This window comes from Streptomyces atratus (genome assembly GCF_014648655.1).
Classification (GTDB): Bacteria; Actinomycetota; Actinomycetes; order Streptomycetales; family Streptomycetaceae; genus Streptomyces; species Streptomyces atratus.
Map to the genome: position 1 here is coordinate 57,672 of NZ_BMRN01000028.1, position 43,287 is coordinate 100,958.

Genomic DNA, 43,287 nt, shown 5'->3' on the forward strand with positions numbered 1-43,287 from the left:
GCGTCGTGGGGCGAGCGCCGCCAAGTCGCCTCGAACGTCGGGAACCCCGGCCCGCTGACCCGCAGACCGACCGCGACGCCGGCGTCGTCGGCGTCCTCCCAGTGGGTCAGGTCGGTGATCTCCGCGGTCGCCGGGATCCCGACGGCGTCGAGCCGTCGGTTGTGCTCCCTCTCGGCGGCGGTGTGGCCCCAGAGCGCCAGGCCCACGGGAAGGAAGACCACCGTGAAGACGATGCCCATGACCATGAGGTCCGCACCGGTGAGGACGGCCGAGCCCAGCATGACCGGTCCGCACAGGCACATCACCAGAGCATCGCCGTACAGGCTGGCGGCGTCCCACGGGCCGACCCGCGACACCCGCGTCCACTGGAGCCCGTCTTCGTCGTCGGCCATGTCAGTGTTTCGGGGCCTCGGGCGGCAGGCTGCGCGCCAAGTGGTCCGCCAGGGCTTGAAGGCCGGGGAGCAGGTGTTCGTCGTAGGGGATGGAGTGGCGTCTGCCGTGCTTCGTGATGATCTGCAGTCTGCGCATCCGGCCGGGGCGGAACTCCAGACACGGTCGTTCCCAGAGGTGGTAGCGGGCGTCGTCGACGTAGCCGAACACCTCCAGCACCCGGCCGTCGAAGGAGAGCAGGGCGTAGTCGTTCGCCTGTGCCTCGTACAGCGGTGTCGGGGTCACGGGTTCACACCGTCCCCGGCGTAGAGGTAGGCACCCGGCCGGGCGGGGTCGGCGATCAGGACCACCTGGTCGCCGGGGCGGGGGATGCTCAGTTTGGAGAGGATGGTCCGGAGAGTGACCGGAGCGGTAGTTCCGGACGGCTGGAGGACCAGGTCGACGACCGGGTCGAAGTTGACGAGTTGGCCGGTGTCGGTGAGCGACACGACGACGGCGGGTACGGTCGGCGCTCCCGCGGCGAGCAACTGCTGGACGGTGTGGCCGGACTTGTACGCGCCGATCGACTGCTGGACCCTGGCGAAGTCCTCCTGGCCGAGGAACGCGCGCGTGGCGCGGCCGTAGAAGCCCTTGCCGCTCGCCACCTTGTCGGCGATCTCGGCGGCCCGCTCCTCGCGGTTCCTGCCACGCTTCCCGAAGATTCCCATGGCCGCTTCTCCTTGTGGTGAGCCGGTGCGGTGCACGGTGTGGACGCTAGGCGGCCCGGGGCGTCTACCGATCCCAGGTTCGCCCGCCTGCTCGGGGACGACGTACGCTCACCGCATGCCGCCCCCGCGCCAGTCGACCGACGAGTCCCGGTCTCGTGCCATGGTCATCGACCATGCCTGGCGGGGTCTCGGTCCCGGACTGGAGTCGCTGAGCGGCCCCGGCGGGGCCCCGTTGACCCGGACCGTCAAGCTGATCGTGCTGCCGCTGATCGTCAGGCCCGCGCTGCGTCCCGAACTCGCGGTGGACTTCCTCGGCCCAGAGCGGGCCGCGCGCCTGGACGCGCTGATCCGGGAGTCCGCTCCGCGTCTCGCGGCGACGGCACGCTGGTTCACGCTGCTCAAGAAGGCCCGCCGGGCGCTGGGCGTCGTGGCGGGAAACCCCCAGGATCTTTACTTCCAGCGCTGCTTCGAGCTGGCCACCGAGCACGGTGCGCCCTCGGTCGGTGCGGAGGCGGTGGCCAGGGCGGTCGTCGAGGAGGTGGCGGACGCGGGCGGCGGACGCACGGTGGAAGCGCTGAGGGGACACCTCGCGGACACCGGCCGGTGCGCCCGGCTCGATGCGGAGCTGGCCGTCGCGTGGGAAAGCCGTCCGACCGTCCCGGCCTCCGGTGTGTCCGCGGCGGTCACGCTGGCGGCCGAGGTCCTGGACGCCTGCGCTGCGCCGGGGGACTCACCGGCGTACGCCTCCATGGTCGATGCGGGACACGGCGGTGTGTTCGGCCGGGCCCTGTGGACGCACGCGAACGAAATCTGGGGCGCCGAGGAGCCGCCGGCTCATCTGGGGCTGACCGCGCGCCGGGTGCCCTCGCGGCCCGAGGTCGGCCGCGGCGCCTCGACGGCCACGCTTCCCGCGCCGCTGGACCGCACGCTCTTCGAGAGGCTCTTCGTGGTGCTCCAGTCCTCGGCACGGCGCGAGGAACTGCCGACGGTGCCGGAGCTCGTCGAGCGGGAGGTCGGCCGCAGTTGCGCTCCGCTCGGCCTGTACGACGAGAGTCTGCGCGTCGTCGTCGTCCTCGGCGGGCGGCTCGCGGTCGGCCTCGACCCGCTGGGCACCGGCGAACCCGCACCGGGGCGTACGGCAGCGCACCGGGCCGTCAACAGCCGCTGGCGGCGGGAGGCTTCGGTGCTGCGCGCCCGCAGGATGACCGTCTCTCCCCACCCCGACCCGGACGGCGGCCCCCTGGAGGCCCTCGCCCGGGACCTCCGTACCCCCTGGGCGGCCTACATGCGGCGGCTGTGGGTGCGGCTGCACGGGCGGGACGTGCGCGACGCGCCGCTGGCGGACCTCGCGTCGGCCTGGGCGGTGCTCGACGGAGTCGCCCGCTCGGTGATGATGGACCACCGCGCCAGAGTCCGGTCGGCGCTGCGCGCGCTGTCGGCGACGCCAGCGGCTGCGGTGGAACCGACCGAACCGAGGAGCGCGTGATGGCGGGGGCCGGGACGGACGTCCGCGTCACGCGGGGCGAGGACGGCACGATCCGGGTCGCCGCCGGTCCTGTCCTCGGGCACATCGAGGTCTGCGACGATGTGGCCGCCGCAGGACCTGACTTCACGCGGTCCGTGCTCGACGTCGCGGGGGCGGTGCTGGTCTGGCCCGTCCTCGGGGAGTCGGGGCTGCCGGTGGCGGAGATCCACGACGCGGGGCGGGCTCAGCAGTGGCTGTGGGCGGTCTACGGTGAGCGCGTCGCCGCAGCCGTGCACGACGCCGCGGCGGGGGAACCGGCAGGGGCACACGTCATGACGGAGACGTCCGCCCTCGCGGGCGCCGCCGCCCGGCTCGGCTACGGGCACTGGGCGGCCCGGTGGTGGCCGGCGTCGTACCCGGACGGCATTCCGGTGCTCGAACCGGACGTGCTCGGCCTGGAGTTCGCCGCGCTCACCCACCGGTGCCAGCAGTTGTTCGACGACTACGGCGACCAGCCCGACGACTGCGTGGCCGAGCTGATCGAGGAGCACCGGTCCGCCCTCGCCCCGCTGCTCCAGTGGTGGCGCGCGACTCCTCAACCGGCTGACACAGCACGGCACTTGGACAGCGTTCTGCGACTGATCGACGACGCGGCGGACTGCGCAGGGCTGGACGGGACGGCGCTGCGCCGGCTCCGCTCGGCCCTCGACGAGGGGCCGGACCACGGCCGTACCGTCACTCCGGCCGGCCCCGCTGCGCTCTTCGCACGGCAGGTCGGCTACGCCCTCGCGGCGGGCGATCCGCTCGTCGCCGGCGGCCGGGTGATCGCCCGGGGCTCGGGGACCAACGACTGGCGCCGCTACCCGCCCGGCTTCATCGACGCCGCCGAGCACGCGGTGTCCTGGACCGCCCGTGCGCTCGGTGCGCGACGGCAGATCGAGGTCGAGGTCGTCGCGCACGTCGCGGCTCCCACCACCGGTGCGCCTCTCGCCGCGGAGGTCCGGGTGAACGGCAGCCGCCCGCTCCGGGTGCCCCTCGGCCGGCGGGACGACGTGTGGACCGGCCGGGCGGATGTGGACCTGACCCCGGATCCGTCGGCCGCGACGTCGGCGCCGCCGCGCATCGAAGTCGGTGTCCTGCTCCCCGGTTTCGACCCGGGCGCCGGTCCCGAGGCCCGCGCCGACCGTGACGCGATCCGTGCCCTGGCCCGGCGGCGACTGGCCGGTGCGGCACAGCCCGTGGCGGACGACGTCTACGACGGCGTGGCGGGACCGTTTCTCGCCGAGACCCTCGCCGCCACTGCCACCAGTGAGGACTACTGACGGATGACGGACGGGAACAACGCACCGGTGCAGCTGTACGGTGAGCTGTTCGACAGCGGCTTCGCCAAAGCCCACGAGCATCACATGGCCGCCGAGTTCGGGGCCGCGTGCGCCGTCTACGACGAACTGCTCAACCTGGCCGAGTCCCTGGAGGACTCCCCCGACGTACGGTTCCTGCGGGCACATCTGCTGGCCGACCTCACGAGCGTCCTCCTCGCCGCCTCTGACCTGCCCCGGGCGGAGGACACCAATGAGCGGTCCCGTGCCCTGCTCGACAGCATCGCGTCGGCGCCGATGGGGCCACGGGCCCGTCAGCTGTGGCTGGAGATCCTCCTGCGGACAATGAGCGCCAGGTCCGCCGTACTGAGCGACACGGGGCGCCTGGACGAGGCCCTGACCTGTCTCGACGAGGCGGCGGCCACGCTGCCCCGGTTCGACGACCCCGACGGGCTGCGCGCCGCCGAACTCGGCCTGAACCGGGTCCTCCTGCTGATGGCGCGGGGCAAGTGGGGAACCGCCGAGGAGCAGGCCACGCTCCTGCTGTCCACCACTCCGGAGACCGCGGCGGAGACCATCCCGCGCCTGCTGACCGCGCTCGGCGCGATCTGCTGCGCGACCGGGCGGTACGACCCGGCCGAGGACTACTTCGCCCGCGCGGAGGACGGCTTCCGGGCACTGGGCGACACCGGTGAGCGGCAGACGCTGCTCGCGCACCGCGCGTTCCTCGCGATGGAACGGGGTGAACTCGACCAGGCGGAGCGGCTGTTCGCCGAGGCGTCCGCCCTCTTCGAACGACAGCGGCAGTTCGGCGATCTGGCGGCCTGCGAACAAGCCCGCAGCCATCTCGCCGGCCTGCGCGGCGACGCCGCGGGCGCCCACGACCTCATGACGGCGAGCCTGGAGCGGTTCGCACAACTCGGCGCCTCTGTCGCCGCCGCCGACACCATGCTGCTGGGCGCCCAACACGCCTACGAGCGGGGCGACATCGAGCAGATGAAACGGCTGGCCCAGGAAGCCCGTGACGTTTACCAGGCCCGGGAGATCCACGAGCGGTGCGCCCAGGTCGACCTCATGCTCGCGCGAACCCTTGAGGACAACCTGAACCGGACGGACCACGGCGACCACGAGAGGGCGTCCATCGACACCGCGCTCTCCCTCGCCCTCCCCGCCGCACTGGCTCTGGCCGCGGCCCGCCACGACTTCGTCACCGCCCACGCGCGCAACCAATGGCTTGAACTGGCCGACGACGCCATGTGGTTGGCCTTCCGTCTCGCCGTACGCCGCCAGGACCAGGGCCTCCTCTTCGAACTGGTGGAACACCGCTGCGCGGGCGCCGCGCTGACACTGGGCTGCGCGCCGGGGTCCGTCGCGTCCTCCACCGCGGACAGGGCGCCCGGCTTCCCGGACCCCGCCATGAAGGCGTACGGCGAGGACGACGGCGGGACCATGACGCTCGGGAGTGTCGCCGCGGAAGCCGCTGTCTCCGCCGGTCTGCGCGTCGCGCCGCCGCCGAAGGTACGGATGTCGGCGGAATCCGGCCGGGTCGCGCTCCAGGAGTACATCGCGGCGGCCGAGTTCCGCTATCGCCGACGGATCGTGGACGAGGAGGAAGTGCCGTTCTGGAACACCGACGAGCTGACCAGCCGCCCGGTCGTCCAGGTCCGACTGGCCGACGCGGGCGACCTGTTCATGACCTGGACGTGGGCCGGTGGCGCCCGGGGGTTCGGCACCGGGCGCGGCGCCGCCGCCGAAGTTGCCGGGGCAATACGGGAGTTGGCCGCCGCGCTGCCCGGGGCGGGCGAGGGAGCGGCGGGGATGCGCCGCGCCTTCGAGTCGGGCGCGCTGGCCGACCACCGTGCCGAGCGGCAGCTCGCGCAGACGCTGGGCGAGGCGCTGTGGCCGGAGGGGCTGACCGCGCAGATACGCCAGGTGTCGGCGCGTGCGGGGCGTCCACTGGTACGCATCCAGCCGTCGCCCCGGGTCGCCCAGGTCCCCTGGGAACTGCTGGCCGTCGACAACACAGACACCCGGCTCCTCGATCTGGCGGACGTGGTGACCACCGCGCCGACGTCGTTGCGACGGCAGAAGACTGCTGAACGTCCTGCACCGGACTCCGGCCCGGTCGTCCTCGTTCTCGACCCCCGCGTGCCCGGCTTCCGGGCCGACTCCCCGCTCGGCTCGGTCCTGGGACCACCTGGCTCGGATCCGGAACTGCTCTCACTGGTCCAGCGCCACCTCGACGCGGGCGCCGTGGAGCCGTCCCCCACCACCCCGGCGGAGGCGTTCCGCCGCACCGACCTGGACCGGGACTGGCTGGGCAGAGTGCTCCGCAAAGGGGCACGCAGACTGATGTACGTCGGGCACATCAGCGGCGCACCGGTCGAGGGCGGGCAGAGTGAGGACGGCACCCTCCATCTGTGCTGCGGCCCGGAGACCGTCGGCCTGACCGAGCCGGTCCGTACCCATCGGCCACTGTCGGCCAAGGATCTCCTGCTGGGCACGCTGCCCCTGCGCGGCGACGGCGAGCCGGGGGCGCGGATCTGGCCCGCGCCGCCGCGAGTCGCCCTGATCGGCTGCGAGAGCGGCGGCGATCTGCAGTTCGCCGAGTCGTTCGGCCTGGCCACGGCGATGCTCCACAGCGGTGCCGAACTGGTCACCGCCACCCGCTGGATACTGCCGACCAGCTTCGCGTTCCACCGGCTGGCCGATGTGCCCGAGTCCGTACGCCCTCTGTCGGAGCTGATCGTCGCCGTCGACGCCGCCCATGAGGACCGCGACCCCGTGCACCGGCTCGGCCGCTGGCAGCGCGAGCGACTCGCCCGCTGGCGCGCCGACGGCCGGATCGAGCACTCCCCCCTGCTGTGGGCGGCCACGACCTGCATCGTCGTGTGACCACGGGCGATGCTCCGGGCACGGAACTTGCCTCAGAGCGTCCTGTAGTGACTGACTTTGCTGCGTAGCAGGTCTGTCCCGGTGGGGCCGGTGCCCTCGGCGGCGGCTTCCTCAGTGGTCAACGCCCTCGTTCGGCCCTTTGCAGCGAGGGCGGGCACCCGCCGAGAACGGCACGCCAATCCGGTGGGGAGGCCGCGTGCTTACGCTGCGCGGCCGTTACCACCGTTTCGCACGCTGACAAGCCGCGTCTCCGCCCTGTCCAGGAGCGTGCCCAGCACGACCGGATAGGCGCTGAGATTCATCCGGTCCGCCAGCAGGTGTGCGGTGGCGGCGATGTGTGGATGGGTCTCAGCGGGCAGCCGGGCGTAGGTGGAGGTCCACATTTCCTCGTCCACCTCCCTGGCCTCGTCCTTGATGGCCAGTGCACCCGCGTCCAGGGCGGCGAAGGGGGAGCGATCAGGCCGGCTGACAGTGTCCCGGGTCTTGCCTTTCCAGGAACAGTGCGTGCTGGGGGTCAGGTCTCTCGGTGCGCACCGCGCCACTGCACCGATCGTCGCGACGGGCCGGGTCAGCCGGCGACTGTCCTGACCACGCCACTGGGCACCGGCCGATGAGCACCATGGCGCCGGTGGCGGTCGGGCCGCCACGTGGTGACGAGGGCTGCGGCGAGGAGGAGTTCGGCGATGTCGCCGCCGTAGTACATGATCTCCGCGCCGCCTTGAACCTGGTCGATGGGTGCGTGAACGTTGATGAGGAAGCCGCCGTAGATCAGCTGGGAGATCGTGGCATGCGCCGCGACGGCGATCCCGAGGACGACGAGCCGGGTGGGGACGCCGTGCCGGGTCGGGGCGGGGTCGGGGCCGGCGATGATCCAGGCGAACAGGCAGCCGGACAAGAGGAAGTGGGCGTGCATCAGCCAGTGCAGTACGGGCTGGTTCATGGTCGCGTTGTACAGCGGGGTGAAGTACAGGAGCGCGAGGATGCCGGTGCTCAGGACCAGGGCGGTGACCGGGTGGGCGAGCACTCTGGCCGGGCGGCAGTGCAGAACGCCCATCAGCACGCAGGCGCGGGCGGCGGGCAGGGTGCGCAGCAGCAGGGTGACCGGCGTGCCGAGCACCAGGGCCAGGGGTGCGTACATGCCGATGAGCATGTGCTGGGCCATGTGCCCGCGGAAGTCGCCGTGGGCGAAGGGGGCCAGCGGTGGCAGCAGTGCTCCGGCGAGCAGCGTGCATCCGGTCAGGAAGCTCGCCGTCCGCCAGTGTCTCCAGCCCTGGACGGGATTGCGGTGCCGGGCCCGGCCTGCGAGGAGAAGGTAGGCGGCGGCGAGCAGGATGACTGCGGCTGGGGGCAGCAGCGTCTCCCACAGACCGCTACCTGCGCCATGGTCGTGCATGTGGCGATGCATGTCGACGTTCATCAGGTGTGCCGGGCGGGCCGCTCGGAGGCGTCGGGGTCGAAGGGCCGGCCGCTGCGCTGGAGCAGGTAGCCGCCAATGAGCAGAAGGAGGCCCAGGAGCAGGAAGCCCATGTCCCACCAGATCTGGTGGGGACCGCCATGGACGTGGTGGATGCCGAGGATCTGATGGTCCAGGATCCCCTCGACGATGTTGAACAGGCCCCACCCGACCAGGATCCACCCCCACAGCACCCGGGAGGTCCACACCCGGCGACGCTGGTGAGTGACCCGGGAGTACAGGATGCCCAGGCCCAGGATGACCGCGACCCAGCAGATGGCGTGGAAGATGCCGTCCCACACGGTGTTCATCTCCAGACCGGAGACCGTGTTCGCGGGGTAGTACTTCACGCCGATGCGGTCGTGGTTGGTGCTGGTGAGCATGTGGTGCCACTGGAGGAGCTGGTGGAGCAGGATGCCATCGACGAATCCGCCGAGCCCCACTCCCAGCACGATTCCTGGCAACTGGATGCTCCTGGGCAGCGTGCCCTCTCGTGTCTGACCAGTGGTGGTGGTGGCCATCGCTTGTCCCGTCTGATCTGTCCTTCGGATACGTGAACCTGAGCCAATACGTCTTCCCACTCTGATCCGCCCATCACGATCGGGCGTCCTTTCGGCCGAATGACACCGCCATTCGAGGAACGGCGCACTCGGGTCGTGCTTGTGAGCGAGGCCGGTGGCGCCGAGTATCCGGTCCCGGCCGCGGCCCGTGAGCTTCGCCGTGCGCTCGGGACGGGCCCGCCGGGTGCCGCCGACCGAGAATCCCTGCATCATCAAGGTCACCAACGGCCGGATCATCCTGAACCCCGGCGGCGGTCGCGGAGGGAGCATACTTCCTCACCCCTCCCGTCGACCGTCGCGCCGAGTTGCGCTACTACATGCGCGATCTGGGCGGCTACCTCATCGAGGTGGGCCATGCGACGGGTCTGCTCAGGGGCGAGCCGGCGCGCACCGACATCCGACCGGGGCGGTAGCCGGTGGCCATGCCGACGTGGGGTTCGCGGTTGCTGTTGGGCCTCAGCCGGAAGCCGGGTGGGATCTGTTGGATCGCAGTTGCGGGTCCGTCACCCCGCCCGGGCATGCGAGCGGGTCGATCGGCCATCCGGCCCGCCGGGCACCGGCCCGGTACGCGCTCTCGTAGAAGGCGAGTACGGCGGCACGCGGGTCGGCCTCGGCACGGACCTCGTCGTACGGCAGTACGGCCAGGTGGCTGTCGTTCCGGGCGACCCAGTGCGCCGCCGCGGGCTCGAGCGGCTCCTCGGCCAGGTGCGCCGGCTCCGGAGCGGTGTAGGAGTAGAACGCGGGCGCGGGAAAGGTGTCGTCCCCGAACCAGAAGCCGAAGCTGATCACCTCCCGGGAGTACGCCTCCCGGGTGACAGGGTCCAGCTTCTGGGGCTGCTCGATGTGACGCTCGGAGAACCGGGTGTGCGCGATGTCGAAGGTGTGCCAGAAGTGGTGCACCGGGCTCACCTTCCCCGAATACCCCGCGGCGAATTCCTCCAGCACCGACGCCACCTGGCTGAGGACTTGCCAGTAGCGGTTGGCCTGCGCGGGCTCGTACGTCGCATGCTCGGCGTCCTCGGCGAACGGCCGGCCGGAGTCGGGCAGGTCGAAGGGCCTGGGCACGTCCAGCCGTACCCGGATGCCCAACGTTGCCAGCGACTCCATGACCGCGTCGTGGAAGGAAGCAACGGACTGGCCGACGAGCGGAAAGGAGATCTCCCGGCCGTCCAGCGTCGAGACGACCAGCCGATGCGCGACGAAGTCGAAGTCCATCGTGAAGATCGGGTTGCCGTCGACCTGCCCCATCGGGCGCGTCGTGATACCGCGCCCAGTGAGGTGGAACGGGACATTCCACCAGTGGTTGCGCCGGGCACTGGCGGCGAGACGGATCTTCCCGACGATCTGCGCGAAGCGATGGAGCGTCTCCTTGGTGTCTCGCCACTCTGCAAGCGGGATCGGCAGGAACAGCTCCATGGTCATCACTCTTTCCTCTGACCTTGCTGAACGGACCCGCGCCGTCCGGTAGTCCTGGCGCGTCCCGCCCCGTTGTCGGGGTCGCTTGTCCCCGGCGTTCCCCGGATCGGGCTGCCCCAGCTTCACCAGACCGTTGCGACGGCCTGGCGGACGAGTGCGTACGTCCCAAGGCGCCGCTCGGGGCCATGGCGAGGCTCGCACCGTCCTTCCAGCAGGAGAACAGTACGGTGACCGCGGGCAACTCACTCGCCATGACACGGTGGCCCTGGAACGTTTTACGGGAGCCGATGGTGACCAGAACATCGTCGGCCAGGGCTACCGCCCCGTCGGTCGGCCGAACCCCGGGGTCTGACCGGCAACTGTCGTGATCTCGGCGACCCTTGTTCCGGCCCGCAGGTCCACGCCGTGGCCCTCTCTCACAGTCTTGACCGGGACGCCCGCTTTGCCGGGTTGGACTGCAGGGGCGAGACAGGAGTAACCCCCGGCATGGCCAGCACGACGGGGAGTACCGGAACGGAAATTAGCGGTAGCGGGGCGATCTTGATTCCTGTTCGGTGACGTGCCCGTTTTGCCTGGTCACCGGGTTCTGCGGTCCTCTGCATGCCTGTTGAGTACCTGTCTGGTGAGCAAGAGGCCCGCTACGGCCTGTTCGCCACGGAGCCGTCGCCCGAAAACCTCAGTACTTACGGATGACCGTCTCAGACCCACGCTTGGAAGGCAGGACAAGCTCAGGATGAAGGCCTGAACGGGCCGGATCTTGCTGCCGGCCCACCCACACCACCATGCACCAGCCTGGGGCCGCCTCCAGGGTGACGCCGCCGGCCGCAAGCGTGTCGTCGCGTGCGGCTGACCGGGGCCGGGAAAAACTGTCTGCTGAGGGCACGCCCGCCCGCTGGAAGGAACGCAAGATGACCACGGACATAGCTGGTTCAGGGTGGCGATCAGGCCGTGGGTACGGGCGCGGGTGGTGTCGTGCTCGCGGCCGGGCCGGACCGGCAAGACCCAGAGCGGCCAGCCGTCGGGGGCGGAAATGACCTGGGCGTTGCCGCCGTGGTGCTTGTGCTTGCCCGACCACCACAGGTCGGCCTTGTCCGGGCCAGGGAGGCGACGCGATCGGTACGGATGACGGTGCCGTCGAGGTTGAGGCGTGTACAGCCGGCCGCGATCGCGCGCTCCAATGCGGTGGACAGATCCGGGGCGTGGTCGGCGAGCACGGTCAGCCCTTCGTGGAGGTAGTGGTAGGCCGTCGGGACGGAAATCCGGTTGTCGCGGGCGAGTTGAGTCAGCCGGGTAGCGTCCAGGAACCAGCACAGGATCAACACGCTCTGCTTGAACGGCCCCAGAGCGCGGGTGCTCTTGCGGATCCCGAGACGCTCGCGGTGTTCGAGCAGCAGTTTCGCGAGGCCTCAGCTGTGGCCCGGTTGAAATCGAGCACGCCGGTGTAGTTGATACCGGTCAACGTGTGAAGCCCACCGAATTGACCGTTGACTGCCACGCCCCGGAGAGGCTCGCGGCCTTCTGGTGCGAGGTCCTGGACTTCAAGGTGATCGACCGGAGCGAGGACACGGTGAAGATCGGCTCCTGGGTGCCGACCGTTGAGGATGTTCGGGCCCGCCAGATGTCGCCCACCCTGCTGTTCATCCCACTCGTCGCCGCCGGGCGCATCGATCTGGCCGCCGCCGACACTGCCCTGTTCGCGATGCGCACCTCAAGCAGCACACTGAACATGATGATGCGCACCAGCGCCCGACTGTTCCGCATGAGCCTGTTCATGGACGACTGGGCCGCATTCCTGCGCACCGCCCACGATCTGCGTACGCGACGTGGCACGGCCAAGGCCCCCTCGGACGGCCCCGCCGTCATCAGCGCCCGGAACCCCCGCAAGCCCGTCTCCCGCGATTCACGTTGAGCCGCTGCGGCCACCCCCAGCTACACCGACCCGATCCAGCCCCGGTCCGGCAATCCCAACGGCACCTCCCAGCTTGGCGCGCCCGGCGAGGCGGCCCGTTACCAGGCTCCCCGCGTCGTCGGCATCGCGGCCGCGCTCAAGGTCGGCCGCAGCGCGAGGTCCCATACAAAAATCGGCGCGGCCGTCGAGGCATGTCACATTCCAGACGGCTGCGTCGTCGAACCACTGAAACCACAGGAACCGTCGCCAGGGGGCCTGGCTGCGGTCAGATTCCTTGAACCAGTGAGAATCCGACATTCCGCACCGAAGGGAAGGGATGGGAAACGATGCCTACGCAACGCGAAGTAGACGAAACCATGATTCGGCAGCACCTCGAAAAGATCACCGAAGGGATCCGAGCCAAGGATCTCGAGGACCTGAAGAAGCTCTACGCGACGGACGTCGTGTCCTTCGATGTCGAACCGCCGCTGCAGCATGTAGGGGTAGAGGCGAAATTGAGGAACTGGGCGAAGGCGTTCACGTTCTTCCAGGATGTGAATTATGAGATTCGCGACCTGGCAGTCACCGTGGGCGGTGATATGGCATTCGGGCACTGCTTCGGTCGGCTCAGCGGCACGCTGAAGAACGGGACGGTGACGAGCGGTATGTGGGTCCGGGGCACTTTCTGCTTCCGGAAGATCGACGGCAACTGGCTGATCGCACACGACCAGGCTTCTGTGCCGTTCGATGTGGCGAGCGGCAAGGGGGTGGTCGACCTCGAGCCCTGAGCCGCGGGAGTTCGGGACGTCGCCCGGCGGCGCTGCTTGTCGAGCCACTGACCTGGTTTCGCAGGTGGCCCTGGATTCGGCCCGGTGAGGGAAGGGCCGCTACGTACCGGTAACGGCCCTTCCCCTACCGATTCGGTTCAGTCGGTGGTGGCGTCATCCTGCCCCGAAGTGCGCGCGCCGCGCCGCAGCAGAGGCGGTGGCTGTCCGGGCCGCCGACGGGGTCGATCAGTACGTCCACCTCCCGTACGACGTCCTCGGCGGCGCCCCGGACTCCTTCGCCGCCCGCATCATCGACACCTTGCCGCACGGGACCGCGCCCCGCACCTGGAGGTCGGGTGATCGTCGGCGTCGGCGGCGCCGGAGCGCGCGACCGGGGTTCCGTATGGGTCAGGGGTGTCGCAACGCGATGAGGTCGATCCCGTACGGGTTGGACAGATCGATGGTCTCCGGTTCGGGCACGATCCGGGCCTCCCGCCCGTATTGGAGGCACGTGGATTCGATGGCTGCCGGTGCTCCTTCGTTCCGAAGCCCCACCTGGACACCGGTCTTGTTGTTGTATTCGTCCATCAGTTCGGCGTTGTGGGTCCAGTCCGGGTTCGCCCTCCCGTCGCGTTCATGGGCTGCGGCCATCCGCTCCGCGAATCCCCGGTTGGCGCCTTCGGTCATCAGACCGTTCCAGATACAGTGCCTCGCGGCGTCGATCCTGTTGTCGTCGGTTTCCGTCGCTTCAGGGAAGGCGTTCTTCGACAGGTTGTACGCCGGCCCGCGCGCGTTGCGAACCCGGTAGCAGTCGTAGGGCTCGTTCTCGCACACGCTGCGCTGCTGGATTCCGGTGGACCACCACTGGTCGAGGGTGCCTCCTCGCGCCGCGATCGCGGGGAACTCGATGGGGAACGCAGTCGAGTTGCCGAGCTGCAGCCGCAGCCTGTTGCCCTCGAAACTCGCCTGAACGGGCACTGCTGCTCCGGTGGAGTCGAACCCCAGGGGCAGCCCGATGCCCGCGACGACCGTTCCTGCCGAGTCGACGAGTTCCACCCGTTGCGGTGTCGCACGATGGCTGTAACCGGCAGGTGCGCCGAACAGCAGGTCCAGTGACGCGGGTGCACTGTTGTCCAGTCGGACCAGCGACACCTCGAACGAGCCGTCGTCGGCGACGCGCTGGAACCGGGCGTTGAAGCCGGGACCGTTCAGAACTACACCGTCGGGCACTGTTTCAGGCTGGAGGGGGCCTGCCGACGGTACGCCCAGCGACAACGAGACCCCTGAGGCGACGGGAACCGTCAAGCCGGAACTGTAGATGCGGTCTGCTGGAACTGCTGCTCCTGGATGCCGGCCGGGTGCGTGATGGGGTCGGCTGTCGGATAGCCGTACGCACTCGCCTCGAAACCGGCGCGGGACCACTGGTCCAGTACGGAGGAAGTGACCGGATGCGCCCCTGTGTCGGGTGACCAGTAGATGACGCCGTGTTCGAACCTGTTCATGCGGCCCTGGCCGTCGGGCAGCTGAACTTCGTCGCTGGTCGGGTAACCGAGCCAGCCGCCTTCCCAGCCGGTTTCACCCCACTTGTCACGGACCGCTCCGGTGACGTAGTAGGCCTCGTTGAGTCGCCAGTAGACGGTGCCGCCTTGGAAGTACTGGCGTCGGCCGATGTTGTCGGGGTTGACGATCTCGTCCGAGGTCGGATAGCCGAGCGGCCCGGCTTCCCAGCCGTTGCGCTGCCAGGCGGCGAAGAAGTGATTGACCACAGGGTGGGCGCCGCTGTCCGCCGACCAGTAGATGGGTCCGTTCTGGAACACCGAACGTTTGCCATGGCCGTCAGGGTTGGTCAGTTCGTTCGATGTCGGGTACAGCAGGAAGCTGTTCGGGCCACCAATCTCGTTGTACTTGTCCCGGATCGCGCCGCACACTTCGTACGGTGCCGGCCAGTACACCTGGCAGTCAGCCGCAGCCGAGGACACCGCCTGCGGCCGCGCCCCGGTTCCCTCGGACTCGGCCAGCAGCGCGGCTTCCATCGCCTCGGCCTTGTCGGCCTGCTCCTTGGTGAAGCCCTTCGGGATCACTGCGCAGTCGGAGCGCCTCTGTCCCGGCACGACGGATTTCTTCGGATTCTTCGTCGGTGCCCATCGAGCCGGTTTCGCCTTCCGACCGGGTGAGGCCGTTGCGCATGGGTCGGCTGCGGGCGTTGGCCTGCTCGACGACGGTGGAAACTGCGTGATCGTCGCTGCTGACGGCTGCGGAGTCATGGACAGCTGAGCGTGCGCCGTCCCGACCGAGCCGACCAGCACCGACGCCAAGGCCGTCGCCACCGCCGCACTCCTCACCGCTGACACGCTGCTTGAACGGGCTGACAACCCGCGATGCCGTTTCCGACGTAGACCCATCGAGCTCCCCCTCTGCTGAACCCCGTCCCGGGGCCGCCTCGAGATCGTTCCGTCACGTGGCCCGATCCGGTCGGAGTGTCGGTCGGTACGGCGCAGCGAAGCTCCGGCAGGTGACGGAGTCCATCTGAAGGTATGTCACATGAGGTCTCGTCAGGGGGCTTCGCTGCTCGGTCAGTCTGCCACGGCAGTTCGGCGACTGGCCGTTGTCGTCGTCTGTTCGTCCTGTTCGCAGCGCCCGGCGCGGAAGTGCTGCGGGGACCCGCCCTTCCGGCTTCCTGCGAGGTCAGCAGATCTGCAGCACGCCCGCGTCCTCCATCACATGCGGGGAAGTCCAGGTGCGTCGTCCAACACCCGTGTCGCAAGGTCGACGGCGGCGGCTGCCGGATCCAGGTGTAGGAGCCTTCCAGCAGCCGCAGGTGCTGCCGGACCCCTGGGCCGTGATCGAGACCAGCGCGCTCCTGCCACCCCCGCGAGGAAATGCCATGGGAGGTGAGGCAGAGACGTGGGAAAACGCCCTGAGAAAGATCAGGAATCCGCCGGTCAGCGCAATGCTCTATGACACGATCCGCGAGATCCTACAAGGGTCTCAAAACCCGCTTCACAATCTCAGGCCCGGCTGCACATCGGCTGCACATGTGAAGCGCTGATGAGACTCACCGTTCAGCCTGCTCAACCCTTTGGATGACAGCAACCGCTACCTGACCTCCTCCGTGGTGTGGGCGGGCATCGTGGCAATGCGGCCATGACGTGGGGCGGGGAGGTTCGCGTGGCCAACTCCACCGTGACTGTCAGTCTCCGTCCAGGCGGAGGCGAAGCGGCCGCACGTCGCCATCGTCAACGGTCGGGCGAATTGTCCGTGACCGGATAGGAACATGATGAGCGTTGAGGCATCCACCCCCTTGCGCGAAGCGGCATTTCATGACCTCTTCCAGACGTCGGTACGGTCGGATTCATGGAGTGGAATTTTTCGACGGCCGAAAAACTCGCGGCTGTTTTGCGTGCTGGTGAAGTGACCTCGGCCGAACTGACCGACGAGGCGATCGCCCGTATTGAGCGGGACGACAAGGCGATCAACGCGATCTGTGTGCCGGACTTCGACCGCGCACGGGCCGCCGCGCGCGGTGCCGACCAGGCGCGCGCCCGCGGTGAGGACCGGCCACTGCTCGGCATTCCGGTGACGGTCAAAGAGTCCTACAACATCGCCGGGCTGCCCACAACCTGGGGCATGCCGCTACACCGGAACTACATGCCGGCCGAGGACGCGGTACAGGTGTCGCGGCTCAAGGCCGCGGGCGCGGTGGTGCTCGGTAAGACCAATGTGCCGGTGGGGCTGCAAGATATCCAGAGCTTCAACGAGATCTACGGCACCACCAACAACCCGTGGGATCACGGTCGCACGTCGGGTGGGTCATCGGGCGGATCAGCGGCGGCCCTGGCATCCGGCTTCGGCGCGCTGTCCATCGGCTCCGACCTCGCCGGTTCGTTGCGCACCCCCGCACATTTCTGCGGTGTCTACGCACACAAGCCGACACTCGGGCTGGCGGCGAACCGCGGCATGGTCCCCCCGGCCGTGCCGGCATTGCCGGTCGACCTTGACCTCGCCGTCGTCGGTCCGATGGCGCGCACTGCCCGCGACCTCACGCTCCTGCTCGACGTCATGGCCGGACCGGACCCGCTGACGCTCGGTGTGGCGTACGACGTGACGCTGCCGCCCGCGCGCCACGAACGGCTCTGCGACTTCCGGGTCTTGGTCCTCGACAAGCACCCGCTCATCCCGACCGGGTCCGCTGTGCGGGCGGGCGTGAACCGGGTGGCCGACGCGCTTGTCGACGGCGGCGCCCGCGTCGAACGGCGCAGTCCGCTGCTGCCCGATCTGACCGAAGCCGCCATGCTTTACAGGCAGTTGCTGTTTTCGGGCTCTGTCGCACGTTTTCCCGTCGACTCCTACGAGCAGCTGCGGACCCGCGCCGCCGGACTGAGCGCAGACGACCAGAGTCTGGATGCGGCGCTGCTGCGCGGGATGGTCTTGAGCCACAGCGACTGGATCGAGGCGAACAGCCGTCGCGAGCTCCACCGCCACGGCTGGCGGCAGCTCTTCGCCGAGTTCGACGCCGTGGTGTGTCCCATCACGCCGACTCCCGCGTTCCCGCACGACCACAACCCCAATCCGCTGGAACGCCGGATCGACATCGACGGCGTCGAGTACCCGTACTTCGACCAGCTCGTCTGGGCCGGTCTGGCCACCATGCCCGGCCTACCCGCCACCGCCATACCAGCGGGCCGGTCCCCCGAGGGCCTGCCGGTGGGAGTACAGCTCATCGGCCCGATGTTCGAGGACCGCACCCCGCTGCGGCTGGCCGAACTGCTCGAGCAGAAGATCGGCGGCTTCCAGGCACCGAAGTAGGGCGCACTACCTGAGTGTCCGTCAAGGGCGAGGTGCGGATCACAACGAGATCCTCCGAATGCGCGCAGTCGCTGCCCGGAACGCGCAGGTCAGCGCGTGCACTTTCATCGGTGGCCTGTCGAACCACGTGAAACTGCATTGGAGTTGAGACGGCCCACCGATGAAGCAACCTGAGACAGCGCGGAAAGTGCAGGTCACAGAGCCGCCATATGAAGCCGAGCGCGAGACCCTACACACCTCCTTGATCAACGACCACGGCCTGTGCCACGAGTCACAAGACGCCACACACCGTGATCGGTGCACTTGCGCCGAGCTCAGCTCCTGAAGTCCTTCGGGGGTTGACGTAGATACAGGGCTTGTGCGAAGTGCCGGTTGTCTTTGTACAGCTGGCCGTACTCCACGGCACCGTGGCCGCGGGTGGGGTCGCATGCGGTCGGCGGTGCTGGCGTCCTGGGAACATCAGCGATCGGCGATGTTGTCGGTGCTGGTCATCCGGGTCGCGGCTCCACTCAGTGCGGGGCATGCCCGGGCCGGTGCGTCCCGTGGAGGGTGAGGGCCGTAGGTTGATCTTCCGTAGCTGCTCGAGGGTGTCCAGGCCTGCCGTCGGTGGCGCGGAAGAAAAGTCGAAGAAAATTTGTCGCCGGATGTCGAGGGCCCGGTTCCCGCTCCGACTGAGGGGTGACAGCGCGCCAACGGGGCGCGTAAAACCGGGAGGACACCCGAGATGAAGTACATCGCGATGATCTACGGCAACCAGGAGAAGTGGGACTCCTTCCCGGCTGAGGCGTGGCCGGAGGCCATCGCCAAGCAGGAGGCGTTCAACAGGAAGTACCGCGAAAGCGGGGAGCTGCTGGGAGCCTACGGCCTGGCGGACGCGGTCAACGCCAAGCTGGTGCGCCGCAAGGACGGGGCTCCGGCAGTCACGGACGGGCCGTATCTGGAGACCAAGGAGTACATCGCCAGCTTCTACCTGCTCGACTGCGAGAGCCAGGAGCGTGCGCAGCAGATCGCGGCGGACATGCCGTTCGCATCCGAGGATCCGGTCGAGCTGTGGCCGGTCCTGCACGAGTCTGCGGCGGACATGTGAGCGAGGATCGTCGCGTCGAGGATCTGCTGCGCGAGCTGGCGCCGCAGGCCCTCGGCGCGCTGGTCCGTCGGTACGGCATCTTCGACACGTGCGAGGACGCCGTCCAGGAGGCGCTGCTCTCGGCCGCCTTCCAGTGGCCCGCCGAGGGAACGCCGGACAATCCCCGGGGATGGCTGATCACCGTCGCCTCCCGCAAGCTGGTGGACCACGTGCGCAGTGAGCAGACACGACGGCGTCGAGAGGATCGGATCGCCCTGGCGACCCCGCAGGCAGAGCTGTTGAGCCGCGCCGCCGACGCCGAACCGGACGCAGACCGGGATGACTCCCTCACGCTGCTCTTCCTGTGCTGCCACCCGGCGCTGTCCTCGTCGAGCCGCATCGCGCTGACCCTGCGCGCGGTCGGCGGCCTGACCACCACTCAGATCGCTGCGGCGTTCCTGGTTCCCGAGTCGACCATGGCCCAGCGCATCAGCCGGGCCAAGCAGACCATCAAGTCCTCCGGCGCGCCGCTGCGCATGCCGGACGCGACGGACCGCGCGGAACGACTGCAGGCGGTGCTGCACGTGCTGTATCTGATCTTCAACGAGGGCTACGTCACGACGGACAGCAACGACCTGACCGCGCCGGCGCTGTCCGCCGAGTCGATCCGCCTGGCCCGCCGACTGCATCGTCTGCTGCCCGACGACGGTGAAGTGGCCGGGCTGCTCGCGCTGATGCTGCTCACCGACGCACGTCGGCCGGCGCGCACCGGGCCAGGCGGAGACCTGGTGCCGCTGGCCGAGCAGGACCGCGGCCGGTGGGACCGAGAGCTCATCACCGAGGGGATCGCCCTGCTCACCGAGACCCTGCCCGGAGGACAGGTCGGCCCGTACCAGCTGCAGGCGGCCATCGCCGCCGTCCATGACGAGGCTGAGCACGTGGAGGCCACGGACTGGCCACAGATCCTCGCGCTGTACGGACTCCTGGAGCAGCTCGCGCCGAATCCGATGGTCACCCTCAACCGCGCAGTAGCCGTCGCCATGGTGCACGGGGCGGCCGCCGGACTGGAACTGCTCGCCGCCCTGGAGTGCGACAAGCGGATGGCAGGCCACCACCGTCTGCTCGCCACCCGCGCCCATTTCCTGGAACTGCTCGGCGACCACACCGCAGCCGCGGACGGCTACCGCGACGCCGCCCGACGCGCCACCAGCGCAACGGAACGACGCCACCTCACCGCCCGCGCCGCGCGCCTCACCTTCGCGCAGAGCTGATCGCGCCCGTGGATCGGCCGCCCCTTCCCGTGCTCGTCACCCGCGCCGTGCCTGTCGTGCCGGCCGCCTCCGAGCGCCACCGGCTGAAGAGATGGCCTACGGCCACAAGCCGTCGCCGGGCTCACCCTTCCCTACAGCAACGGCCCCACCGAGGGCGTCAACACCAAGATGATCAAACGGCAGATGTACGGCAGGGCGGGCTTCAGCCTCCTCCGTCACCGCATCCTCTTGGCATAACCTCCCGCACCGTCACCACCGAAAGTGCGACAGAGCCGTTCATTTGACAGACCCGGTTCCGGGGTACCAGGCACGGCCGAGGAATCCGGGCTTCCTGTTATGGATATTCATGATCCTCCTGTGATTCATGTCACAGGGCGTGATCGACTGGGTCTGTGCAATGATTCGCCGGTGCCGGAAAAGAACCGGCTACGTCACGATGAAATCGCAATAACTTCTCCCTGGCTCGGCAAGTCGTAACACTGGAGACGGCACATGCCCACGATGGTGGTTATTGGATATCGGGATGATCTTGACGAGGCGCTACGGCGTCGGGGTGTGGATCCTTTCTACATCGTTCCGACTCCGATCATCTCGCCGGAAAAGGTGAAATTTTGCTGTGTCGCCGACATGGAGAACGTCCAGGAAGTTCTCCGCTCGGCGCTCTCCGCTCAGGCGGTCGATCTGGCAGGCGTGCTCAGCGTCCATGAGATGGGTGTATTCCCGGCGGCCTGTCTGCGTGGGCAATTGAACCTTCCGGGGAACGCGGATTCACGTAGGGTCCTCAACTTCCGGGACAAGTACCTCCAGAAGAGCCTGCTGCCGCCGGAGGTGCGGCGCGCGCGGTGCCGGTATCTGCCCGTGGGCACGCCCTACGAGGAGCCGGCCGCCGAGCTGGGCGCCTCTTTCGTCGTCAAGCCGGCCACCGGGGCGGGCGCCTTGCGCACCAGTGTCGTCCGCTCGCCCGAGGAGTACGCCCGGGCGCTTGAGCCGTTCTCCGGGCGCTCGGACGTCGAGGTCGTCGCCGAGTCGTTCGTCGACGCGCCCGAGGTCTACCTCGACGGCGTCTGGCAACACGGCGCGCTCCAGTGGTCGTCGCTGAGCAGCAATCACATCTCCCCGCTCAGCGCGGTGCAGGGCGGCGTCCTGGCCGCTCATGTGCTCGACCGACAACGATGTCCGGACCTCTTCGAACAGGCGGAGGCCATGGCCCGCCGGGTGCTCGCCACCCTGGAGGCGCCCGACTGCGTCTTCCATATGGAGGCGTTCCATCAGCCCGACGGGCTGACGTTCGGTGAATGCGCCATCCGGCTGCCGGGAGCCATGTCGCCCCTGGTCAATCAACTGACCTACGGCGTCGACCTCCTCGACATCGAGATCGCCCTCGCCCTCGGGGAAGCGCCCGAGCCGCCGTACGGCCACCGGACACCGGACCGCTTCCACGGTTATCTGCTCCTGCGTAACCCGCGCGACGGCACGCTGACGCAGGAGGACTTCGAGCGTGCCTTCTCTTTCGACGAGCTGCACTACCCTTCCGCTCCCGACGCGCCGGTCGGTCCTTACGGCCGCGTCGGTCACGCCGTCGTGTCCGACGCGGACGAGTCGAGGCTCAGGCGCACGATCGACGAGATTGCACGCTTCAACGAGACAGGCGGCGCCCGCGGCGGCTTATCGCTCGCATGACGGCGGCCCGGCCGGGTCCGACCCCGGGCGCGGCGCATCGTACGCCGGTGCCCCACGGGTCATTGGCTGCTGCAAGTACATGACGTCGAAACCCTGACCGGCTCGGCGAATATCTCCCGGCACACAGAAACCGCGGTTCGCTAAGCGAGTAATTGTAAAACCCCCATTGTGGCCTATGTCGCACGATCCGCGGCCATGTGGCTGTGTAATGACGCATCGGATGCCAGGGGGTGGATCCCACTACTCATCCCGACGCAACAGGACAGTAATTCGTCATTTCGGCAGTGGTGACTCTGGAGACGGCGCATGCCCACGATAGTCGTTGTCGGATATCGGGAAGATCTCGATCAAGCCCTGCGGCGCCGGGGTCTGGAACCCTTTTACATCGTGCCGGCACCCCTACACCTAAAGGACAAGAAGAACTATCGCTGCGTCGCGGACATGGAGAACGCGCAGGAAGTCTTCCGGGCGGTGCTCTCCGCCGGTCTCCGCGACCTGGCCGGCGTCATCAGCGTCCATGATTTCGGAGTCTTCGCGGCTGCCTATTTACGCCAGCAGTTGAATCTTCCCGGAAATTCCGATTCCCAGGGAGTTCTCTTCTTCCGGGACAAGTACCTGCAGAAGAGCCGACTCCCGCCGGACGTCCGGCGCGCGCGGGCCCGCTATGCATCCCGGGCCACGCCCTACGCGGAACTCGCCGAGGAACTGGGGGAAGCCGTTCGTCGTCAAACCGGCCATCGGCGCGGGCTCGCTGTGCACCGAGGTCGTCCGCTCCGCCGAGGAGTACCACCGCGCGCTGGAGCCGTTCCCAGGAGAGTCGGACGTCGACGTGGTCGCCAAGTCGTTCGTCGACGCCCCCGAGATCTACATGGACGGCATCCGGCAGGGCGGCGATCTGCACTGGCGTTCCCTGACGCGCTATCGCAGCTCGCCGCTGAGAGCCGTGCACGGTCGGGTCCTCGCGGCCCATCTGCTATACGAGCGGCTGCACCCCGACCTGCTCGAACAGGCGGAGGACCTCACCGAACGGGTGCTCAAGACCCTGGAGGCACCGGACTGCTTCTTCCATCTGGAGGTGTACGCCGAACAGGACGGGCTGGCCTTCGGCGAATGCGCCATCCGCCTGCCGGGCGCGCTCTCCCCTCAACTGGTCCAGCTCACCTACGGAGTCGACCTCTTCGACGCCGAGATCAGCCTGGCGCTCGGACTGAGCGTCTGCCTCCGCCCCGGCGGTCCGCCCGCCGGAGCGCTTCCACGGCTGCCTCCTGCTGCGGCGCCCCGACCACGGCAGCCTGACGCGCGAGGACTTCGCGCGCACCTTCACCTTCGACAAACCCACTTATTCCTCCTCACCGGACACGCCACCCGGCACCTACGGCCGCGTCGGCGAGGCGAGCGTCTCCGACCCGGACGAGCGGCGGCTGAGCCGCACGATCGCAGAGGTCGTCCGGTTCAACGCGACCGGCGGGACGTAGGCCCCGGCGCGGACAGACCCACATCCCCGCGCCGCAGCGACTCCCACCGGCACATTGCCCGCACGCGGACCACCACCCGCCGACCTGAACCGGCCGCGACCGCGTGCCGCGCACCGCCGCGGCGGGCACCGCCCCGCCCCGGACTCACCGGGCCTCACCGCTCGCGGACATCACCCACCCCTCCGCCAGTACGTGCGCGCTGATCCACCCAGTTCAGTCCCACCTCGATCGGGGGTCTTCACTGCCATGTCGGACATACGTCACGCCACAAGCGTCACGACGCTTCCGCATCTGCTCGAATGCGCCGCACAGGACACCACACGCGGCGTCACCTTCGTCGACGGTCCGTTCGTCTCCTACGCCGACCTGGGCGAAGGCGCCCTGCGAATCACCCAGGGCCTGCGCAGCCGGGGCACCGCACCGGGGGACCGCGTCCTGGTCGCGGCCGGCGACCCCGAGAGCTTCTTCCGCGCCTTCTGGGGCTGCCTGCACGCGGGCGCCGTGCCCTGCCCGATCGCCCTGCCCGCCGATCCCTCCCGCCTGCGCCCGCAGCTGGAGCACCTGCGCGGCCTCCTCGGCGACCCGCTGGTCGTCGTACCAAAGGCACACGACGACCTGCCCGACGTCGGGCTGACCACGGTGACCGTGGAGGAGCTGGACGCCACCCCGACCGAGCCCGAGCACATCCACGCGGCCGCCCCGGACGACCTCGCCCTGCTGATGCTCACCTCCGGGTCGACCGGATCGAGCAAGGCGGTCCGGCTCACCCACGCCAACCTTCTCGCGGCGCAGGCCGGGAAGTCGGGGGCGCTGGACCTGGGGCCCGCCGACACCATGATGAACTGGATCTCCGCCGACCACATCGCGGCCATCGAGGCGCACCTGCTGCCGATGCGCAACGGCGCGAACCAGGTCATCGCCACCCCGGCCACCGTGCTGGCCGAACCGGTCGGATTGCTCAGACTCCTGACGACCCACCAGGTACGGGTGACGTTCACCCCCAACTTCCTCTTCGGTCAGGTCAACCAGGCCCTCGCGCGGACGGCCGGGACCTTGTCCGGCATCGATCTCTCGCGGATCCGGTACATCATCTCCGGTGGCGAGGCGACCGTGACCGCCACCGTGCGGTCGTTCCTGGACGCCCTGGCCCCCTACGGACTGCGCCCCGACGTGGTGGTGCCCGCGTTCGGGATGACCGAGACCTGCGCGGGCAGTGTGTTCAACCGCGAGTTCACCGACCGCGACCTCGGCGAGGAGTTCCCGCCGCTGGGCCACCCGGTCGAGGGGCTGCGCATCCGGATCGCCGACGGCGCCGGCACGGTGCTCTCCTCAAGCGACCGTCCCGCCTCGGTGGTGTCCGGCGAGGTGCAGCTACGCGGAACCATGGTGACCGGCGGGTACTTCGGCAACCCCGCGGCCACCGCCGAGGCATTCACCGACGACGGCTGGTTCCGCACCGGCGACCTGGGCCGGCTCGACGCCGACGGGCGGCTGGCCCTCATCGGCCGCACCAAGGACTCCATCATCGTCAACGGGGTCAACCACTACAGCCACGACCTGGAAGCGGTCCTCGACGAACTCGACGGCGTCCGGCGCGGACAGGTCACCGCCTTCCCGATCCGACCCGAGGGTGCCGACTCCGAACAGCTCGCCGTCGCCTTCGTGCCGGCCGGCGACCCGGCCGACGAGTCGACCCTCTACCGCACGCTCGTCGCGGTACGCAGCTCCACGGTGATGCACTGGGGGTTCCGTCCCCAGCTGATCCTGCCCGTCGCCGAGACGCAGATCCCGCGCGGCAACCTCGGCAAGGTCCAGCGGTCCCGGCTGCGCACGGCCGTCGAGTCCGGGGCGCTGGACGCGGCGGCCCGGCGCGCCCAGGAGGTGACCGGCCGCTTCCTCGGCGGCCACGTGGAGCCGGCGGACGAGGAGGAGACCACCCTGGCCCAGCTGTTCGCCGAGGTGCTGAACGTCGAGCGGGTCCCGGTCACCGCGAGCTTCTTCGACCTGGGCGGCACCTCGCTCGACGTCCTGCGGCTCAAACTCCGCGTCCAGACCGCCTTCGGCCTCGACGACCTCCCCATGGCGACGCTCCTGCAGGCCCCGAACGTGCGGGCCCTGGCAGCCCGCCTGGCCTCGGCGTCCGGCGCGGGCGGCGACGCCGCCTACGACCCGCTGGTGCCGCTCCAGGTCACCGGCGAGGGAACCCCGCTGTTCTGCGTCCACCCGGGCCTCGGCGAGGTACTGGTCTTCGTCAACCTCGCCAAGTACTTCACCGGGGAGCGGCCGTTCTACGCGCTGCGGGCCCGGGGCTTCGGGCAGGGGGAGTCTCACTTCGCCTCCTTCGACGAGATGGTCGGCGCGTATGTCGCGGCGATCCGCCGGACCCGCCCGAGCGGCCCGTACGCCGTGGCGGGCTACTCCTACGGCGGAGCCGTGGCGTTCGAGATCGCCAAGCGTCTGGAGGCCGACGGCGAAAGGGTCGACTTCGTCGGCGTCTTCAACCTTCCCCCACGCATCTCCGGCCGAATGAACGAGATCACCTTCACCGACGGCGCCATCAACCTGGCACTGTTCCTCGAACTCATCAACCCCGCCGACATCCCCGAACTGACCGCCGTCCTGCGTCTGTTGCCCGAGGCGGACCAGCTCGCCCACCTCATCGAGCACGCCCCGCCCAGGCGGCTGGCCGAACTCGACCTGAACGTCGAACGGTTCGGCGCCTGGGTGCACCTGGCGCAGAGCATGGTGCATCTGGGACGCGACTACGAGCCGTCCGGCACGGTCGAACGGGTGCGGGTCTTCTACTGCACCCCGCTCAAGGGCACCAAGCAGGAGTGGCTGGACGGTCAGCTGCGCGACTGGGACGAGTTCACCCGCGGGACGAACAGCTACATCGAGGTGGACGGGGAGCACTACACGCTGATGAGCCCCCAGCACGTCCAGAGCTTCCAGGCGACCCTGCGCAGGGAACTGACCTGCGCGCTGGACCGATGACCTGCCGCGCCACCTCCGACACGACCGGGAGCGACTGACCATGCAAGGCAAGAAGATTCTCGTCACCGGCGCCACCGGACAGGTCGCGCGCCCCGTGGCCGAGGCGCTCGCCGCCGACAACGAGGTGTGGTGCCTCGGCCGGTTCGGCGATGCCGAGGCCCGCAAGGCGCTGGAGACCGCCGGCGCCCGCACCGTCGTCTGGGACATGGCCACCGACGAACTCGACGGGCTGCCGGAGGACTTCACCCATGTGCTGCACTCGGCCGTCCACCGGGGCGACGGCCACGATTTCGAGGACACCGCCCGCGTCAACGCGGTGAGTACCGCGCGCCTGATGACGCACTGTGCCGACGCCGAGGCCTTCCTCTACGTGTCCTCCGGAGTCGTCTACAACCGGGCCGACACGACCCACCGCTACCGGGAGAGCGATCCGCTCGGCGGCGCGGCCCCCTGGCTGCCCACGTACCCCGTCGCCAAGATCACGGCCGAGGGCGTGGCCCGCGGCCTCGCCGAGAGTCTGCGACTGCCGACGGTCATCGCCCGGCTGAACATCGCCTACGGCCCGTACGGGCACGGCGGCGTGCCGGTGATCCTCTTCGAGCAGCTGCGTAGCGGCCGGGCCTGCGCGGTGCCGCGCGAGGGCCAGAACTACTGCAACCTGCTCCACACCGATGACGTCGTCCGTCAGGTGCCGCTGCTGTGGGCGGCCGCCCGGACACCCGCACAGGTGGTGAACTGGGGCGGAGACGAAGAAGTCGGCATGACCGACCTCATCGGGTACATGTCCGCTCTCACCGGCGTCCCGGCCCGGCTCGACCGCGAGTCGGCCAGCCGCGAGACGGCGATTTTCGACCACCGTGTCCGCCGCGACCTCATCGGCGACTGCACCGTCGACTGGCGGCCGGGCATCGCTCGCACGCTGGCCGAAATGTTCGTGGAGTACCGCGACCGTATCGAGGCGCACCTCGCCGCCGACGAGGGCAAGACGTGCGGCGCCTGCGAGGGAGTGGAGAGCGGAGATGCGTAGGGAATCGGATGTCACCGAGCTGCGGCGCGTCCTGTGTGCCGCGCTGGAGTCCGGCCGGCCGGTCGGCGCGCCGGGCCGACTCGGTCTGCATCACGAGCGGTTCACACGGGCCGACGTGTCTGACGCGCAGCGCCCCACCTTGATCGGGGGAGTCCCCCAGGGCCCGAGCAGTCCCGCTCCCAGCCTGCTTGCGGTGGATGAACTCCTCAGTCAGGTAAAGGAGTTGGGGCTGGAACAGATTCTCGTGCCGTACGTGCGCCGCACCGACGACTCCGGGCCGCTGCGCGCGGCCGGGTTCGTCGCCGCCGCCGCGGGAAGCGAGGGGCTCGTACGGCTGCCCGGCGAGGTGGCCGACGTGCTGCGCAGCCGGGTCGGCGAGCAGCGGCTCGGCGAACTGCGCGCACGCCACGACGAGTACCGGGAGCTGAGCTGGGAGCTGATCCGGCTCGGCGACCTGCCTCGGCAGCCCGCGGCGCGCGAGGCGTTCGCCGCCCTCCATCAGCAAGAGGGCGGGCGCGGCGCGCTCTGGTGCGCCGAGGCGCTCGACGCCCTGGCCCAGGGGACCCTGGCGGACCGCACCGACCTGCTCGTACGCCGCCGCGGCTGCGACGTCGTACAGGCCGGGCTCCTGGTCCGCTCGCACAACGGGCGCGGGATCTACAGCCTCACCCAGGCCCTGGCCCCGGATGCTCCGGCCGTACGGCAGGACCTGTACGAGGCATCCCTGTACGAGCTGTATCTGCACGCCCGACGCACCGGCCTGGAGTGGGTCCACCTGGGGCCCGGCGACGCCGAGCGGACGCGGGCCCTGGGCGCCGACCAGTTCGTCCCTCTCGACCACTGGCTGCTCGCCCCCGGCGTGGACGCCGAGCCTGAAAAGCCCACGGAAATCGAGGTGTCGGCCTTCGCCACCGAACCGGTCGCCGCGGTACCGGTCCCGGGCCCGGCACGCTTCCGCGGCCGGCCCAAGTTCGACCTGCTCGACCTCTCCGGCAACACCAACCCGTTCCTCGGGGCGGACGGACGGTACCCCGAACTCGACACGGCCGAGTTGGCCCGTACGTATCTGACGACCGTCGGACGGCTGCCCGGACACGAGGGCCTCGGTGAACTCGGCGCCGAGTACGCGCTGTTCACGAGCGGGGCCGTCGACGCCGTCATGCTGCTCCTGGCCGCACTGGCCTCACCGGGCGAGGCGGTCTGCGTCACCCCTCCGACCTTCGAGCTGTACGCGCACTTCGCCCGCGTGCTGCGGCTGCCCGTCGTCGAGGCGCCGCTGCTCGGCGGCGACCTGGCGCGGCTGGATGTCGAACGGATCCTGGCGGCCGACCCGCGCGTGACGTTCCTGTGCGACCCCAACAATCCGGTCGGCACCAGGCTCGACCCGGAGCAGGTGCTCGAACTGGTCACCCGCAGCCGGGGCCTGGTCGTGATCGACGAGGCGTATGTGGAATTCAGCGTGGGGCCCTCGTACGCCCCGCTCATCGCCCGGCACGACAACCTCATCGTGCTCAGGACGCTGTCCAAGGCGTGGGGGCTGGCCGGGGCCCGCTGCGGTGTCGCTCTGGCACAGCCGGGGCTCGTCGACGCCCTGCGCCGGGTCCAGGTGCCCTTCGGGTTCACCAACGCCTCGCAGTGGGCGGTACGCGACCGGCTCACCGACTCCGCGCGGGTGCTGGACAGCGTCCGGCGCATCCTGTCGGAGCGGGAGCGGATGGCCCGTGCGCTCGCCCGGCACCCGGCCGTGGAGCGGGTGTTCCCCTCCGAGGCCAACTTCCTCCTGATCCGCACGCACAAGCACGAACGCGTCATGGAGCAGCTGCGCGGCGCCGGGATCATGGTTGCCGACACCGCCCGGCTGGTCCCCGACACCTGCCGTGTCTCCATCGCCGACGAGCAGGCCGGCGACACCCTGCTCGACGCCTTGTCCCGTGTGCGGTGAACCGCCGGCCGGCCGTCGCGCCACCAGCACCCCGAGACCGAAAGGACCGGCCCGTGGGTAACCGCCCCCAGACCGACCACCACCCGGTGCACGACCGCCCGCTGACCAGCGAGATCGTCGCCGAGAACTACGACCGTTGGAGCCCGCCGCTGCACGCGGACTTCGCCGTCAACGAGCACAACGGCCGCGTCGGCGGCACCCTGCTGGTCGACACCGAAAGCCTGCGCGTCTGGGAGACGCGCCTCGAGCCGGGCGAGCGCCTCCCCGTCCACCGTCATGTCCTCGATTACCACTGGATCGCCCTCACCGACGGTCGCGCCCGCCAGCACATGAGCGACGGCACCAGCCGGGAGATCTCCTACGCGCGCGGGCAGACGAGGTACTTCACCGTCACCGACGGCGGACATCACCTGCACGACCTGAAGAACATCGGCGACGAGGTGCTGTCCTTCCTGACCATCGAGTCCAAGGACGGCCCGAACGAGCCGATCGACCTTCCGCAGGACCCGTGACGGTGGTCGTGGGGCCGTGTCGCAACCATCTTCGCCAGGGAGGCTGAACCACCGTGATCGTGCTCGGATACAACGGATTCACCAGGGGCGCCGAGATCTTCGGGCGCCTGTTCGAAGCGACCGGCGTCGCCCGCAACCTGCTCGTGGGGCACGACGCGTCGGCGGCCCTCGTGGTCGACGGCGAACTGGTCGCCGCCGTCGAGGAGGAACGGCTCAGTCGCGTCAAGAAGACCTCCGACTTCCCCGCCCACGCGATCCAGTGGTGCCTGGACTTCGCCGGCGTCCCCCTCGACCAGGTGGACGTGGTTGCCTTCCCCTGGCGCTTCTCGCCCGAGGTGGCCGACGAGATGATCGCCCAGGTCGCCTCGGGCGGTCAGTCGCCCGCCGAGAAGTTCGACGTCCTGCGGCGCGCCGGCGAGTTCTACACCGACATGGTCAGCCGTGAGGCGATCCACGACGACTTCGTCCAGCGCACCGGCCATGAGCTCGACCCCAACAAGCTGGTCCTGGTACCCCATCATCTGGCCCATCTGACGTGCGGCGCCTATCTGGCCGGGGGCGGGGACGCGGCGTTCCTGGTGAGCGACGGACGGGCCGAGACCCTGTCCTCCGTGATGGGCGAAGTGCGCGACGGCGTGGTGCGCGTCTTCGACGACAGCACCATCCCGATGACCAGCTCGCTCGGCGTGGCCTACGGACGGATCACCCGCTACCTCGGCTTCGTGCCCAACAACGACGAGTACAAGGTGATGGGCCTGGCCGCCTACGGTCCGTCGCCGCGTCGCAACCCCCTGCTGGAGCGCTGCGTACGGCTCCACGAGAACGGCACGTACACCATTTCCATCCCCATGGGCGTGACGGCGTACTACGCACTGTTCGACGACCTGTTCGACGGAGACAGCGAGAAGCGCGAGGATTTCGACTTCCGGGTGAAGGTCGCCGCCATGGCCCAGCACATGGTGGAGGCCGTCACCGCGCACCAAGTGCGGGCGCTGACGGCCGCCTCCGGTCTGGACACACTCCTCTTCGAGGGCGGTCTCGCATTGAACTGCGTGGCCAACACCAAGATGCTGGAACGCTCGTCTTTCACCGGCATGGAGGTCAGCTTCGGCGCGAGCGACCCGGGGGTCGCCATCGGCGCGGCCGTGTACACGGCCGGCCTCAGAAACCGCCCCGCCGACGCCGCCACCACGCCCTACCTCGGACCTTCCTACGACGAGCCGCACATCCTGGAGGCACTGGAGGAGTACGCCGACCGCGTCGAGTGGCAGGAGGAGGCCGACGTCGAGGCGGTCACAGAGCGCACGGCGCGGCTGCTGTCCGAGAAGAACGTCGTGGCCTGGTTCCAGGGGCGCACCGAGTACGGGCCGCGCGCTCTGGGCAACCGCAGCATCCTTGCCAACCCGGCCTTCCCCGAGATCAAGGACATCATCAACATCCGGGTCAAGCACCGCGAGCCCTTCCGCCCCTTCGCCCCGGTCGTCCTCGAGTCCGAAGCGCCCCGGGTGTTCGACCTGGGCAAGAAGACCTCATCGCCGTACATGACGTTTGTCTTCCCGGTCCGCGAGGAGTACCGCGAGCGGATACCCGGAGCCTGCCACGTCGACGGCACCGCGCGCGTGCAGACCGTCGACGACCGCCAGAACCCGGTCCTGGCCCGCCTTCTGCGCGCTTTCACAGACCGGACTGGCGTGCCCTGCCTCCTCAACACGTCCTTCAACGTGGCCGGTGAGCCCATCGTCTGCTCGCCGCGCGACGCTCTGGAGTGCCTCCTCGCCACGGAGATCGACCATCTGGTCATCGACCGATTCGTGATCACCAAGAAGTCCGGCTGACCCCGGCGCCCCGTTCCCGCGGTGAGCCGGGCGGATGCGAGGCCTACGGCGGCCGACACACCCGCCGTCCGGCCCCGTCCGCGCTCGCCGCAGGCCCAAAACCACCAGCCCGGGGCAAGGCCCATGCCTGGGAGCAAATGGAGCCGCGCCTGGAGGAGCTGCGCGGGCCGTTCGCCGCCGAGTGCGAGGTCTGGGCAGGCCGCCCGGACACCTTCGAGGGCTTCACCGCGCTTCTGCACGATGGGGTGACGTGACAAGGGAGGCTGCTCGCCGCGGCTGGGGCGGTTCGCCATGCCGATCGGGCCACCCCGGTACGTGGCGTGTGCGCGCAGGTCGACGTCGCTGTGACGGGCTGGTGCGGGGTCGAGCCCGACCACACCATCGACGTCACCACCGGCCAGCCGTAGCAACGGACTCCTGGAGCGCGGTCATCAGGTCGGCGATCGACCCAGCCAGTGCATGGCCCTCCACCGTGGCTCGTGCCGTACGGCCGCGCTGTCCGCGGTACCGAGGCCAGGACTTCACAATGCCCCCGCCGGCAAGGGATGGACAGCCGCAGTGCAGAGTATTCGCTCTACGAATACTTGAGTCGCCTGCACATGCCCTCAAAGTACCGCGCTCCGCCGGGCCACAGCGGCAGGGAAATCGCGATGCTGACGGCTGCCGTGAGGCCCGCGGTGCAGGTCACCAGGACCTGCCACCACCGTGATCCCAGGGCCCGCCAACTGCGCATCACATACCATCGATTGAGCATGCGGACACGGCATCGAGTCGTTACGGCGGCGGTCGGAAGCAGCCGGGGGGCGGGTAGCGCGCCCCGTGCACTGTGGCGGCACGTGCTCGCGAAGCCTTGATGCGGTCGGGGTCGGTAATGCCGTGTCGCAGGCAGGTGGCGAGGGCGTCGCCGCGCACGTCGGCGTCGAGGAGTACGAGCGCGACTGCCTCGACCCGCTGCGCACCTACAGCGCAGACGCCTGGCTCCCTACCGAACTCCCGCCGCTCACCCTGGACTTCGGGCACCGGGCCGCCGCGCCGCGCACCGAGGCTACCGGAGGGTGCGTTCGGCGAGCTGCCGGAGAGCGCCATTGTCCACGCCGTGCGATCGGAGTCGATAACCCAGCCGGCAAAGATCGTCCGGTTCGTAACTGCGCACGCTCATCAGCGCCGCGTGTACAGATCAACTCCAGTAAGCTGACCATGCTTTAGGAAGTGGCAAAGCCGCGAGTCGACTGCGTGCGATGGCGGGAAGCACCAGATGTAGTCGGCGTTTGCCGTCCTCAACGGAGTTGTGATGGACCTATTTCATTTGCGTTCAGCGGGCTCCGCCCTGCGACCGTTTCCGAGGCCGGTAGTTGCGCGAGGACTGGCCGGACGACCGACGCTGTCTGTGGGGATCGCGCCGTTGGAGCCTTGGCCGGCTCGGGCCATTCACCGGACCTCGACTCGGCCTGGCAGTCGCTTGTCTGCGGTGGCACTTCTTCGCCGCACGAACGGTCCACTCACCATCCACTTGCCACATTGTTTCTCCTGTCCACCAGTTCTCCGGAGACCGCACTCACCCCCTACGGGGGAGTGAACCGCTGTGCTGTTCTTCGAAGGCTCGATCGACCTCTAGGACCACCCTCCGTGACCTTGTCCTCAAAAATCGCCGTTGCCCTTGGCGTCTTGTCTCTCCTCCTAGCAGTCTGGGCGCTGCTCCTGGCACGCTCGCGCCGCAAACACATACGACAGGGCAGGGCGTTGTCCGCGGAGGCGCAGGCCGCCAATTCCCGTGTGCAGGCTGCCGAGGGCCGCACCCGAACCGAGGTGCAGAACAGGCAGGCCGCAGAGTCCCGCACACAGGAACTCAATACCCGCGAGGCAGAACTTCTCGACGAAGTACGTCACCTCGTATCCGATCGGCTTCCCGCTCTGGCGCTGCACCTGATCAGCTCTCATCACCCGGTCCCCGGGCTGCTGCACAAGAACCTCGCGGGGTCCGAGGCTGCGCAGCTCCTCGACGCCGTGCCCGAAGCGGTTTCTGGCATCGTCCTCAAGGAAAGGCGCCGCATCGACGCCGCTGCTCGGGCTGCTCTGCGCGGCGCGACTCAGGAGTCCCAGGCTCTCTCCTACCGGTTGCAGACGAATATCGTGGGTCTGCAGCACGAGTTCAGCGCGCCGCCCCGTCTGACGCAGAGTCTGCTTGAGTCCGACCACCTCAATGAGCAGAACCTGCGCCTCACGCAGAGATCCGCCATCGTGTGCGGAGGCTGGCCGGGTCACGTCCGTAAAGACACGTACGTGAGCGAGGTCGTCAGTGGCGCCTCCTCCCGACTGCGCGGCTTCGAGCGCATCAACATCGTTTCTCGGCTGGGCCTTTCCAACATCGGCGTGGTCGGGCGTGCGGCCGAGCCTGTTGCTGTGGTCTGCGCCGAGTTGATGGCCAACGCGCTGGAGCACTCCCGTGACGACCTCATGGTGGACGTCGGCTTGATCCAGACCGGCAACGGCAGTGTGTGCATCACGATCGACGACGCCGGCAAGGGCATGACCTCAGAAGCGCTCGCCCGTGGCCGCGGTCTGATATCGGGTGAACAGCAGGAGGTGATGCTCCTCGAGCTCGGTGATCCGCCGTCCATGGGCTTCGCCGCTATCGGCCGTCTCGTCGCCGACTACGGCCTCCATGTCTCCATCGACACTTCCTCTCCCTATGGCGGGGTGCGCGCTGTGGTGTCCGTTCCCGAGAACTTGTTGACCCCGATCGACGAGAACGCCACACCTCCGTCGGTCATGGCTCCCCAACCTGCCGTGGCGCCACAGGCCCACAAGCGGCCCGCCGCTGCCGACTCGCCCGCACACTCGCCCGCGCCGACCGGCGCGGCCGCGCTGCCACAGCGTCGCCGCCGTTTCTCAGCGACAGCCACCAATGACGAGGCCGCCGCAGCGCCCCGCCCCTTGAACCCGGAAGACACCGGTGCCATGTGGAGCGATTTCCAAAGTGGCCTCACCGGCGACCGGTCCGTCACCGATTCGGAGTCAACACAGTGACCATGCCTGAAACCCACGAAGAGACCGGCCCGGCCGCCTGGGTCCTGAAGCCCATCACCGAAATCCGTGGTGTCCGGCACGCCCTGACGATGACTCTCGACGGGATGGTCCAGGCCATCTCCGAGGATCTCACCAAGGACGAGGCAGACGGCATCGGTGCCATGACTGCCGCGCTGCACTCCGCCTCCCGCGCCGCCACCAACGCCGTTCTGGGAGCTCCTCGAAGCACTCCGCTCAAGACCGTCACCTCACACAACGACCGGGGCATCTACATGGTCATGCCGGTCGGCGAAGGAACCAACACCCTGATCGCGGCAGCGGGCGACGAGGACATGCCCATGGGTGTGGTCGCAGCCACCATGGCCCGCCAGGCAATGAAACTCGGGGAACAGATAATGTCCGTTCCCGCCCGTACCAGCGACGGGGTGTCATGAGCCGCGGCCAGGAACGACGGCTGCTGCCGGCCTACCTCGCGACCGGGACCAGCCCCGGCACCGGCCTCTCGGGCACCCTCGATTCACTGGCCGCTCTGCGTGCCAGTGGTCAGCCCCTCGCGAGATACCACACAGCGGTGCACCAGCGCGTGATCGAGCTCCTCACCGACGGATCTCTCAGCGTCGTCGAACTGGCCGGCTATCTCGGCCTCCCGGTCAGCGTGACTCTGGTGCTCGCCGAACAACTTGTCAGTGACGGTCAGTTAAAGGCCACCGTCCCGATTCCGGACGCCCTCCGCGCGTCGAACGATGGCCGACCGTCGAAAGAAGTCCTGGAAGAGGTTCTGAGTGGACTCCACGCTCTCCTTGCCGCCTAGCTCGCCTCCCGTCTACCTGCCCGAGGGAGAACACCGAAGGATCAAGATCCTCGTTGCCGGCCCGCTCGGTATCGGCAAGACGACCGTGGTCAAGTCGCTGTCGCAGATTCCGACACTGCACACCGACGAAGTCATGACGAACGCGGCGGTCGCCACCGATGACCTCAGCCACGATGTCCTGCGTGACAAAACCACCACCACGGTCGCCATCGACTTCGGCCGTCTGACGCTGCCGGGCGACAAGATCGTTCTGTACCTGTACGGAACTCCGGGGCAGCGCCGCTTCCTTCCGCTGTGGGAAGGCATCGCGTACGGAGCACTCGGTGCCCTCGTCCTGGTCGACACACGGCGGCTCAAGGACTCCTGGGAAGTGATGGAACTCATCGAGGAGCGCGGTTTGCCGTACGCCGTCGCTGTCAATGTCTTCCCTGACTCACCCAAGTACGACTTGGCGCTCATCCGTTCGAAGCTCGACCTCGCCCCGGAGACACCACTGGTCACCTGTGACGCACGAGAGAAGAACAGCGGCCTGCACGCCCTCGCCCAACTGACCGCCCATTCCATATCCGTTGCCGGAGTCAAAGCCTCGTGACGCTCACACCAGCCGAAGCCCCCGTGTCCCTGCACGGGGCCGAACACGCCGCGAACCCGCAGCGCAGCTATGAACTGCTGCGCAGGCAGGGAGCGGTCGGCGTAGCCGAGGTGGCCCCCGGTGTCGTGGTCAACCTGATCACCGACTACCGAGCCGCCCTCGACCTCCTCCAGGACACCGATACGTGGACCAAGGACACCCGGAGCTGGCTGCCGCAGGTGCCGGAGGACAGCCCGATCCGGCCCCTGGTGGAGTGGCGGCCGAGTCTGTTCTTCGCCGACGGCGAGGCACACGCGCATCTGCGACGTGTGATCACGGACAGCTTCAGTCTCCTGGATCCCCATGATGTGCGCGCCCTGACATTCCGCTTCGCCGACACGCTGCTCCAGGAATTCGCCGATACCGGGACTGTCGACCTCGTCCGCGAGTACGCGCAGCAGCTGCCCCTGATGGTCTTCAATGCTCTGTTCGGCATGCCGGACGAGGACGGCCCGCGGCTCGTGTGGGCGCTCGGGGCGATGATGGACAGCGATCCGGGGAAACAGGCAGCGGGCGGCCAGGCATTCGGCGCCTACCTCGAAACCCTCTACGGGACGAAGGCGGCACAGCGCGGCCACGATTTGACCTCCTGGTTCATCGATCATCCCAATGGGCTGAGCCAGGAAGAGGCCGTCAACCAGATCCTCATCACCCTCGGGGCCGGGAACGAGCCACTGTGCAACCTCATCGCCAACACGCTCGTCCGCCTGCTCAGCGACGACCGCTATTTCGGCACCCTGACCACCGGGAGCCTGCCCATCCAGCACGCCATCGACGACGCGCTGTGGCACGACGCGCCGCTGGCCAACTACAGCGTCCACTTCCCCAAGAAGGACGTGACCTTCCACGGCGCTCGCATCCCCGCGGGCTCGCCCGTCATGGTGTCGTACGCCGCCGCCAACGCCTGTCCCCACTCGGGCATCCCGGCGGACGGCTACCGCTCCGGGAACAAGGCCCACCTGGCCTTCGCCGCAGGACCTCATACATGTCCTGCCCGTGACGTCGCCACACTGGTCGCCACCGCCGCCATCGAGAGGCTCCTGACCTACCTGCCGGACATCGAACTGGACGTTCCCGCAGACAAGCTGACCTACCGCCCCGGGGCTGTTCACCGGACGCTCACCGCGCTCCCGGCCCGATTCACCCCGTTGACCCCCGACGCCAACGGGGCCACCCCCTGGAGCCGGAGCCCATCCCGCCCCGAGCGGGACACGCCGTTCTCCCCGACATCAGGCGGCACCGAGGCGTAGAAGCCGTATCACCTGCCGTCGATCGTCACGTAGCGGTGGTGCCGTCCGGGAGCCGGCCGGCACCACCGCTACAACCCCAGGGAGGAGACGCGGGTCTGTTGACCCGTCCTCTGCAAGAACGGAACCGCGACGACGGTTCCCGAACGAAAGAGGATCAATTGCCGGTGACACAAACCCTTCCCACGGGACTGCCCGACCTCTCTCCCCTACGACAGAAGGTGGGCGCGGCTCTGACCGGATTCCTTGACACCAAGGAACGTGCTGCGCCAGGAATCGAGTTGCTCTACCTGACCTCCACCCTTCGCGGACTCCTGACCGGTGGAAAACGACTTCGGTCCCTGCTGTGCCTGTACGGATGGCAGGCCGCCGGAGCAACAGGTGACATGACCGCTGCCGTTCGCGCTGCCGCCAGCCTCGAACTCTTTCAGGTGTTCGCCCTGGTACACGACGACGTGATGGACGACAGCGATATCCGCCGCGGGCGGCCGTCCGCCCACCGTGCACTGGCCACCGCGTATACCGACAGCGGCGGCCCGGGCAGCAGGGCCGAGGCGCACGGTCTGGGCGCGGCCGTCCTTCTCGGCGACCTGGCCCTGGTGTGGTCCGATGAACTCCTCCGAACAGCGGACCTCAGCCCGGAGCGGCTGGCGCAGGTGCTGCCCCTGGTGGCCGAAATGCGGAGCGAGGTCATGTACGGCCAGCTCTTGGACCTGCAGACCACCGGCCGTCTTACCGGTGATGTTGATACAGCACTGCACGTTATTCGATACAAGACCGCTAAATACACCATAGAACGGCCCCTGCACATAGGGGCGGCAGCGGCCGGAGCGACCCCACCCGTACTCGATGCTTGCACCGGTTTCGGCATACCACTGGGAGAAGCGTTTCAGCTGCGGGACGACCTGCTCGGGGTCTTCGGTGACCCCGCCAAGACAGGTAAACCAATACTGGACGACCTGCGCGAGGGCAAGGCCACTGTCCTGATGGCGCTCGCGGTCCAGCGAGCCTCCACGGCCGAACTGAAAACACTGCGCGAGCTCGTCGGCCGAAGCGACCTCAACGAGGAACACGCCGCCGCGGTCCGCACGATCCTGAACTCCACCGGCGCCCGGCAGACCGTGGAAGAAATGATCAACACACGACGGGCCGCCGCCCTCGCCGCCCTGGACAACGCTCCCTTCCCGGAAAGTGCCACAGCCTCCCTGCGCCGGCTCGCCCTGGACGCAACGGCCAGGCAGACATAAGGCATCGCCGCACGCCGCTAGTCAGAACCCCGAGGAGGAAGTCACCCCATGAGCATCAGCACGCCCATCGGCACGTCCTACGCCGAACGAGCCACCGGCCTGGTGGCCAGGGCCGACCAGGACAGATGGGGAAGCGTCCGCCCCTCCTTGTACGAGACCGCCCGCGTCCTCTCGGCGGCGCCGTGGCTGCCCGGGGAGTCACAGCGGATCACGTACCTGCTGGAGCAGCAGGCGCCCGGCGGCAGTTGGGGGGAGGGACCGCTGCCCTACCGGCTCCTGCCGACACTCAGCGGGGTGGAAGCCGCACTGGCGGTCCTGCGAAGGGGCACCGCGTCCGCAGATGTCACCGGCCGGCTCACGACCGCGGTGACCAGGGGCCTCGACGTATTGCGATCGCTGCCACCGGTGGGCCCGTGGCCGGACACGGCCGCTGCGGAAATACTCGTACCCAGCCTGGTAGCCAAGATCAACGAGAAGTTGGGCTTCCCGACCACCGGCGAGGACATGCCAGATATCGGCGGCCCCCGGCTGCCGGTTCCGGGTGGCTTCCACGAGTCGGCACCTGCTCGTGTGGCCAGACGGTACGAGTCGGCGGGCAGCCTGCCCGTCAAGTTTCACCACACGTTCGAAGGCATGGACAGCTACATACCGCAGGCTCTCGTCCCTGACGTCGAAGGCCTCCTGGGCAGCTCGCCTGCCGCCACCGCGGCACGGGCAACGCGATCACCTGCCACTACCGCTCAGGCTGTCGCCGACCTCACTGCAGTGGCGCAGCGCTACGGCGGTCTCTTCCCCGAGGCCGCGCCCCTCCGCGTGGTCGAACGGCTATGGGTCGCCGCCGCGCTGGCGCGCGCCCGCCTGCCCGCTGCCGCTCTTCCCACTGTCCGCGGGTGGGCCGAGGAGATCTACGATCCTCAAGGCGTGCGCGGTGCGCCCGGCCTCATGACCGATGCCGACGACACCGCCATGGCGGTACTGGTTGCCTCGCTCGTCGGCCTGCCGTACGACCCGGCACCGCTGGACCTGTTCCACAACGGCAGCCACTACGACTGTTATATCGGCGAGGACACCGGATCGGTCACCGCGAACGCCCACGCCCTCCAGGCCCTCGTGAGCTACCTGCGGCGCTGCCCGACGGCAGAGGCCACATACGGCCCCCGAGCGGCGAAGCTGTGCGACTGGCTGACCGACCAGCAGCAACCCGAAGGACACTGGACCGACAAGTGGCATGCCTCCCCCTACTACGCCACCGCGCGAAGCGTCACCGCGCTCGCACAGTACGGCGGCCATCACGCGTCCAGAGCCGTCCAGAGGGCCGCCGCATGGACCACTGACACTCAGCGCGCCGACGGCTCCTGGGGCGTGTGGGGCAGCACCGTCGAAGAGACCGCATACGCCGTCAAAATCCTGCTGAGCGCCGCCACACCCACACCGCAGCCGCAGCACACCCGGGCCCTGGACCTCGCCGAAACGTATCTGCGCGCCGCCTCGCACCCCAGCCACCAGCACCCCGCCCTGTGGCACGACAAAACCCTGTATGCGCCCACCGCAGTGATCGAAGCGGAGGTGCTCGCTGCGCGGGAGTTGCTGCGGGCACGTCGCGCAGCCGCATGTACAGAAACAGATGTGGAAAGGACGGACGCGTGACTCCTGACATGGATGTGACTGCCGACATGGACGTTCCGCCGACCGCTCCGGGGCGGTTGCCGCTTGTCGGGCACGTTGTGCCCCTGCTCAAGGACCGCCTGGAGTTTGTCGAACGCCTGCGCACGTACGGGCCGATCGTCCGTATGTCGGTCGGCCTCAAGAAGGTGACCGTGGTCAACTCTCATGAGCTGATCCACGAAATGCTCACCAGCAAGTCCGGCTCCTTCTCCAAGGGGTTGCTGGGCGAGAAGCTCAAGCTTTTCGGTCAGTCGGCCCTGCCGGTCGCGGAAGGCGAGCCCCACCTGCGTCGGCGCCGCCTGCTCCAGCCCGCCTTCCACCGCGAGCGGATCAGCGGGTACGTCAACACGATGCGGGAAACGGTGGAGCCGTCCATCACGGGCTGGCGTGAGGGGGAACTGCTCGACCTGAAGACCGAAATGGGGCTCATGGCCCAGGACGTGGCCATGTCGGTGCTGTGCTCCTTCCGCGCGGAGCAATTGCGGGCGCGCGCGATCCTCGACGCCGTCGACACGGTCTTCACGGCCGCCATCTGGCGCACCATGGTGCCCGTGTCCTCGCTGGAACGGCTGCCCACCCGCAGCAACCGGCGGCTCAAGGCCGCCCGCAGTCTGCTGCGCAGCGAGGTGGCGGACATCATCGCGGAGCGCCGGGCGGCCCCCGACGCCCACGACGACCTCGTGACGCTGCTCCTGGAGGCCCGGGACGAAACCGGTGCGCCACTGCCCGACAACGAGATCCTTTCGGAGATCATCGGGCTGCTGGCCGCGGGTTCCGAGACGACGGGAGTCATGCTGGCCTGGCTGTTCCACGAGCTGGGCCGCGACCCCGAGCTGGAGCGCAGGCTGCACGAGGAGGTCGACTCCGTGGTCGGAGAGGGCCCGATCACCGCCGAGCACGTCCCCCAACTCGCCTTCACCCGCAGACTGGTCAGCGAGACCCTGCGCCTGCACCACGCCGGCTGGCTGGTGACCCGGCAGGCCACCAAGCCCGTGCGCCTCGGGCAGGTCGTCCTGCCTGCAGGGGAGCAGGTGCTGTGGAGTCCCTACGCACTGCACCGGGACCCGGCCCTGTACCCCGACCCCCTGCGCTTCGACCCCGACCGCTGGCTGCCGGAGCGCCCCCAGCCGCCGAGGGGAGCCTTCATCCCCTTCGGGTCAGGAAAGCGCATGTGCATCGGCGACGCGTTCGCCTGGACGGAGGCGATCGTCATCACGGCGTTCATCGCGTCCCGCTGGCGGCTGCGGCCCGTTCCCGGCGCCACCGTGGAGCCGGTCGGGCTGCTCACCGTGCACCCGTCGGACCCCCGTATGGTCGCCGAAACCAGGCAGCGGGCCGTCGTGGGGACAGCCGTATGAGCCACACCCGCAGCCCGGACTCGCGTACCCTGCCGATGCCCGACCTCCGAGGCTCTTTCCCCGGTCCCTTCGCCACCAGCCCGTATGCCGACGCCATCGAGGAGCAGACCGCCCACTGGCTCCGGACCTTCCCCTTGATCGGTTCACCCGGCGAGGCGAAGGCCCTCTGCAACATCACGGCCCATGGGGTGGCTCGTGTCCTGCCCACGGCGGACCGGGACGGCGTGTTCCTCTGCGCCGATCTCTTTCTGTGGCTCACCGCGTTCGACGACGTACACGGCGAGTACGAAGGAGGCCGTGACACCGCCCGTCTGGTCCGCCGCATCAGTCACTGTGTCCATCTGCTGGCCGGCCACGACGAGCCGGCGGCCGATGACGACGCCTACATCGCCGCCCTGCGGGACCTCCTGCACCGGTTCCGGGAACGGGCCACGCCCACGCAGTACCTGCGGCTCACCGCACACCTGCGGGACAATCTCTTCGGCATCCTCTGGGAAGCCCATCACCTCGACAGGCCCGACCAGGTCACCCTGAGCGACTATTGCGCGATGCGCCCCCACACAGTCTTCGTCCGGACCGTCATGGCGACCGCGGAAGTCGCGCTCAGGTACGAACTCACCGAGGATCAGCGAGCCTCAACAGCGGTGCGGGAACTGGAGAAGGCCGTTGCCGACCTTGCCGGGTGGATCAACGACCTTGCCTCGTACGCGAAGGAGACAGAACGCGGTGGCCCGACTCCTCCGAGCCTGCCAACACTGCTGATCCGACATCGTGAGTGCGACCTCGAAGAGGCGTTCCGCCTGGCCTCCCGCATGTGTGAAGACCAAGCCCTCACCGCACGCCTTCGAATCACCGAACTCACCGTCAACAGCAAGAACTCACTCGCGGATCACGCTCGCGCCATGGAAGGCATCGCAGCCTCCTACGTGTGGCACATAGGGCACGCCCGCTACGGGGCTTGACCCAAGGCCCGTCCCCCTCTCTGTCAGCCTTGGGTGAGACGTCCCGTTCTGCGGGGTTGGCCTGAGAGGGCACGACAGGAGAACCGTCCCTTATGCCCAGCACAGAGCCCGTCGGGTCCGACCCGGCGCCGAGGCCGAAGCGCCGCACTTTCACTTCGGAGTACAAACTGCGGATCGTCGCCGAGTACGACTCCGCGCCCATGAACGAGAAGGGTGCGGTCCTGCGCCGGGAGCGGCTCTACCACTCGCATGTCAAGGAATAGCGGGCCGCCCGGGACGCCGGGGCCCTGGAAAACCTGGTCGACCGCCGGACCAGCCCGGCCCGTGCGAAGAAGTCCGCCGCGGAAGTGGAGAACGAAAAGCTGCGGCAGCAGGTGGAGCGGTTGCAGAGGGACCTGGCAGGGAACAAGGCCGCACTCGAGGTGATGGGAAAAGCTTCCGCGCTCTTGGAAATGATCTCCGAGAGCGCGGACTGAAGCCTGCCGCCGGCCCTGTCGTGGACGAGGCGTTCACCGGCGTCGAGGCTCAGCTGGGCATCATGGCCGCCTGCCGGCTGACCGGCCGCTCCCGCGCCACGCACTACCGTCGGCTCCGGCCCCCGCCACCCCGCAGAGCACGTGCCCCGCAGGTGCAGCCATCGGCCCTGACGGCCGAAGAGCGGGCTGCGGTACTCCAGTTGATGAACGGTGACGAGTACGCCGAGCCGGCGCCCGCGCAGATCTGGGCCCGCGAGCTGGATGCCGGGCGCTATCACTGCTCCGTCTCGACGATGTACCGGATCCTGCGCGAGCAGGATCAGTCCGGTGAGCGCCGACGGCAGGCCACCCATGCCGACAAGACGGTGCCCGAACTGGTCGCCACCGGGCCCTCG

At 68.9% G+C, this 43,287-nt stretch carries 35 protein-coding genes and 3 pseudogenes (1 of these 38 cut by a window edge); 28 read left to right on the plus strand and 10 right to left on the minus strand.

Annotated features, from left to right (window positions below; all coding sequences use genetic code 11):
• The 3 genes in view from IEZ15_RS30865 to IEZ15_RS30875 are tightly spaced (at most 1 nt apart) and all read right to left on the minus strand, a layout consistent with a single transcriptional unit that may run on beyond the window.
• Positions 1 to 392, minus strand: partial view of a hypothetical protein gene (locus IEZ15_RS30865; protein WP_189280308.1) — the 5' portion only. Its footprint begins 73 nt before the window's first position; only the first 392 of its 465 coding nucleotides appear in the window; its start codon is at positions 390 to 392; its stop codon lies off the left edge, out of view.
• Between the two features lies 1 nt (position 393).
• Complete coding sequence (locus tag IEZ15_RS30870) at positions 394 to 675, minus strand: hypothetical protein (protein ID WP_189280309.1); 282 nt, start codon at positions 673 to 675, stop codon at positions 394 to 396.
• A complete protein-coding gene (locus tag IEZ15_RS30875) occupies positions 672 to 1,097 on the minus strand; it encodes a hypothetical protein (protein WP_189280310.1) in 426 nt (141 codons plus the stop codon). The genes IEZ15_RS30870 and IEZ15_RS30875 overlap by 4 nt, the downstream gene beginning before the upstream one ends.
• A gap of 115 nt (positions 1,098 to 1,212) precedes the next feature.
• On the opposite strand from IEZ15_RS30875, the gene IEZ15_RS30880 reads away from it, so the two are divergent.
• Genes IEZ15_RS30880 through IEZ15_RS30890 form a run of 3 tightly spaced genes read left to right on the plus strand, consistent with a single transcriptional unit; the run spans position 1,213 to position 6,776 of the window.
• Positions 1,213 to 2,583, plus strand: a complete 1,371-nt coding sequence (locus IEZ15_RS30880) for a hypothetical protein (RefSeq protein WP_114248334.1) — start codon at positions 1,213 to 1,215, stop codon at positions 2,581 to 2,583.
• Positions 2,583 to 3,884 carry a hypothetical protein gene (locus IEZ15_RS30885; protein WP_189280311.1) on the plus strand — a complete coding sequence of 434 codons (1,302 nt, stop codon included), beginning with the start codon at positions 2,583 to 2,585 and terminating at the stop codon, positions 3,882 to 3,884. The genes IEZ15_RS30880 and IEZ15_RS30885 overlap by 1 nt, the downstream gene beginning before the upstream one ends.
• Positions 3,885 to 3,887: 3 nt before the next feature.
• Positions 3,888 to 6,776: a CHAT domain-containing protein gene (locus IEZ15_RS30890; protein ID WP_189280312.1), complete on the plus strand. Its 2,889-nt coding sequence runs from the start codon at positions 3,888 to 3,890 to the stop codon at positions 6,774 to 6,776.
• Positions 6,777 to 6,976: 200 nt separating this feature from the next.
• Here the strand turns inward: IEZ15_RS30890 and IEZ15_RS30895 are convergent, their stop codons facing one another.
• Genes IEZ15_RS30895 through IEZ15_RS30905 form a run of 3 tightly spaced genes read right to left on the minus strand, consistent with a single transcriptional unit; the run spans position 6,977 to position 8,750 of the window.
• Positions 6,977 to 7,318, minus strand: a complete 342-nt coding sequence (locus IEZ15_RS30895; RefSeq protein ID WP_373302649.1) for a hypothetical protein — start codon at positions 7,316 to 7,318, stop codon at positions 6,977 to 6,979.
• 26 nt (positions 7,319 to 7,344) lie between these two features.
• Positions 7,345 to 8,169 (minus strand): cytochrome c oxidase assembly protein, encoded by an 825-nt coding sequence (locus IEZ15_RS30900; protein WP_229846201.1) that lies wholly within the window; start codon positions 8,167 to 8,169, stop codon positions 7,345 to 7,347.
• A gap of 23 nt (positions 8,170 to 8,192) precedes the next feature.
• Complete coding sequence (locus IEZ15_RS30905; protein WP_114248330.1) at positions 8,193 to 8,750, minus strand: DUF2243 domain-containing protein; 558 nt, start codon at positions 8,748 to 8,750, stop codon at positions 8,193 to 8,195.
• Between the two features lie 235 nt (positions 8,751 to 8,985).
• Here IEZ15_RS30905 and IEZ15_RS45235 point away from each other — a divergent pair.
• A pseudogene (locus tag IEZ15_RS45235) lies at positions 8,986 to 9,202 on the plus strand (VOC family protein); the annotation flags it as partial.
• A 43-nt stretch (positions 9,203 to 9,245) separates the two neighbouring features.
• Here the strand turns inward: IEZ15_RS45235 and IEZ15_RS30910 are convergent.
• Both IEZ15_RS30910 and IEZ15_RS30915 read right to left on the minus strand, forming a co-directional pair.
• Positions 9,246 to 10,205, minus strand: a complete 960-nt coding sequence (locus tag IEZ15_RS30910; protein WP_189280335.1) for a DUF5996 family protein — start codon at positions 10,203 to 10,205, stop codon at positions 9,246 to 9,248.
• A gap of 921 nt (positions 10,206 to 11,126) precedes the next feature.
• Positions 11,127 to 11,664, minus strand: a pseudogene (locus IEZ15_RS30915) (transposase family protein); the annotation flags it as partial.
• A gap of 3 nt (positions 11,665 to 11,667) precedes the next feature.
• On the opposite strand from IEZ15_RS30915, the gene IEZ15_RS45240 reads away from it, so the two are divergent.
• Entirely contained in the window at positions 11,668 to 12,114 is a 447-nt protein-coding gene (locus tag IEZ15_RS45240) for a VOC family protein (RefSeq protein WP_229846202.1), read from the plus strand.
• Positions 12,115 to 12,440: 326 nt separating this feature from the next.
• Positions 12,441 to 12,881, plus strand: coding sequence for a YybH family protein (locus tag IEZ15_RS30925; RefSeq protein WP_189280314.1), 441 nt, complete (start codon positions 12,441 to 12,443; stop codon positions 12,879 to 12,881).
• Between the two features lie 387 nt (positions 12,882 to 13,268).
• On the opposite strand, the gene IEZ15_RS30930 is transcribed toward IEZ15_RS30925, so the two are convergent.
• Both IEZ15_RS30930 and IEZ15_RS30935 read right to left on the minus strand, forming a co-directional pair.
• Positions 13,269 to 14,090 carry a DUF6973 domain-containing protein gene (locus IEZ15_RS30930; protein ID WP_229846203.1) on the minus strand — a complete coding sequence of 274 codons (822 nt, stop codon included), beginning with the start codon at positions 14,088 to 14,090 and terminating at the stop codon, positions 13,269 to 13,271.
• 71 nt (positions 14,091 to 14,161) lie between these two features.
• On the minus strand, positions 14,162 to 14,971 hold the full coding sequence (locus IEZ15_RS30935; protein WP_229846204.1) for an LGFP repeat-containing protein: 810 nt from the start codon (positions 14,969 to 14,971) through the stop codon (positions 14,162 to 14,164).
• Positions 14,972 to 16,214: 1,243 nt separating this feature from the next.
• Here IEZ15_RS30935 and IEZ15_RS30940 point away from each other — a divergent pair.
• The 22 genes and pseudogenes from IEZ15_RS30940 to IEZ15_RS31045 all read left to right on the plus strand — a co-directional run.
• On the plus strand, positions 16,215 to 17,666 hold the full coding sequence (locus IEZ15_RS30940; protein ID WP_189280315.1) for an amidase: 1,452 nt from the start codon (positions 16,215 to 16,217) through the stop codon (positions 17,664 to 17,666).
• 724 nt (positions 17,667 to 18,390) lie between these two features.
• The gene (locus tag IEZ15_RS30945) at positions 18,391 to 18,753 is read left to right on the plus strand and encodes a YciI family protein (protein WP_114248322.1); all 363 of its coding nucleotides are present in this window, start codon (positions 18,391 to 18,393) and stop codon (positions 18,751 to 18,753) included.
• The gene (locus tag IEZ15_RS30950; protein WP_189280316.1) at positions 18,750 to 20,003 is read left to right on the plus strand and encodes an RNA polymerase sigma factor; all 1,254 of its coding nucleotides are present in this window, start codon (positions 18,750 to 18,752) and stop codon (positions 20,001 to 20,003) included. The genes IEZ15_RS30945 and IEZ15_RS30950 overlap by 4 nt, the downstream gene beginning before the upstream one ends.
• A gap of 603 nt (positions 20,004 to 20,606) precedes the next feature.
• Complete coding sequence (locus tag IEZ15_RS30960) at positions 20,607 to 21,683, plus strand: ATP-grasp domain-containing protein (RefSeq protein ID WP_308427459.1); 1,077 nt, start codon at positions 20,607 to 20,609, stop codon at positions 21,681 to 21,683.
• Between the two features lie 664 nt (positions 21,684 to 22,347).
• Positions 22,348 to 23,361, plus strand: a complete 1,014-nt coding sequence (locus IEZ15_RS30965; protein WP_229846205.1) for an ATP-grasp domain-containing protein — start codon at positions 22,348 to 22,350, stop codon at positions 23,359 to 23,361.
• A gap of 43 nt (positions 23,362 to 23,404) precedes the next feature.
• Entirely contained in the window at positions 23,405 to 26,152 is a 2,748-nt protein-coding gene (locus IEZ15_RS30970) for an alpha/beta fold hydrolase (protein WP_189280318.1), read from the plus strand.
• A 40-nt stretch (positions 26,153 to 26,192) separates the two neighbouring features.
• Positions 26,193 to 27,179: an NAD-dependent epimerase/dehydratase family protein gene (locus IEZ15_RS30975; protein WP_189280319.1), complete on the plus strand. Its 987-nt coding sequence runs from the start codon at positions 26,193 to 26,195 to the stop codon at positions 27,177 to 27,179.
• Entirely contained in the window at positions 27,172 to 29,121 is a 1,950-nt protein-coding gene (locus IEZ15_RS30980; RefSeq protein WP_189280320.1) for a pyridoxal phosphate-dependent aminotransferase, read from the plus strand. The genes IEZ15_RS30975 and IEZ15_RS30980 overlap by 8 nt, the downstream gene beginning before the upstream one ends.
• Positions 29,122 to 29,174: 53 nt before the next feature.
• Positions 29,175 to 29,633 (plus strand): cupin domain-containing protein, encoded by a 459-nt coding sequence (locus IEZ15_RS30985; RefSeq protein ID WP_229846206.1) that lies wholly within the window; start codon positions 29,175 to 29,177, stop codon positions 29,631 to 29,633.
• 53 nt (positions 29,634 to 29,686) lie between these two features.
• Positions 29,687 to 31,468, plus strand: a complete 1,782-nt coding sequence (locus IEZ15_RS30990) for a carbamoyltransferase family protein (protein WP_189280321.1) — start codon at positions 29,687 to 29,689, stop codon at positions 31,466 to 31,468.
• A 1,626-nt stretch (positions 31,469 to 33,094) separates the two neighbouring features.
• Positions 33,095 to 34,495 (plus strand): ATP-binding protein, encoded by a 1,401-nt coding sequence (locus tag IEZ15_RS30995; protein WP_189280322.1) that lies wholly within the window; start codon positions 33,095 to 33,097, stop codon positions 34,493 to 34,495.
• A 2-nt stretch (positions 34,496 to 34,497) separates the two neighbouring features.
• On the plus strand, positions 34,498 to 34,929 hold the full coding sequence (locus tag IEZ15_RS31000; protein WP_189280323.1) for a roadblock/LC7 domain-containing protein: 432 nt from the start codon (positions 34,498 to 34,500) through the stop codon (positions 34,927 to 34,929).
• Positions 34,926 to 35,306: a DUF742 domain-containing protein gene (locus IEZ15_RS31005; protein WP_189280324.1), complete on the plus strand. Its 381-nt coding sequence runs from the start codon at positions 34,926 to 34,928 to the stop codon at positions 35,304 to 35,306. Before IEZ15_RS31000 ends, IEZ15_RS31005 begins: the two co-directional genes overlap by 4 nt.
• The gene (locus tag IEZ15_RS31010) at positions 35,278 to 35,898 is read left to right on the plus strand and encodes a GTP-binding protein (protein ID WP_373302651.1); all 621 of its coding nucleotides are present in this window, start codon (positions 35,278 to 35,280) and stop codon (positions 35,896 to 35,898) included. Before IEZ15_RS31005 ends, IEZ15_RS31010 begins: the two co-directional genes overlap by 29 nt.
• The gene (locus IEZ15_RS31015) at positions 35,895 to 37,187 is read left to right on the plus strand and encodes a cytochrome P450 family protein (protein WP_189280325.1); all 1,293 of its coding nucleotides are present in this window, start codon (positions 35,895 to 35,897) and stop codon (positions 37,185 to 37,187) included. The genes IEZ15_RS31010 and IEZ15_RS31015 overlap by 4 nt, the downstream gene beginning before the upstream one ends.
• Positions 37,188 to 37,351: 164 nt before the next feature.
• Positions 37,352 to 38,431, plus strand: coding sequence for a polyprenyl synthetase family protein (locus IEZ15_RS31020; RefSeq protein WP_229846207.1), 1,080 nt, complete (start codon positions 37,352 to 37,354; stop codon positions 38,429 to 38,431).
• Between the two features lie 48 nt (positions 38,432 to 38,479).
• A complete protein-coding gene (locus IEZ15_RS31025; protein ID WP_189280326.1) occupies positions 38,480 to 40,078 on the plus strand; it encodes a prenyltransferase/squalene oxidase repeat-containing protein in 1,599 nt (532 codons plus the stop codon).
• Complete coding sequence (locus IEZ15_RS31030) at positions 40,075 to 41,454, plus strand: cytochrome P450 (protein WP_189280327.1); 1,380 nt, start codon at positions 40,075 to 40,077, stop codon at positions 41,452 to 41,454. Before IEZ15_RS31025 ends, IEZ15_RS31030 begins: the two co-directional genes overlap by 4 nt.
• The gene (locus IEZ15_RS31035; protein ID WP_189280328.1) at positions 41,451 to 42,416 is read left to right on the plus strand and encodes a terpene synthase family protein; all 966 of its coding nucleotides are present in this window, start codon (positions 41,451 to 41,453) and stop codon (positions 42,414 to 42,416) included. The genes IEZ15_RS31030 and IEZ15_RS31035 overlap by 4 nt, the downstream gene beginning before the upstream one ends.
• A gap of 92 nt (positions 42,417 to 42,508) precedes the next feature.
• Positions 42,509 to 42,679, plus strand: a complete 171-nt coding sequence (locus tag IEZ15_RS31040; protein WP_189280329.1) for a transposase — start codon at positions 42,509 to 42,511, stop codon at positions 42,677 to 42,679.
• 84 nt (positions 42,680 to 42,763) lie between these two features.
• A complete protein-coding gene (locus IEZ15_RS46495; protein WP_268250448.1) occupies positions 42,764 to 42,892 on the plus strand; it encodes a hypothetical protein in 129 nt (42 codons plus the stop codon).
• A gap of 20 nt (positions 42,893 to 42,912) precedes the next feature.
• Positions 42,913 to 43,287, plus strand: a pseudogene (locus tag IEZ15_RS31045) (IS3 family transposase); the annotation flags it as partial.

What these genes read in the sequence shown, in the direction of transcription:
- IEZ15_RS30875 (WP_189280310.1), bottom strand. Translation starts at nt 1,097, where the DNA reads ATGGGAATCTTCGGGAAGCGTGGCAGGAACCGCGAGGAGCGGGCCGCC.
- IEZ15_RS30880 (WP_114248334.1), top strand. Translation starts at nt 1,213, where the DNA reads ATGCCGCCCCCGCGCCAGTCGACCGACGAGTCCCGGTCTCGTGCCATG.
- IEZ15_RS30885 (WP_189280311.1), top strand. Translation starts at nt 2,583, where the DNA reads ATGGCGGGGGCCGGGACGGACGTCCGCGTCACGCGGGGCGAGGACGGC.
- IEZ15_RS30890 (WP_189280312.1), top strand. Translation starts at nt 3,888, where the DNA reads ATGACGGACGGGAACAACGCACCGGTGCAGCTGTACGGTGAGCTGTTC.
- IEZ15_RS30900 (WP_229846201.1), bottom strand. Translation starts at nt 8,169, where the DNA reads ATGCACGACCATGGCGCAGGTAGCGGTCTGTGGGAGACGCTGCTGCCC.
- IEZ15_RS30905 (WP_114248330.1), bottom strand. Translation starts at nt 8,750, where the DNA reads ATGGCCACCACCACCACTGGTCAGACACGAGAGGGCACGCTGCCCAGG.
- IEZ15_RS30910 (WP_189280335.1), bottom strand. Translation starts at nt 10,205, where the DNA reads ATGGAGCTGTTCCTGCCGATCCCGCTTGCAGAGTGGCGAGACACCAAG.
- IEZ15_RS30925 (WP_189280314.1), top strand. Translation starts at nt 12,441, where the DNA reads ATGCCTACGCAACGCGAAGTAGACGAAACCATGATTCGGCAGCACCTC.
- IEZ15_RS30940 (WP_189280315.1), top strand. Translation starts at nt 16,215, where the DNA reads ATGGAGTGGAATTTTTCGACGGCCGAAAAACTCGCGGCTGTTTTGCGT.
- IEZ15_RS30945 (WP_114248322.1), top strand. Translation starts at nt 18,391, where the DNA reads ATGAAGTACATCGCGATGATCTACGGCAACCAGGAGAAGTGGGACTCC.
- IEZ15_RS30965 (WP_229846205.1), top strand. Translation starts at nt 22,348, where the DNA reads ATGCATCCCGGGCCACGCCCTACGCGGAACTCGCCGAGGAACTGGGGG.
- IEZ15_RS30970 (WP_189280318.1), top strand. Translation starts at nt 23,405, where the DNA reads ATGTCGGACATACGTCACGCCACAAGCGTCACGACGCTTCCGCATCTG.
- IEZ15_RS30975 (WP_189280319.1), top strand. Translation starts at nt 26,193, where the DNA reads ATGCAAGGCAAGAAGATTCTCGTCACCGGCGCCACCGGACAGGTCGCG.
- IEZ15_RS30980 (WP_189280320.1), top strand. Translation starts at nt 27,172, where the DNA reads ATGCGTAGGGAATCGGATGTCACCGAGCTGCGGCGCGTCCTGTGTGCC.
- IEZ15_RS31000 (WP_189280323.1), top strand. Translation starts at nt 34,498, where the DNA reads ATGCCTGAAACCCACGAAGAGACCGGCCCGGCCGCCTGGGTCCTGAAG.
- IEZ15_RS31005 (WP_189280324.1), top strand. Translation starts at nt 34,926, where the DNA reads ATGAGCCGCGGCCAGGAACGACGGCTGCTGCCGGCCTACCTCGCGACC.
- IEZ15_RS31025 (WP_189280326.1), top strand. Translation starts at nt 38,480, where the DNA reads ATGAGCATCAGCACGCCCATCGGCACGTCCTACGCCGAACGAGCCACC.
- IEZ15_RS31035 (WP_189280328.1), top strand. Translation starts at nt 41,451, where the DNA reads ATGAGCCACACCCGCAGCCCGGACTCGCGTACCCTGCCGATGCCCGAC.
- IEZ15_RS31040 (WP_189280329.1), top strand. Translation starts at nt 42,509, where the DNA reads ATGCCCAGCACAGAGCCCGTCGGGTCCGACCCGGCGCCGAGGCCGAAG.